A 57,552-nucleotide genomic window follows, 5' to 3' on the forward strand; every position below is an offset into this window, starting at 1 on the left:
GCACTGCTCGTCGCATTCGTGCCTCGTGACGAGGTCGAAATGGACGCCACCGTGCTGATCTACACCGGACCGAATAGCGCGTTCCACCACTGACGTTGCCAACCGCCGCCTCAAGGAGAGCGGATCCCGGCGCAGGTCCTTGGCCAACGCGAAGCACATCAGCAGCATGACCAGGACGAAGGGCAAGGCTGCCACAATGGTTATTCGCTGGAGCCCGGAGAGAGCCTCAGCGGGCTGATCGCCACCAGCGAGCAGCATGACCGCCGCAACTCCGCCAGTCAGCACGCCCCAGAAGATGACGACACCTCTGGAGGGTTCCTCGGCACCGTTGGAGCTCAGGGAGCCCATTACCAGCGACGCCGAATCCGCGCCGGTAACGAAGAAGATGCCAACCAGGACCATAGCGAGAACGGCCACCGCGCCCGCGATAATGTTCGGCAGCGGGAGGTTCTGCAGCAGATCGAAAAGGGCGCCGTCGAAGGAGATGGAGGGTTCGCCGTCGACCATATCGACCAGCCCGTCGCCGGTATCCGGTGTTTCGTTAGCCTTCTCCTGAACACCGAACGCGGCACCGCCGAAGATTGCGAACCAAATCACGCTGACGACGCTGGGAACAAGGAGCACCCCGGTGACAAACTGGCGAATGGTTCGGCCCCGGCTGATGCGGGCGATAAACATGCCAACAAACGGCGTCCATGAGACCCACCAAGCCCAGTAGAAGATGGTCCAGCCGGACATCCAGGTACGCAGGGCCTCGTCGCCGACGGCTTCGGTGCGTGAAGCCATTTCAGCTAAGTCACGGGCGTAGTCGCCAACGGCGGCGGGCACCAGATTGAGAATGAAGAGCGTGGGACCGGCTATGAAAACGATCAGCGCGAGGATGACTGCGAGGACCATATTGATATTCGCGAGCCACTGGATGCCGCGCCGGATACCGGAAATCGCGGAGGCGACGAAGCAGACCGTAAGCACGGCGACAATGGCCACCAGGATCGGGGTGGCCAGCTGGCCAACCCAGCCGTTGAAGGCCATGCCGCTGCCGATCTGCAAGGCGCCGAGGCCCAGCGAGGCTGCCGTGCCGAACAGCGTGGCAAAGATAGCCAGAATGTTGATGAACTTGCCGACCGGGCCCTCCACAGTCTTGTGGCCGAACAGCGAGGTGAAGGTGGCGGAGATCAACTGCTTGCGACCCAGACGGTACGTCCCATAGGCCATGGCAACACCGACGACGGCGTACATCGCCCAAGGGTGCAAAGTCCAATGGAAGAGGGATGTAGCCATGGCGGTCTGGATAGCTTCGGGTGTTTGACCGTTCACGCTGCCGGGTGGCGGGGCGACGTAGTGGTACATCGGCTCGGCCACCCCGTAAAACATCAGGCCGATGCCCATGCCGGCGGCGAACATCATGGAGATCCATGAGACGGTCGTGAACTCCGGTTTCTCACCGTCCTTTCCCAGCGGGATATTGCCGAAGCGGCCCAGCGCGAGCCAAAGCACGTAGACAACGAAGAGAGAGGCGAGCAGGATAAAGAGCCAGCCGGTGTTTTCCATGACCCAGTTGAGGGCGTTCTGGGAAGTGGCTGAAAGGTTGTCGGTGCCAAGAAAGCCCCACGCGACAAAACATAGAGCGAGGACGCCCGCTACCGCGAAGACCGTCTTGTCCAGACCACGCGGTACCAGGCTCCGGCGGGCTGCGGCGTGCTCTGTTTCCGACTCGTGCAGTTCCTGCAGGATCTGCTGATCCAGTGAAGTGTCTTCTGCAGCCGGCGGTTTGGCTTGCTGGTCATCGTCCAGCGGATCCGTGCGAACGAGTTCGGTGAGCTCATCGCCAGGATTGCCATCATCAACTGCAAGTTCTTTATTCGTTGTCATGAATTTCCTATGCTCGATGACCCGTGTCCCAGCTAAATATGACCGTCTACGGTCAAACCAGGTGGGAGATTGGGTGCGTCGCCTGATTCCCGGACCATGATGGTTCCGTCCACTATCTCGACTTCATGGACCCGGACCGGCAGCTTCGCCGGCGGGGCGTCAACCTTGCCCGTACGTAAATTGAATTTGGATGCGTGCAGTGGGCACTCCACCTCACAGCCCTCGACCCAACCATCGGCTAACGAGGCGTCCTGATGCGTGCACGTATCATCGATGGCGAAGAGCTCGCCCTCCTCTGTGTGGAAAACAGCGATGGGAGGGGACGTATCCAGCCGGAGCGCGTCTCCGGGTGCGAGCTCTTTCAATGGGCATGCCTTGTGCATGGAGCGAACCTCTTTCATAGCCGGCCGCTCGCTGGCGGCAGTTCCGTCATGAACAACTTCATTCACGATAGGCAACAGCCTGACCGCTAAAGGGGGCATCTGTCAAGGGTTTTTGTGTTGCAGCCCACATGTTTCGCCGCAGTCTTTCGTCGCCGTCAAAATTGCACGTTTGTGACTCTTGACACAGAATTTCGTAACCTCCATGCTGTTTCACATAGCGATGCGAGTTGCGATAGGCGCAATTGGGCAACGCTTCTTAGCCAGAAGGTGCAGGAATGCATCTCTCCAGTGTTGTGAAAGGCCATTTATGCAGACTCTTGTAGTCGTGGGGGCGTCCTTGGCCGGACTCTCCGCCGCGCGGGCAGCACGGGCCCAAGGCTTTGCCGGCAGACTCGTCATCATCGGGGACGAAGCGCCCCGGCCTTACGATCGGCCGCCGCTGTCCAAGGACTTCCTGGCCGGCAAGATCGGTCTGGAGGACCTCGCGCTGGAGGAAGCCGGTGAGGACCTGAACGCGGAATGGCTGCTGGGAGTCCGTGCCGAGCGCTTCGAAGCCGAGTCTTTGACCATCACGCTCAATGACGGGCGCAGCATCACCGCAGACAAAGTGATAATCGCCACGGGCGCTTCGGCCCGCAGGCTGGCCGAGCTGCAAGGCCTGCAGAACGTCTTCACGTTGCGCACGCTTGCCGACGCGGAGGCTCTGCGACCCCGGCTGGTCCCCGGACATCGCCTTGTGGTCATCGGTGCGGGATTCATCGGAGCGGAAACCGCCTCCACTGCGAAGGCAGCCGGCATGGACGTGACCGTAGTGGAAATGTCGGTTGCACCGCTGGCAGGTCCGCTCGGAGCCCAAATGGGCGCCGCAGTGGCCGGCCTTCATGAAGCAGCCGGAGTGGAGCTGCTCTGTGGGACCGGTGTTTCCTCCTTCACCATGAGCGGAAGCTCCGTGAGCGAAGTAGTCCTGGACAATGGCAGGCGGCTGCCTGCCGACGTCGTACTCGTTGGTATTGGAGCGCAACCTAACGTTGAATGGCTGGAAGGGTCGGGCATCGCGCTGGACAATGGCGTCCTATGTGATGCCATGGGCCGGACCAACCGCGCTGGTGTATCCGCCGTCGGCGACTGTGCCGCCTGGTACGATCTGCGAACCCAAAGCCACCAGCGCGTAGAGCACTGGGCCGGGGCGAACGAACGCCCAGCTCTCGCCGTGGCCGCCCTGCTGGACGAAAACGCAGTGCAGCAGCCGGTCAATCCGCCGTACTTCTGGTCGGATCAGTACGGATCACGAATTCAGTTTGCCGGCCAGGTCCGAGGGCATGACCGGATCGAAATCGAGCACGGCAACGTTGCCGAGCGCTGTTTCCTGGCCGTGTACTACGCCGGTACCGAACCGGTCGCCGTACTGGGTGTGGATCAGACTCGGCAGTTCACCAAATGGCGCAAGTTCCTGAACAAGAATGCTCAGCAGTACGTGCTCCCGGTCGGGGAGTTCGCGGCCGCTTCTTGAGCCCCTCAGTGCTACCTGCGCCGTAACCATTCCAAATATCTGATTGCACTTTCCCGCTTCTCGCACTTCCAAGGAGTATCCCTATGACTGCCGAAATCATCTCGGAAAGCCTTATCTCGACCCTGCCCGGCAATACCTATGTCGATGAGGACATTTTCAGGACGGAACAGGAACGAATCTTTGAACAGATGTGGTTCTGTGCCGTGCGCTCGGAGGACCTAGCGAAGCCGGGTGCTTACAAGACAGTCCAGATTGGCCGCGAGTCCGTCATCGTCACACGCAACCGCAAGGGCGCAATTCGGGCGTACTACAACATTTGCCGGCACCGTGGGGTCAAGCTGTGTATGGAGGAATCCGGTGAGGCCGGCCGCTCTTTCCAGTGCCCCTACCACGCCTGGACCTACGACTTTGATGGCAAGCTGATCGCGGCCCCGAACCTTACGAAGATGCCGGATATCGACCGGGAAAAGTACGGGCTGGTCCACGTCGCCGTGCGCGAATACCTCGGCTATGTCTGGCTCTGCCTGGCCGATGAGCCGCCGTCGTTCGAGGACGACGTTGTCGGGGCCATCGAGGAGCGTCTCGGCGATGTCCAGGCTATCGAGAGCTACGGCGTTGCCAACTTGAAACTTGGCCGGCGTATCACCTACGACGTGAAGGCGAATTGGAAGCTCATCATCGAGAACTTCATGGAGTGCTACCACTGCGCTACCATTCACCCAGAGCTGACGGAGGTGCTGCCCGAATTCGCGGATGGACTGGCGGCGCAGTACTTTGTCGGCCACGGCGCGGAGTTCGGTGAAGAGGTTAAGGGCTTCACCATTGACGGTTCGGAAGGCGTGGACCGGATTCCCGGCATCGGCGACGATCAGGATCGGCGCTACTACGCCATTACGATCAAACCGACGGTCTTCGTCAACCTGGTGCCGGACCACGTCATCATCCACCGGATGTTCCCGATGGCCGCCGACTACACGATCGTCGAATGCGACTGGCTCTATCTTCCCAGCGTTGTGGAGAGCGGCACTGACCTGACGTCCTCAGTAGAGCTGTTCCACCGGGTGAACCAGCAGGATTTCGATGCGTGCGAGCGTTGCCAGCCTGCCATGGGCTCAAAGATCTACGCAAAGGGCGGCGTTCTGGTTCCCAGTGAGCACCATATCGGTGCGTTCCACCACTGGGTTCAGCAGATGCTCGACGGCACTGGTACGGTCTCCGGTCCCGTTGCCGACGCCGTACCCGACGCTCCTGAATCACTCGACGCTGTAACCCATCCGTGAACTGATATCTTGCCCGGCCTGTTTGAGATCCTCGATCAGGCCGGGCATTTCCTTGGGCTTGAAGCGGAATGAAGGACCGGACATGCTGACAGCGCCGATAACCGTCCCGAGGTGGTCAAATACGGGAACGGCGATCGCGCTGAGGCCTATCTCGAATTCTTCGAAGACGACGGCGTAGCCTGAACTGCCCACCTCGAGCAGCTCCTTCTCAAGTTCCTGCTTGGAGGTAATGGTCCGGGCGGTTTGGGCCGGGAGCCCGGTCTCCTTAAGGATCCTTTGCCGCTGTTCCGATGTCAGCGCCGCAAGCAGCACCTTGCCGCTGGAGGTGGCGTGGAGCGGCGTGAGGCTGCCGATCCAGTCATGCGTGGACAGGGTGGAAGGGCCCATCGCCTGATCCACGTTGACTGCGTAGTTGGAGCGCAGGACGGCCAGATTGACGGTTTCCTTGTACTGTTCGGCCAAGGCTTCCAAGACGGGCCGTGCTTCGCGGACCAGGCTCAGCCTGCCCGGAATGGAATTGGCAAGACGGAGAATGCTAAAACCGAGCTGATACTTGCCGCGCTCCGAATTCTGCTGGACCATCCCTCGCTGATCGAGCGACGCCAGGAGCCGGGAGGCCGTGGACTTGTGCACGCCCATTTCTTCGGCGATCTCACTCACTCCGGCAGACCCCATACGCGCGAGTATTTCGAGAACCGTGATGGCGCGGTCGACCGACTGAACGCCGCGGCTGGCCTCCGGACTCTCGTCGTCGATATTAAAGTCAGTTACAGGCATATGAACATGCTCTCAGACAGGGAGGCTGCAGGCACCACCGGAAGGAAGGCGGCTTTTATCACCTTGTCGTTCGAACATGGGACCTCTTTCATAGTGAGGGAGTCAAGCGGGATTTCCACCGAGCCGGACGGTGACCTTGCGGGCGGCTGCGGTGCATGCTTCTACCAGTGCCTGCAGTTGATCGGTGGATACCCTGAAGCGGGGAGCTGCCAGCATGACACAGGCAGCGAGATCGCCGCGGTGGTCGAGGACAGGGGCGGCGACGCCCACTTCGTCCAGCGAGGTCTCCCCGTAGTTGATGGCATAGCCCTGCGACGAAACCTGCTTGAGCCGTGTCAGATACTCCTCCACGTTCTCCTGCGTAGGGGCGGCGAGGATAATCTGCCCGCTGGTCAGCCGTGTCCGTGCCCGTTCGGTCCCTTCGCCGGCCAGGAATACCTGGACTGAGGAACTGACCGCGGTGTTGTAGCGGGTGCCCAGAGGAGTGGTGTGCTTGACTTGCTGCCGGCTGGGCAGTTGCTCAACACAGACTGACTCACTGCCATTCCAGACCATAAGTGCACTGGTTTCGCCGGTAAGCTCGGTCAATTCCTGCAGCACAGGGTAGGCCGCCCGGCGCTCATCCAGATCAGCCAGCAGCGGACCCGCGACGGCTATCAGCCCCAGACCCAGCTTGAACCGCCGCGACGCGGCGTCGCGTTCAACCAGGTCCTCCTGTTCCAAGGTGGCCAGGATGCGCGAGACTGTACTCTTGTGCAGTCCCACCTGCGCCGCAATCTCCGTGACTCCTTGCAGCGGTTGTTCCGCGGTGAAGCAGCGAAGCACCTCGATGGCATTGACGAGGACGGAAGCGCCGCGCACATCGGACGTACCGCCGTCGTTCGTGGGTGCAGTAGAACCGGATGCAGCTGTATCACTCATGGTGGTGTCCATTCTGGCCCATGGAACGCGTAATGCGGCACAGACGGGTGTCCGTCTGCGCCGCATTCACTCCAATTCCGCCTTTAAAGGTGCCGTATTTACGCGTCGATGATGTTGTTTTCGGGGCCGAAGCCGAATTTGGTGATGTTTTCGACGTCGCCGTTTTCGCCGATGACGAGGATGTCGTGTTCGCGGTAGCCGCCGGCGCCGGGTTCGCCGTCTTGGACGGTGATCATGGGTTCCATGGAGACGACCATGCCGGGTTCGAGGACGGTGTCGATGTCTTCGCGCAGTTCCAGGCCTGCTTCGCGGCCGTAGTAGTGGGAGAGGACGCCGAAGGAGTGGCCGTAGCCGAAGGTGCGGTTCGGGAGCAGGCCGTGGCCGATGTAGATTTCGTTGAGTTCGGCGGCGATGTCCTTGCAGACGGCGCCGGGTTTGATCAGTTCCAGGCCGCGGCGGTGGACTTCGACGTTGACGTTCCAGAGTTCGAGGGAGCGTTCGTCGGGCTGGCCGAGGAAGAGGGTGCGTTCGAGGGCGGTGTAGTAGCCGGAGGTCATCGGGAAGCAGTTCAGGGACAGGATGTCGCCTTGCTGGAGTTTGCGGGTGGTGGCCCAGTTGTGGGCGCCGTCGGTGTTGATGCCGGACTGGAACCAGACCCAGGTGTCGCGGACTTCGCGGTGCGGGAAGGTGCGGGCGATTTCGTGCACCATGGCTTCGGTGCCGATGAGGGCGACTTCGTATTCGGTGATGCCTTCGCGGATGGCTGCTTTGATGGCTTCGCCGCCGAGGTCGCCGATGCGGGCGCCGTGTTTGATGACTTCGATTTCTTCGGCGGATTTGATCATGCGCTGGCGCATGGCGTCCTGTGAGACGTCTACCAGGGTCGCGCCGTCGAAGGCGGCGGCGATGGACTGGCGGGTCATCAGCGGCAGGGCGTCGTCTTCGACGCCGATGCGGGCGGCCTTCACGCCGTCGCGCTTCAGGGCTTCCTGCAGGCCGTAGTAGAAGTTGTCGCGCTTCCAGTCGGTGTAGACGATGTTGTCGCCGTAGCTGGTGCGCCAGGGCATGCCGGCGTCGATGTTCGCGGTGATGGTGGTCGAGTTGTCCGCGGTGACCACCAGCGCGTAGTTGCGGCCGAAGGTGGTGTAGAGGAAGTCGGAGTAGTACTTGATGCCGTGGTAGCTGGTCAGGATGACGGCGTCGAGTTCCTTCGCGGCCATGATCCGGCGCAGGCCGGACAGGCGGCGCTCGAACTCGGCGTCCGAGAAGGTGAGCTGCTGCTTGGACCCGTTGTGCAGGGTCTTCAGGCGCTCGAGCTCGGCGACGGAGTTGGCGGGAGCAGCTGCGATGGTCATTGAATCTCCTAAAGGATGTTGTGTTGTTTTTGACATGTGTGAGGGAAGCATTTATTCGTGCCGCAATGGCTGGTTGCTGGTTTCGCGGGACAGTGCGACCGCGACCAGGGAAATGACGGCGGCGGCCACGAGGTAGAACGCCGGCGCCAGATCGTTCGCGGTTGCGGCGATCAGCAGCGTCGCCATCATCGGTGCGGTTCCACCGAAGAGGGCATTGGAGAGATTGAAACTGACGGCGAAGCCGCTGTAGCGCACGCGGGTCGGGAACATCTCTGCCAGGAAGCTCGGCAAGGTGCCGTCATTGAGCGTCAGCATGGCGCCAAGCAGGATCTGGACCAGGACGATGACCAGGAAATTGCCGGTGCCCAGCAGGCTGAACGCGGGGACGGTCAGCAAGATGAACAGCACGGAGGCGGAGATGAGGACCTTCTTGCGGCCGAAGCGGTCGGAAAGCATGCCGGTGAGGAAGATGAAGCCGATGTACGTCAGCAGGGCGATCGTCGTCGCAACGTATGACTCGGTGGCACCCAGGCCCAGCTCTTCCGAGAGGTAGGTGGGCATGTAGCTGAGGATGACGTAGAAGCCGACGGCGTTCAGCAGCACCGCGCCGACGGCCTGCAGCAGCTGGCGCCAGTGAGTGCGGAACATGTCCTTGACCGGTGCCTTGACGGCGTGGTCTTCCTCTGCCAACGCCCGGAAGGCCGGGGTGTCCTCAAGCTTGGTCCGGATGTAGCGGCCGATGAGGCCCATGGGGGCAGCCAGAAGGAAGGGCAGGCGCCATCCCCAGTCCTGCATCTGGCTGTCGTCGAGCAGGCCGGTCAGCAGTGCCGCGAGGAGCGAACCGAGCAGCAGCCCGGTGGCGGTGCTGGCAGGAACTACGGCGGCATAGAGTCCGCGCCGGTTCGGGGGTGCGTACTCGACGAGGAAGGCGGATGCACCGGCGTATTCGCCGGATGCGGAGAAGCCCTGCACGACCCGGATGATCAGCAGCAGGATGGGAGCCCAGATGCCGATGGTCGCGTAGCCGGGGATCAGCGCGATGCAGAACGTGGCCGCGGACATGATCAGGATGGACCAGGACAGGGCGGTTCGCCGGCCGATCCGGTCTCCGATATGCCCCCAGACAAAGCCGCCCAGAGGCCGGACCAGGAAGGAGATGGCGAAGAGGGCGAAGGTCATCAGGAGTCCGGTCTGCGGGTCGGACTCAGGGAAGAATACGGCCGTGATGGTGACGGCGAGGTAGCCGTAGACGGCGTAGTCGAACCACTCGACGAAGTTGCCGATAAAGCTGGCGGCGATGACTTTGCGGCGGGTGTCCCGGCCAACGTTCGGCTCAAGCCGACGTTGGCCGCTGAGGGAGGGATCGCCATCGTTGGAAAAGGCCACGGCGGGAGTGTCTTTCGTTCCTGGAACGGGGGCGCCATTGCCTGCCCGAGTTTTGCTCAGTTTCATTGGGGAAAACCATCCAGATTGGGGAAGTTGCAGTGAATGCAACAGTGTTGCGTCAACGATAAGTTGTGTGCTGTGTCACTGTCAACCCTTGTTGGTCCAAAAAAGAACGCCCTTCCCGGACTCTCCGGGAAGGGCGCGCAACGACGTTGTTTTTACTGCAACCTACGTGAGGTGGTTTGGCTGGTTCTCGGCGAGTTCGCCGATGTCTTCCGCCCACAGCTCCGGCTGGGCCCGCTGGAAGTCCTGCATGAGCTCGGCGCACCGTTCATCATTCAGGACGATGACCTCAACACCCCGTGAGCGCAGCAGATCCAGTTCACCCGGGAAAGTGCTCGATTCGCCCACGACGACGGTCGGAATTTTGAACTGGATGATCGTTCCGGCGCACATCGCGCAGGGTGCCAGTGTGGTGTAGAGAACGGTGTCGGTGTAGGTGCTTTGGCGACCTGCTGCGCGGATGCAATCAATTTCTCCGTGGGCAGTAGGGTCCCCTTGTTGAAACCGCTGATTGTGTCCCGTGGCCCTCAGCTCGCCGTTTCGCTCGAGGGCGGCACCGATGGGTATGCCGCCCGTCGACATGCTCTTTCGTGCAGCTTCCACGGCGGCTTCGAAACTGGGTCGTGACAAGGTAGGCATGGTTCTCCGGTTCGTTTTTGTAGTGTCATAACTGGGAAATGCCGGTACGGCCGGAGCTAAGTGTCAGCTCCGGCCGTACCGGGGGAGAGCGTCAAGTAAAGTCAGGCGATAGGCCGCCCTTCCAAGGATTACTCATTGACTTGCTGATGGGAAGGCAGTCAGGACACGCCGCCGTAGGTGGCGTCCAAGTGGCGGCCGCGCTCCTGGTCCTTGGGTGCAGCGGCAGGCTCCGGCGTGGAGGTGCTGGAGATGCTGGTGGCGTAGCGGCGGTGGATGCGCGGGCCGAGAATTGAGTACACCGTGGCGCTCGTCAGCCCGCCGGCGAGCCAGGACAGGTCCAGTCCGCCCATGGCGACGGCGATCGGTCCCTGCGTGGCCGGGAGGATGCCGTACATGAACAGCCAGGTGGCGAAGATGCCCGCGAACAGAGCGGTAACGCCGGCCCAGTTCACTACCGGCAGACGGTGGGTGCCGATGGGATCGAAGAGGCGGGCCGGATCCTGAGGCCGACGGCGCTCGATGCCGTAGTAATGGACCAGCATGATGCCTCCCCACGATGCCACCCAGGCAACGAGCCCGATGAGCCACGAGTCGAGCACGGCCGCGAAGTTGGTCTGGTAGATGAAGAAGATGACGGCGATCAGGGCGAAGACTCCTACAATCAGGTTCAGCACGCGCCGCTTGATGCGGACATCGAGGGCCTGTGCCGCCACCGAGAACGTGTAGATGTTCAGGATGTTTGTGGCGATGGGGCCGTGCAGAACCATCAGCAGGACGGGGATGGCCAGAGCTCCGTAGTTTTCCACGATGAGCTGGCCGGGGTCGATGCTTCCGCTTTTGGTAGCGAGGCTGGCGCCGAGTACTCCGAGCCATACGACCGGGATGAACTGGCCCAGCACCGAAGCCAGGTACAGGCGTTTCTTCGATGTCTTGGTGCTCACGAAGCGTGAGTAGTCCGCCGCGTAGGTGAACCAGGTGATTCCCCAGCCGATTCCGATGGCGGTCATGACGGCGCTCATGGCGGCGATACGTTCGGTGCCGGTGAGGATTTCTCCTGCCGGACCGGCGTAGCTCCAGTCGATATCCATGCCGAACCAGGCGACTGCGGACATGGCGATGAGGACCAGGATCGTGGGTGGAACGGTCCAGCGTTCGAAGGCGGCGATTGCCTTGTAGCCGAAGAACGCGATCAGGACCTGCAGCCCCATGATGAGTGCGGCGACGCCGATCTTCCAGCCGTAATTTTCCTGAGTCGGGTCGACCCAGCCGATGCTCCCGAACAGGGCCATGACCAGGTCGAGGATGATCCAGGTGTTGACCGCGCACCAGCCGATGCCCAGCGTTGCCTGGATTGCTGCCGGTATGTAATTGCCGCGCCGGCCGAATGCTGCACGTGCGAGGACCATTCCGGTTGCGCCAGTCTTCTGTCCAAGCAGAACGAAGAAGCCGAACAGCACCATGCCGATCAAGTTTCCGAGGACGAGAACGGTTATTGTGTCGGCGAAGCCGAGACCAAGGTTAATTCCGAGTGCTCCGAGGACCCAGTTGATGGGTGCGAGGTTCGCGCCTGCCCAGATCCAGAACTGGCCTGAGACTTTTCGGGTGCGGGAGGATTCGGGAATGCATTGCAGGTCTTGCTCCACATCGTCGTGGGACGAAGAGCCTGCTGCGGGGGAAGAAGGGGTGCCCTGTTGGTTCTGAATCATTGGATTCCTCCGGTGAGTTTTGGGACTGGGTCAATGTTATGTGGGCTGAGTCACATGATCTATATTCGATATGTCGCATAAGCTCTGATTGAAATGGACAGATCGTCAATGAATATTGAGCTCGAAGAGGTGCTCAGCCACGAGGCGTTCCGAAGGGCTGGTCCCATTGTCCGTGCTGGCGCCGCATTTGTGCCTGGACGCCAGGTGCGGTGGGTTCATTCGAGTGAAGTTATGGATATCGCTCCGCTGCTCAGCGGCGGGGAATTGCTGCTGACTGGCGGTGTGGAACTCGCGGCTGCGACCGCGGAACAGCGGCGGCAGTATATCCGCGACCTCGCTGCCCGCAGTATTGCGGCCCTCGGCATCGAGTCCGGCGGACCCTTGAAGACCATTCCCGCCGATCTCATCCAGACAGCCGAGGCACATGAGCTGCCCCTGATTGAGCTGCGGAAGGTTGCCCCCTTTGTGCAGATCGCCCAGTCCATCAACAGCCTCCTCGTCACCCGATCGGTCGACCTTCTGCGCCAAGCAGATGTTCTGTCCCAAAAGTTGGCAGCCGAACTGGCGAACGGCGGAGGTTTGAAGGAGCTCCTGCAGCTCCTGGCCAGTCAGATCCCGGCCGATGTGACGGTCCTGGATGGGGCAGGAGCGGTCATCGAGCAGGCAATGGCACCGGCTACTGCAGAAACTCAATCCGATATAGAATTCCCTCCGCTCGAATTTGATATCTCCCAGCGCGGTACGGTGACAGCTTCCTTGCGCCTCAGTCCGAAAACGGATGGCGACAGTTCCTGGGCCCAGGTTGTTGGCGAGCGGGCAGCGAGCATCCTGGCGCTGGCGCTGCATGGACGGCACGCACCGGATCTTGTGGATGTCGCGGGCAAGGAGTTGGTGCGATCTATTTTGGGCGGAGTCCAGGGCCAGCGGCTGCGGCAGCTTTGCCGAACGGCCGGTATGGATCCCGACGACCAGTTTGTGGTCGTTCTCGGCAGGCCACTTGGTGCCGGCTGCCGCTGGGCCGGCGTCGAGAGGCTGGTCCGCAAATACCGTACGAAGGCCATTGTTTATGTCCAGCAGCAAGAAATGGTCGCTGTGGCAGCCCTTCCGGCGAAGGGGTCTCGTGCTCGCCGGGCAACGATGTTGTCTGAGCTGAAAGCGGGTGTCGTTGACCAGCCCCAGGTGCTGGTGGTCGGTCCTGTCTCGGCGGGGATCGCCGATGCCGCGCGGTCCCTCGCGGAGACGAGGCTGACTTTTGATCTGGCACCCGCGGGAACGGGGCCTGGCTCAGTTATCGACGCCGATGCCTTCGTAATAGAACGTTTGGCGTCTCAAGCTACCGGTGACGAAGCAATCCACCACGTGGTGGATGAACTCCTCGGCGGGCTCATTGCACACGACGATTCCAGACGTTCGCGCTTGCTCGAAACGTTTGATGAATGGTTGGCCTCCGGTTGCAATACGGCGGAGACAGCACGGGCGATGCACCTCGAGCGCCAGTCGCTGTACAACCGGTTGGAGAAAATCTTCGAGCTGATCGGCGGGGACCCGCGCGGTACCGACAGGCTTGCCGGGCTTCATCTGGCTGCGCGGTTGGGGCGCTATCTTCGTTCGTCCTGAAGCGGATAGGTGCGACCCGCGCATGCCGATCGTCCGTTGGAACTAGAGGACTTTCCGGATGGTCTCTTCGAAACTGGTGACGTGCTCGAGCGCCAAGGTGCCGGCCCTGTCTGCGTCACCGGCAACAATCGCGTCCAGCAGTTCGACATGTTCGGTGATGTGGCCGGCGATCGAGGGGACGCGGTCCAGCACGAGGCACCAGATCCGGGTGGCGAGATTGTCGAGCCGGATGAGGGTTTCTTCCAGGTGCGTGTTGCCGGCCGCTTTGTAGATCAGGCGGTGCACGCTCAAGTCATAGCGCATCAGCGCATGCTTCTCCGGCTTCTCACCGTCGAGGCGTTCAATGTCCCGGGCCAGATTATGCAGTTCCTCTTTGACTTCGGAACCAGCCATTCGGGCGGCCCGCCGGGCCGCCAGCGGCTCCAGCGCCTGCCTCAGTTCCGAAACGTCGGCCAGGGCGGTGATGTCAACGATGGTGGCGAAGGTTCCCCTGCGTGGATAGGAGGTGACCATATGGTCGATTTCCAGACGCTTGAGCGCCTCCCGGACGGGCGTGCGGCCGATACCCATCTCGGCGGCCAGCTGCCCGTCATTGATCGGTTCCCCGGGGCGGATGTCCAGCATGATCAGTTTGTCCCGGAGTTCACGGTAGGCGCGCTCGGCCAGCGAGAGGGACAGATCGGCGCTGTGGGCCGACTCAGCAATGATGCTCATGGACTCGCTCCTTGGCTGGGCGGATTGGGCTAAATCTTACTGCTGTTGACAGTGTGTGATCACCATCATACTATTGCAACCAGTTCTGATATATCAGATACACATTAGTTGTTTTTCAAAGGAGAGAACGAATGGTGTCTACCCTGACCGCCCCGCTGGCAAGCGCTGATCCAGAGGTCGCCGCAGCCATTGGCCAGGAGTTGGATCGCCAGCAGTCCACGCTGGAAATGATCGCTTCCGAGAACTTCGCCCCGACGGCAGTGATGGAAGCCCAGGGCTCTGTCCTGACCAACAAGTACGCCGAGGGCTACCCGGGACGGCGCTATTACGGCGGCTGCGAGCACGTCGACGTGATCGAGCAGCTGGCCATTGACCGGGTCAAGGCACTCTTCGGCGCCGAGGCCGCCAACGTGCAGCCGCACTCCGGCGCGCAGGCCAATGCAGCCGCAATGTTTGCGCTGCTGACCCCGGGCGACACGATCCTCGGTCTGGACCTGGCCCATGGCGGCCACCTGACCCACGGGATGAAGATCAACTTCTCCGGCAAGCTCTACAACGTTGTTTCCTACGGCGTGTCCGAAGAGGACCACAAGATCGACATGGCCGAAGTTGAGCGGCTCGCCGTCGAGAACAAGCCGAAGCTCATTGTGGCCGGCTGGTCCGCTTACTCCCGGCAGCTGGACTTCGCGGAGTTCCGGCGCATCGCCGATCTGGTCGGCGCCTACCTCATGGTCGACATGGCGCATTTCGCCGGGCTGGTGGCCGCCGGACTGCACCCGAACCCGGTGCCCTACGCCGACGTCGTTACGACTACGACCCACAAGACCCTCGGCGGCCCCCGCGGCGGTGTGATCCTGTCGAAGCAGGAGCTGGCCAAGAAGATCAACTCGGCCGTTTTCCCCGGCCAGCAGGGCGGCCCGCTGGAGCACGTGATCGCCGGCAAGGCCGTTGCCTTCAAGATGGCAGCCTCACCGGAGTTCAAGGAACGCCAGCAGCGGACGCTGCAGGGTGCGCGGCTGCTGGCCGACCGCCTGCTGCAGGACGATGTGGCCGCGGCCGGCATCAGCCTGGTCAACGGCGGAACCGACGTCCACCTGGTGCTGGTTGACCTGCGCAACTCGGAGCTGGACGGCCAGCAGGCCGAAGACCGGCTGCACCGCGTTGGCATCACCGTCAACCGCAACGCCGTCCCGTTCGACCCGCGCCCGCCGATGATCTCCTCCGGCCTGCGGATCGGTACGCCGGCGCTGGCTACCCGTGGCTTCGGCGATGCCGAATTCGCGGAAGTCGCCGACATCATCGCCACGGCTTTGACCCATGAACTGACCGAGGAACTGACCTCGGAGCTGCAGGGCCGGGTCACCGTCCTTGCCGACAAATTCCCCCTCTACCCGAATCTGAATGCTGATACTTCGAACGGAGCACTGTAATGGCTGATCTGCTGCCAGAGCACCCGGATTTCCTGTGGCGGAATCCTGAGCCCAAATCTTCGTACGACGCCGTTATCGTCGGCGGCGGCGGACACGGCCTGGCTACCGCCTACTACCTGGCCAAGAACTTCGGCATGACCAACATCGCCGTGCTGGAGCGCGGCTGGCTGGCCGGCGGGAACATGGCTCGCAACACCACGATCATCCGCTCCAACTACCTGTGGGACGAGAGCGCGGGCATCTACGAGCACTCGCTGAAGCTGTGGGAGCAGCTGCCCGAGGAACTGGAATACGACTTCCTGTTCAGCCAGCGCGGCGTCATGAACCTCGCGCACACCCTGCAGGATGTGCGTGAGAGCGTGCGCCGGGTCAACGCCAACGTGCTCAACGGCGTGGACGCGGAGTGGATCACCCCGGAGCAGGTCAAGGAACTCTGCCCAATCATCAACATCGGGGACGACATCCGCTACCCGATCATGGGCGCGACCTACCAGCCGCGCGCCGGCATCGCCAAGCACGACCACGTGGCCTGGGCCTTCGCCCGCAAGTGCGACGAGATGGGCGTGGACATCATCCAGAACTGCGAGGTCACCGGTTTCATCAAGGACGGAAACCGCGTGGTCGGCGTCGAAACCAACCGCGGCCGGATCAACGCCGGCAAGGTGGCCCTGGCCGGAGCCGGACACAGCTCCGTGCTGGCCGAGCTGGCCGGTTTCGAACTGCCCATCCAGTCCCACCCGCTGCAGGCCCTGGTCTCCGAGCTGCACGAACCAGTGCACCCGACAGTGGTCATGTCCAACCACGTGCATGTCTACGTCTCCCAGGCGCACAAGGGCGAACTGGTCATGGGCGCCGGCATCGACTCCTACAACGGCTACGGCCAGCGCGGCGCCTTCCACGTGATCGAGGAGCAGATGGCTGCCGCCGTCGAACTTTTCCCGATCTTTGCCCGTGCCCACGTGCTGCGCACCTGGGGCGGCATCGTGGACACCACTATGGACGCATCCCCGATCATCTCCAAGACCCCCATCGACCAGCTGTACGTGAACTGCGGTTGGGGCACCGGCGGATTCAAGGGCACCCCGGGCGCCGGTTTCACCTTCGCCCACACCATCGCGATGGACGAGCCGCACCCGCTCAACGCCCCGTTTGCCCTGGACCGGTTCGAAACCGGGCACCTGATCGACGAACACGGCGCCGCAGCCGTAGCCCACTAGGAAGGAAAACCACGATGCTTCTGATCGAATGCCCCTGGTGCGGGCCGCGCGACGAAACCGAATACCACTACGGCGGCGAGGCCCACGTGGCCTACCCCGAAGATCCCAACCAGCTCAGCGACGAGGAGTGGTCGAAGTTCCTCTTCTACCGCGCCAATCCCAAGGGCCTCTTCGCCGAGCGCTGGGTGCACAGCACCGGCTGCCGGCGCTGGTTCAACGCGGTGCGCGACACCGTCAGCTATGACATCAAGGCCGTGTACAAGCCCGGCGAAAAGACACCACAGATCGACGCCGGCAACGTAGCCGGCGCCAAGGTCCAGTCTGTTGAAGGAGGAGCGAAGTGACCGCCCCCAGTGCCAACCAGTCCCAGCGGCTCGCAGCCGCTGCCAGCGCCGCTGCGCGGATCGACCGCACCAAGCCCCTGGCCTTTACGCTCGACGGCGAGGCCTTCAGCGGCTTCGCCGGTGACACCCTGGCATCGGCAATGCTCGCTGCCGGCAAGGTTACGGTAGGAAACTCGCTCTACCTCGACCGTCCCCGCGGCATCCTTTCCGCCGGCGTGGAAGAAGCGAACGCCCTGGTCAAGATCAGCGCGCGCTTCGAAGGCCACGTGGACGAATCCATGCTGCCGGCCACCACCGTTGAGCTGACGGACGGCCTGGACGCCAAGCTGCTCCAGGGCCTGGGCCAGCTGGACCCGCGCACGGACAAGGCCGTGTACGACCGCAAGTACGTCCACACCGACGTCCTTGTTGTCGGCGCCGGCCCCGCCGGGCTGGCCGCCGCCCGCGAAGCTGCCAAGAGCGGTGCCCGCGTCATCCTGATGGACGAGCAGCCCGAAGCCGGCGGCTCGCTGCTGTCCGGCCGGGACGAGGTCATCGACGGACTGCCCGCGCAGGACTGGATCGCCCGGACCACGGCCGAACTGGCTGCCGCCGAGGAAGTCACCTACCTCTCGCGGACCACCGCGTTCGGCAGCTACGACAGCAACTTCGTTGTCGCCGTGCAGCGCCGCACCGACCACTTGACCGGCGAACTCGGCGCCGGCGTCTCCCGCGAACGCATCTGGCATGTCCGCGCCAAGCAGGTGGTGCTCGCCACCGGCGCGCACGAGCGTCCGATCGTTTTCGCGAACAATGACCGTCCCGGCATCATGCTGGCCTCCGCCGTGCGCAGCTACCTGAACCGCTACGCAGTGGCGGCCGGACAGAACGTTGTCGTTGCCACCACCAACGACTCCGCCTACAAGCTGGTCACCGACCTGCAGGCAGCCGGCATCGGGATTGCGGCCGTGGTCGACTCCCGTCCCGAGGTCACCGGCGATGCAGCCGAGGCCCTGGCCGCCGCGGGCATCCGCCTGATCACCGGCAGCGCCGTGGTGGACACCGAAGGCAACAACGACGGCGGAAGGATCAGCGCCGTCGTCGTCAGCGGTCTGGACGCCGACGGGCAGCTGACCGGCGAACCCGAGACGATCGAAACGGATCTGCTCGCAGTCTCCGGCGGCTGGACCCCGGTGGTCCACCTGCACAGCCAGCGTGAGCGCCAGCTGAAGTGGGACGAGGCGCTCGCCGCGTTCGTCCCCGGCCGCGAGGTCAAAGACCAGCAGACCGCCGGTGCCCTCAACGGCAACCTGGATCTGGCCGGCTGCCTCGAGGAAGGCGCCCAGGCCGGTGCCGAGGCCGCCACCCGGGCCGGCTTCCGCGCCAACGCGCTGGTTCCCGCCGCCGCGCCCGAGACCTCCGCCCCGATCCGCCCGCTGTGGCTGGTACCGGGACTCGAGGGTGAGGCCGCCGGCTGGAAGACCCACTTTGTGGACTTCCAGCGCGACCAGACCGTGGCCGACGTGCTGCGTTCCACCGGTGCCGGCATGCGCAGCGTGGAGCACGTGAAGCGCTACACCTCGATCAGCACCGCCAACGACCAGGGCAAGACCTCCGGCATCAACGCCATCGGCGTTATCGCGGCGGCGCTGAACAACACCGACATCGGCAGCATCGGCACCACCGCCTACCGCGCCCCGTACACGCCGGTGGCCTTTACGGCACTGGCCGGGCGCCAGCGCGGGGAGCTCTTCGACCCGGCGCGGCTGACCTCGATCCACCCGTGGCACGTAGCCCACGGCGCCTTGTTCGAGGATGTCGGGCAGTGGAAGCGCCCCTGGTACTTCCCGCTGCCGGGCGAGGACATGGACACGGCCGTGCTGCGCGAATGCGCCGCCGTGCGTGAGAGCGTCGGTTTCATGGACGCCACCACGCTGGGCAAGATCGAGATCCGCGGCAAGGACGCCGGTGAGTTCCTCAACCGGATGTACACCAACGCGTTCAAGAAGCTCAAGCCGGGGCTGGGCCGCTACGGCCTGATGTGCACCCCTGACGGCATGATTTTCGACGACGGCGTGACCCTGCGCCTCGACGAGGACCGCTACTTCATGACCACCACCACCGGCGGCGCCGCCAAGGTGCTGGACTGGCTGGAGGAATGGCTGCAGACCGAATGGCCGGAGCTGGATGTGGTCTGCAACTCCGTCACCGAGCAGTACACCACCGTCGCCGTTGTGGGTCCGAAGTCCCGCGCCGTGATCGCCAAGCTGGCGCCCGAGCTGGACCTGGACAACGACGCGTTCCCGTTCATGGCGTTCAAGGAAACCACGCTCGCGTCCGGCATTCCGGCGCGCGTCTGCCGGATCTCGTTCTCCGGCGAGCTGGCGTTCGAGATCAACGTGTCCTCCTGGTACGGACTCAAGGTCTGGGAAGACGTGGCCGAGGCCGGTGCGGAGTTCAACATCACCCCGTACGGCACCGAAACCATGCACGTGCTCCGCGCCGAAAAGGGTTTCATCATCGTCGGCCAGGACACGGACGGCACCGTCACCCCGCAGGACGCGGGGATGGAATGGGTGGTCTCCAAGGTCAAGGACTTTGTGGGCAAGCGTTCCTACTCGCGGGCGGACAACGTGCGTGAGGACCGCAAGCAGTTGGTCGGCGTCCTGCCGGTGGACAAGTCGTTCCGCCTGCCGGAGGGCGCGCAGCTGGTCAACCAGGGCACCCGCATCGCCCCGGCCGAAGCGCCGGTGCCGATGGAGGGCCACGTGACCTCCAGCTACCACAGCGCCGCGCTGGGCCGCAGCTTCGGCCTGGCCATGATCAAGAATGGCCGCAACCGCATCGGTGAGACGCTGCAGGCCCCGCTCGGCGGGCAGCTTGTGGACGTTGTCATCGCAGAACCCGTACTTTACGATCCCGAAGGGAGCCGTCGTGATGGCTGAACAGGTATTGACTGACATTGCAGCACTGCGCCGCAGTCCGCTGGCACATCTGGAAGACGCAATCCGCGAAGGCGCCGTGTCCGGCGAACGGGGCGTGAGCCTGCGCGAGATCCCGTTCCTGAACATGGTCGGCCTGCGGGCCGAGCCGGGTTCGGCCGGGGCCAAGGCGCTGGAGGCCGCTCTGGGCCTCCCGCTGCCGGCGGGCCACGGGCAGGTCACGGGCGCCGTGGACGGGACCGCCCTGTTGTGGCTGGGCCCGGACGAGTTCCTGCTGGTCGGCCCGGAAGGATCCAACGCCACCGCGGCACTGACCGAAGCCCTGGGTGCCGAGCCGGGCGCCGTCGTCGATCTGTCGGCGAACCGCACCACGCTGGAACTGGCCGGCCCCTCGGCACGCGCCGTGCTGGAGAAGGGCTGCCACGTGGACCTGCACCCGCGGGCCTTCACCCCGGGCACCGCGGTCACGACCCAGCTCGGCCCGGTGCCGGTGCTGCTGTGGCAGATTGTGGAGGAAGGCGGGACGCAGACCTACCGGATCCTGCCGCGCGCCTCCTTCGCGGACTACACCGCACGCTGGCTGCTGGACGCGATGACGGAGTTCGCCTCACCCGAGGTGCCGTAATGGCGCTCAGCGCACTGGATCTGTTTTCCGTTGGCATCGGCCCCTCCTCATCGCACACGGTGGGGCCGATGCGGGCGGCCAAGCGGTTCACCGACGGCTTGGTCCGGGACGGGCAGCTGAACGCAGTTGCCCGCGTCCGGGCCGAGCTGTTCGGCTCGCTGGGCGCCACCGGCTTCGGCCACGGCTCGGACAAGGCCGTGGTGCTGGGCCTGCAGGGCCAGGACCCGGAGACTGTGGACACGGACACGGCCGACGCGCAGGTCCGCGACGCCATCGCCGCGCGCAAGCTGGCGCTGGCCGGGGAGCATCCGGTGCCCTTCGACTGGGACGCCGATGTGATCCTGCACCGGCGCAAGGCCTTGCCGGCGCACCCGAACGGCATGACTTTCTTCGCTTACGACGACGCCGGCGACCTGCTGCGCGAACGCACCTACTATTCGGTGGGCGGCGGCTTCGTGGTCGACGAGGATGCGGCCGGAGCGGACCGGATCGTCGAAGACGCCACCGTCCTGCCGTACCCGTTCACTACAGGGGCCCAGCTGCTGGCACACTGCCGGGCGGAGGGTCTCTCCATTGCCCAGGTCATGCTGGCCAACGAGCTCACCTGGCGCAGCGAAACCGACCTGCGCTCGCAGCTGCTGCACATTTGGGCGGTCATGCAGGAGTGCGTGGAAAACGGCTGTACCCGCACGGAGGAGAGGTTGCCCGGGGGACTGAAGGTCCGCCGTCGTGCTCCTGAACTGCGCCGCAAGCTGCGCCAGATCGAGGTTGCGGCCGCCACCAGCGGCAGCCCGCAGTCGGATCCGCTCTGGGCCATGGAATGGGTCAATCTCTACGCGCTGGCGGTCAATGAGGAGAATGCCTCCGGCGGCAGGATTGTTACCGCGCCGACCAACGGGGCGGCGGGCATCATTCCGGCCGTGCTGCACTTCTATACCCGGTTCGTCCCGGGTGCAGATGACGACGGCGTGGTGGAGTTCCTGCTTACGGCCGCGGCGGTGGGTATCCTCTTTAAGGAGAACGCGTCCATCTCCGGTGCGGAAGTCGGTTGCCAGGGCGAAGTGGGCTCGGCCTGCTCCATGGCAGCCGGCGCGCTGTGCGCGGTGCTGGGCGGGACACCTGAACAGGTTGAAAACGCTGCCGAAGTGGGCATCGAGCACAACCTGGGGCTGACCTGCGATCCTGTAGGCGGGCTGGTGCAGATTCCCTGCATCGAGCGCAACGCGATCGCCAGCGTCAAAGCGATCAACGCCGCGCGGCTCTGCCTGCAGGGCGACGGTGAGCACAAGGTCTCCCTGGATCAGGCCATCAAAACGATGCGCGAGACCGGCAAAGATATGAAGATCAAGTACAAGGAGACCTCCCGTGGTGGCTTGGCCGTCAACGTCATTGAGTGCTGAACAACAGCCCGCCCCGGGCGCCGAAGCGGCGTCCGAGCTGGTGCTGACCCTGGACTGCCGGGAGGCGCCGGGCATTGTGCACGCCGTCAGCGGTGTGCTGCTGGAACACGGCTGCAACATCGTCGAACTCAAGCAGTTCGACGACCGGCGCCTGGGCCACTTCTTCATGCGGGTGCATGTGGCTTCCTCGACCGGAGAGGCGGTGGACGAGGAGGCCCTGCGCAAGGATTTCGAGCCGGTGGCAGAACGTTTCGGGATGAGCTGGGAGCTCGACCGGCACGGGGCCAAGCGGCGCGTGATGATCATGGTCTCCAAGTTCGGGCACTGCCTGAACGACCTGCTCTTCCGCGCACGCACGGGGGAGCTGCCCGTGGAGATCGTCGCCGTGGTCTCCAACCACCGCGACCACCAGCGGCTGGTGGAATGGCACGGCATCCCGTTCTTCCACATCCCCGTCACCCCGGACACCAAGCCGGACGCCGAGGCGAAGCTGCTGGAACTGGTGGACCGCTTCGAGGTGGATCTGGTGGTCCTGGCACGCTACATGCAGGTGCTCAGTGATTCGCTGGCCACCCGGATGGCCGGCCGCGTGATCAACATCCACCACTCCTTCCTGCCTAGCTTCAAGGGCGCCAAGCCGTACCACCAGGCGTACGATCGCGGCGTGAAAACCGTGGGCGCCACCGCGCACTACGTCAACAGCGAGCTGGATGAGGGCCCGATCATCGCCCAGCAGTTGGTGGACGTGGACCACACCTTCGGCCCCGAGGACCTGGTCGCGGCCGGGCGCGATACCGAATGCAAGGCGCTCTCCAACGCGGTGAGGTGGCACTGCGAAGGCCGCGTCATCCTGCACGGAAACCGGACCGTAGTCCTGCGCTGACCTGATCCGACCCGGCCTGGCTTGACCCGGCCCTGGCCTGGCTGGCCCGGCGTGCCAGGGCAGCGGGCCTGCAACACCGCTGGCAAACAACGACGGCGGCTCTCACCTTTTGAGGTGAGGGCCGCCGCGGTCATTTAACTGCGGTTTGGGGTCCTGCTGATGCCGCGAAGCGGGAGCAGGATCCCAAAACGCAGTCTTCGCGCATTCCGAAGCAACTTCAGCCGGAGCCTTCAGAAACATTGTGACCTTTTGCACTCCTGAAACTTTGCAGTTGTGTATTTTTGCAGTGACTGCAATAATGGTTCGGTGAGTCAACTACTTTCCCTGCGGGACCGCAAGCGCGCCGAGACCTGGGCGGCACTGCACCTGTCTGCATCCGGTACGGCCTTGGACAAAGGCCTGGAATGCGTGACGGTGGACGCGGTGGCAGCGGACGCCGGCGTTTCCCCCCGCACCTTTTTCAACTACTTCGCCTCCAAGGAAGATGCCGTCCTTGGCCTGCAGGAGCCTTTCGTCGATGAGTCCATGCTGGCGGAGTTCGACGTTGACGGGGACCTGCTGGCAAGCGTGAGCCATTTGATGCACGCCGTCACCCGGACCATCCACGGCAGCGCCGACGAGAACGGCAACCGATGCCGCGAGGTCATCTGCAAATATCCGCAGCTGATGCACCGCCGGTTCCAATACATCGTCAAGGTGGAGCAGCTCGTCACCGATGCCGTGGCCGAAAGGCTCGCCCCGTCGAGCAGGTGGGCTGCCGCCCCGGCCGGCTACAACGTAGAGGACGTCGCCAAGATGCTGGTCCTCGTGGCCGGAGCCGGGCTCCGCTTTGCCATCCAAAAAACCATGTCCCATCCGACCCGCGAATCGCAGTCCGAAGCCCTCGATCAGGGCATGGAACTGATGCGCAACATCCTGAAGGAACTTCTGTGAGCAAACCCGCAACTGTCGAAAGCGGCGCGCAGCACGGCAAACTGGCGCTGGTCTTTGTGGCCCTGGTGATGGCCATGCTGCTTGCCGCCCTGAACCAGACCATCCTGGGCACAGCCTTGCCAACCATCGTCGGCGAACTCAACGGCGCCAACCTGATGCTGTGGGTGATTACCGGCTACATCCTTGCCTCCACCATCATGATGCCGATCTACGGCAAGCTCGGCGATCTGATCGGCCGCAAATCCCTGCTCATCGGGGCGATCCTCGTCTTCCTGGCCGGATCCGTCATCGGCGCGCTGGCCCTCGATATGACCTGGCTCATTGCCGCCCGCATCGTCCAGGGCTTGGGCGGCGGTGGCCTGATGATCCTTTCGCAGGCCATCATTGCCGACGTGGTACCAGCCCGCGAACGCGGCAAGTACATGGGCTGGATGGGCGGCGTTTTCGCCTTTTCCTCCGTAGTAGGCCCGCTGATCGGCGGCTGGCTGACGGAAGGCCCGGGCTGGCGCTGGACCTTCTGGTTCAACGTGCCGGTTGCTGTGCTGGCCCTGCTGGGCGCGATCTTCTTCCTCAAGACTCCGGCCAAGACCAGCCGGCCCAAACTCGACATCTGGGGCATCCTGCTCATGGCCGCCGCCACCACCGGACTGGTGCTGGTCAGCAGTTGGGGCGGCAGCACCTATGACTGGTCCGATCCGGTCATCATCTCCCTGATCGTTGCCACGGTGCTGGCCGCGTTCCTCTTTGTTCTGGTGGAGCGCCGCACCGCGGAGCCGATCATCCCCATGGAGCTCTTCCGGGACCTCAACTTCAACCTGACCACCATCTCGGGCCTGCTGGTTTCGGTGGCGATGTTCGGCGCCATCGGCTACATGCCTACCTACCTGCAGATGGCTACCGGGGCCACCGCAACCGAGGCCGGCCTGCTGATGATCCCGATGATGGGTGCGCTCCTGGTGGCCTCCGTCATCTCGGGCTCGCTGGTGTCCAAGACCGGCCGGTACAAGTGGATGCCCATCGTCGGTTCGGCCATCCTGGCGGTCGCACTGGTGCTCATGGGGCTCGTCCACGCCGATACCGCCGTTTGGCATATCTGCCTGAACCTTGGCCTGCTGGGCCTGGGGCTGGGCCTGAACATGCAGATCCTCGTGCTCATTGTGCAGAACTCGTTCCCCGCGCGGCAGGTGGGGACGGCGACGGCGGCCAACAACTTTTTCCGCCAGATCGGCGCCACGCTCGGATCCGCCGTCGTTGGTAGTCTCTTCGCCTCGCGGCTGGTGGACTTCCTGACCGAACGGCTGCCGGCTGATGCCGTTGCCGCCACCGGTGGCGGCAACTCGCTGACCCCGGAAATGGTCCACGGGCTGCCCGAGGCCATCCAGACGCAGATCGTCGAGTCCTACAACGAGGCGCTGATGCCGCTGTTCGCCTTCATGTTCCCGCTGGCCCTGGCTGCCGCCGTGCTGTGCCTGTTCATCAAGGAAAAGCCGCTGGCCACTTCGCTGGAGCCGGATGTGATGCCGGAGGCGCTCGCGGAGGGCAACGTACTGATCACAGCCGACGACGACGGCGAGGCGGCCCGGCAGGTCGAGCCCAGCCGACGCTGAACCACGGCTGGAACATGACTGGACGATGGCTGGACCACGGCCGCCTATAGGGCTAACTGTCCGGTCGGCAGTCCCAGCCGCCGTCCCGTGGCTAAGCTTGCCCCATGGGCGCATCACCTGCACTGCACAAAGAGCCGCGTGTCCTCGAGATCGAGACGCTTGAGCAGTTCGACCAGCTCGTAGCGGAGGGCGCGAAGACGCTGCGGGCCGGGGCCGGACAGTCCCTGAGCGGCTGGCACTTCCAGTCCGTGGACCTGCGGGAGCGGAGCGGCGTGCTGCGGGACCTGGATCCCTCCGGCGCGATCTTCCTCGGCTGCGACTTCGAGCCCGGTATGGAGGAGTGGCTGCGTGCCCGCGGCGCGCTGCTGTTCCCGATCCTGCCGGGCATCCCGTTCGATGCCTACCGGGCCGCCGTCTATACGCCCGCCGAGCTGTTCGACGGCCTGGCCACCGCGGAGTACGAGGCAACGCCGGATGCAATCATCTACGCCTGGTCCACGCAGCCGGCTGCCCGCGTGAACCTCGACGCCACCCTCGCGGCCAGCCTGCACGACCACGCCGTCGGCGACGCCATGGATGCGTTGTTCGACGGTCCGGGCTTCAATGGCCGGAAACTGGTGGGCGTGATGGGCGGGCATGCTGCGGAGCGGGGAAGCAAGACGTACGACGACGCCGCCCGCCTGGGCAGGCAGCTCGCGAAGGCGGGGTGCGCGGTGGCGACCGGTGGCGGCCCGGGCGCGATGGAAGCCGCCAACCTCGGGGCCTACCTGTCATCGGCGGAGGACAGCGCTTTCGTCCAGGCACTGGCCTCGCTGGCCGAAGTGCCTTCCTTCCGCCCCTCCGTTACGGCCTGGGCCAGGGCGGCGGCGCGGGTCCTCGAGCAGCACCCCGCCGGCGTCGTAAATCTTGGCATTCCGACCTGGCATTACGGGCACGAACCGCCGAATCTCTTCGCCACGCACATAGCCAAGTACTTCGCCAATGCCATCCGCGAGGCCGTGCTGCTGGAGCGGTGCAACGGCGGCATCGTCTTCCTGCCCGGCGCCGGCGGAACCGTGCAGGAGATCTTCCAGGACGCGTGCGAAAACTACTATGCGACGCCGGAGAAACTCTCGCCGATGATCCTGGTGGGCGCCTCGTACTGGACCGACGAGCTTCCCGTCTGGCCGCTGCTGCAGTCGCTGGCCCGCGGACGGGCGATGGAAGACGCCATCCACCTGGTCGATTCGGTAGAAGCCGCGGTTGAGCTCACGCATCCGTAGCTCCCTGACTGGCGTAGCCCCCGCCGGCAGAGGCGCACCAGCGTCAGGCGACTCCGGTGCCGAACAGCAGGCCCAGGAGGTAAGTTGCCAGGGCTGCGCCGAAGCCGATGCCCAACTGCCGCATCGCCCGTTTGAAGGGCGAAGCTCCGGAGAGCAGGCCGACGATTCCGCCGGTCACGAGCAGTGCCAGGCCAACCAGGACCAGCGAGACGAGTATGGCCGGCAGGCCCTGCAGGCCGAAGATGTACGGCAGGATCGGAACGAGCGCACCGCTGGAGAAGAACAGGAAGCTGGAGAGGGCGGCATTCCAGCCGGTCCCGATCTCCTGGTACTCGACCTCCTCAACCCCCGGGTGCAGGGACAGACTGGGATCACAGTCGCAGTCCAGATAGCCCATCCGTTCCGCGGCCCGGTGCTCGGCCGCTTCGAGAGTCATGCCGCGGGCCCGGTAAACCAGCACCAGTTCATTCGCTTTCAGATCCAGGTCCGGAGCCGCCGTCAACGTGATCTGGGTGGGCTTTGTCGCGCTGAGCAGTTCACGCTGGGAACGCACGGAAACGTACTCGCCGGCACCCATGGAAAGCGCCCCGGCCAACAGGCCGGCGATGCCGCTGAACAGGATGAAGCCGCTGGAAACTCCGGTGGCACCGATGCCCATGATCAGGGCGAGGTTCGAGACCAGTCCGTCATTGGCGCCGAAGACCGCGGCGCGGAAGTTGCCGGACAGCCGTGCCCGGCCGCGGGTTGCGAGGCCGCGGATCACCTCTTCGTGGATCAGTTCGTCGGCGGCCATCGCATTCGTGGCGGCCGGTTCGGAGCTGTAGGGGGAGCGGCCCTCGGCACGCTGCGCCAGCGCCATGACAAAGACCGAGCCGAACCACCGGGCCATGGTGCGCAGCAGGCTGCGCCGGAAGGATGGGCGTGTCGGCCGGTCCGCGTGCTCGCCGAGTAGGTCGCGCCAGTGCTGTTCGTGCCGGCCTTCGGCTTCGGCGAGTTCCAGCAGGATGGCACGTTCTTCGCCGTCGCGGCGGCGGGCCAAGTCACGGTAGATGGCCGCCTCGGCGCGTTCGTCCGCCAGATATCGGCGCCAGAGTCTGATGTCCCGGCTCGACGGCGGGGCCTGGCTGGATTGGGTGGGTCCTTCGCGGGAAGGGCTCATGCTGGCTCTGCTCCTGATCATGGACCGGAGACGGGATGGCTCCGGTCAGTTATACGGCAAACTGACCGAAGGTCTCGCTCGCCCGAAGCCTGCCTTATTATGCAGGATCAGGTGGACTGCCGGGCCAATCGTGCTGGCCAGTATGTCGACAGGCCTCCACGCCGTTCCATCGCAGGACTTCCCGGAAACCGGAAATTCCCCGACAGGCGGTGGAGCTACTCCCCTTCGCAGCCTCCATCATACCGTGGCAGGTCCCGAAGCTTCCTGTGGCGGGGCGTTAGACGGCACACAGGCAGGCGTTGAGGCGATGGGGCACGGGAATGTCATGGGGGAGCCGGGATGCCGGGATGGACACAGGCCGCCGTTAGGATGGAGCCGTGGCTACCTCGGCATCTCCTACCCCGGATCCTGCACCCGGGCGCAACAAGTTCTCCACCCGGCTGCTGCGCGGAGGCACCGAACCGGACCCGCGTTTCACCCTGGCCAACGAGCGCACCTTCCTGGCCTGGATCCGCACTTCGCTGGCACTGCTGGCTGGCGGCATCGCCGTCGAGGCGTTCACCACCGAACTGTTCATCACCGAGGTCCGCAAGACCGTGGCCATCCTGCTGCTGGTCCTGGCTATGGTGATCGGTGCCGGCGCCTTCTTCCGGTGGCTGAACGTGGAGCGGGCCATGCGGCACAAGACCCCGCTGCCCTTGCCGCTGATCGCGCCCATCCTGGCCGTCGGCGGGGCAGTGGTCGCCGCGATCCTGGTGGTTTTCGTTGTCCTTCGGCCCCTCTGATCATGGCACTGCGCCGCGGTCCCGCACCCGAACATAACGACGCCGGCCTCCAGCCCGAGCGCACGTCGCTCGCCTGGGGCCGGACCACCATGGCCATGGTGGTTGCCGCCGCGATTTTCCTGCGCTGGATGCCGCACCACGGCTGGTTCGCCGGGATCCTCGTAGCCGTCACGCTGGTGACGGCCCTGGCCATCAACCTCACCCAGAAAATCCGGTACCACCGCGCTGTCCGCGGCATTGCCAGTGAAACAGTCCATGCCGACGTCGTTGGTGTCCTTTTTACTTCCGCCAGCGTTTTCGTCCTGGGGGCGCTGGGCATCTACACGGTGTTGTTCCTGCCCGTGGGCGGCTAGCCGGCGGGCAGGAACAACAAGCTCAGCAGGATCAACAGGCTCAGCGGGAACAGCGCGGGTCAGCGGCTGTGGGCCTCTTCCGGGCCTTCCACCGGAACTTCTTCCGCGATGGCGCCGGCTACCCGCAGGTCCCAGGCCTCGCGCACGGCCGGGTCGGTCGGCTTGGTGGCCAGGGATACCACTATGTAGGCGACCAGCGAAGCGATCAGCCCGTAGTAGATCGGCTCGTTGGCATAGATGCCGTCGTACTGGTTTTCCGCGTTGACCTCGAGGATGATCATGGTGGTCAGGGTGACCACGCTGCCGGCGGCCATGGACGCCGCGGCCCCGAGACCGGTTCCGCGCTTCCACACCAGGCCGCCGAGGATGGCGATGAGCAATCCGCCGACCAGGATGTCATAGGCGATGGTCAGCGCGGCGACCACGTCCTGGACCAGGATGGCCAGCACAATCGCCAGGACGCCCAGGCCGAGGACGTACCAGCGGCTGCCCTGCACATCGTGCTCCGGGTTTTCGCCGTGTTCGTGGTGGGCCGGCTTACCGAACCAGGAGCGGACAAAGGGCACCACGTCAGCCTTGGCCACGGTGGCGGCGGCGATCAGCGTACCGGAGGCGGTGGACATCATTGCGGCCACGGCGGCGGCGAGCACAATGCCGCCGATGCCGATGGGCAGCAGGTTCATCGCGACGTCCGCATAGACGTCGTCCTGGTTCTCCAGACCCGGAATGACGACGGCGGCTGCCATACCGATCAAGGCGCCCGCCGCACCGTAGAAGATGCAGTAAATACCGGCGGTCGCGCCGCCCCAGCGGGCAACCCCCGGAGTCCGCGCGGTGAATACGCGCTGCCAGATGTCCTGTCCGATCAGCAGGCCCAGGGTGTAGACCACGAAGTAGGTGATGATGGTCTGCGCGCCGATGCCGCCGATGTCGAAGAAGGAAGCGTCCACGCGCTCGCGGATCCCGCCGAGTCCGCCGGCGGCGTTCCAGGTGAACGGCAGCATGAGCAGGAAGACGCCGATGGTCTTGATGACGAACTGCGCCATGTCCGCCAGCGTGATGGACCACATGCCGCCGATGGTGGAGTAGATCAGCACAATGGCGCCGCCGACCGTGATGGCCAGCCACCGCTCCCAGCCGAAGAGCACCACCAGGATGGTCGCGTAGGCACCCGTCGACGTGGCGCACAGCATCAGGGTGTAGGCCAGCATGACGATGCCGGAGACCTTGGTGGCGCTGACGCCGTACCGCAGGGTCAGCATCTGGGCCACCGTGTAGATTTTCAGTTTCTGCAAGGTAGGCGCGAAGAGCAGGCTCAGCAGCAGCACGCCGGTGCCGATGGCCACCACCAGCCACATGCCGGACAACCCGAACGTGTAGCCAAGGCCAACGCCGCCGACGGTGGAGGCACCGCCAAGAACGACGGCAGCCATGGTGCCTGTGTAAAGCAGCCCGCCGAGTCGACGGCCGGCCACGAGATAATCGCTATTGTTCTTGGTGCGGGACTTGCCCCACCAGCCGAAAAGCAGCATTGCGGCCAAGTAAGCGACCACAATAATGACGTTGATGAATTGTCCATCCATGGGAAGAAGCTCCTGGAAGCAGGAAATGAAGAAATTGCCTGTTAGGCAACAAGTGTTGAGTGCTAGGCTAATTGTGATGTGCCCGACACGTCAAGATATTTCGAAGACCCAGGGGAGTAACCCTCTCCGGCCGCGAGAAAGAGTTGCTCAGTGAAAGCACTGCCTGTCGAGCCCAGCAATGCCCCGGTAGCGATCGGATCCCGCATCCGCGCGGCACGGCAGGAACAGCGCATGACCATTGAGCAGGTTGCGGACTCCACCGGATTGACCAAGGGCTTCCTGAGCCGGGTCGAGCGGGACCTCACCTCGCCGTCGGTAGCTTCGCTGGTGACGTTGTGCCAGGTGCTGGGAATTTCCATCGGCGACTTGTTCCTGATGCCGGAAACGCATTTGTCCCGCGCAGGGGAGGGGCCGCGGATCAGTCTTGGTGGCCAAGGCATCAAGGAAGAGCTGCTGACCGCGCGGCATGAGCGCCGCCTCCAGATCATCCGGGCGGTCATCGAGCCCCGCGGGCGGGGCGAATCCGAGCTGTACTCCGTTGACTGCGAAGTGGACGTACTGCATGTCATCGCCGGACGTATCACGCTGATCTTCACGTCCGAACGCTACGAACTCAATGCGGGCGACACCATCTCCTTTTCCGGCCGTGAGCCGCACAGCTGGATCAATGAGACGGACGAGCAGGCCATCGTTACCTGGACTCTGGTCCCGGCCGCCGCGCGGTAATCCTGCCGGCCGAGGGCCTGCGGCTACTCCTGCTGCAGGTCGATGCCACCTTCACGTCATCGTCGCGTTGTTCGAAGGATGCACGCCCCTTTTCGGGTTGGCCAGAGGTCCGTCGGCCTTGACTGAGACGCTGACCACAATTAGCCTATTTCAAAACACTTGATGCTTATTGGGCAACTTTTTCTCAGGAGAGACCACATGGAAGAACTCCGCGTCGAGGCCAACGGCAAGCTCGGCCCCATCGATTCGTCCCGGATCCCGCGCTTTGCCGGCGCCGCCACCTACGCCCGCCTCCCGCGGCTGGACCAGGTTGCCCGGGCCGATGTCGCCGTCGTCGGTGTTCCCTTTGATTCCGGGGTTTCCTACCGCCCGGGGGCACGCTTCGGCGCCAACCATGTCCGTGAAGCCTCGCGGCTGCTGCGCCCTTACAACCCGGCCTGGGACGTGAGCCCGTTCGAGAGCCTGCAGGCCGCGGACGCCGGGGATATGGCGGTCAACCCGTTCAACATCAACGAGGCGATCGAGACCATCCAGCAGAACGCCCTGGACCTGACCGAAAGCGGCACCAAGCTCATCACGCTCGGCGGTGACCACACCATCGCCTTGCCGCTGCTGCGCGCCGCCGCCGAGCGTGCCGGCCAGCCGGTGGCCATGCTGCACTTCGACGCGCACCTGGACACCTGGGACACCTACTTTGGCGCCGAGTATACGCACGGCACCCCGTTCCGCCGCGCGGTGGAGGAGGGCATCCTGGACACCGAGGCCATCTCGCACGTGGGCACCCGCGGCCCGCTTTACGGCAAGAAGGACCTGGACGATGACCACCGGTTCGGCTTCGGCATCGTAACCAGTTCCGACGTCTACTACCAGGGCGTCCGCGAAGTGGTGGCCAAGCTGCGCGACCGGATCGGCGACCGCCCGCTCTACATCTCGGTCGATATCGACGTGCTGGATCCGGCGCACGCACCCGGCACCGGAACGCCCGAGGCCGGCGGCATGACCAGCCGGGAACTGCTGGAGATTATCCGCGGCTTCCGCGGCATGAACCTCATCGGCGCCGACGTGGTGGAAGTGTCGCCGGCGTACGATCATGCCGAAATCACCGGCGTCGCCGCCAGCCATGTGGCCTATGATCTGTTGACCCTGATGGCCGCGAATGCTTCGGACAGCCAGAACAACGACGGCGGCGCTTCCGTTGGGCGCGACGCTTCCGTTGCGCGCGGGGGAGTGGACCGGCGCGGCGCCGGGGCGCAGGGCGAGACGCCGCCGCACGGTGATCCGCTGGCCGCCAACGCCCTGCGCGGCGGGGAAGGCGCCTGATCATGACGGCATCCAGCACGGGCGGTGCCGGCACGGGCGGAACAATCGTCGCGGCCCGCAACGGCGGGGACCTTGTCGTCGAAACCCTGAGCGCCCTCGGCGCCACCACCGTGTTCGGCATCCCCGGCCAGCACGCGCTCGGGCTTTTCGATGCCCTGAGCCGGTCCAACCTGCACTTTGTGTCTTCCCGGGTGGAGAACAACTCCGCCTTCGCCGCGGACGGCTTCTCCCGCGCTACCGGCGACGTCGGCGTGCTCTTCCTCTCCACCGGACCGGGTGCGCTGACCTCGCTGGCCGGATTGCAGGAAGCCTACGCCACCGGGGTGCCGATGGTGGTGGTAGCCAGCCAGATTCCGCTCGAAGGGCTCGGCGCCCGGCGCAAGGGCATGCTGCACCAGCTCGATGACCAGAAGGCCTCCGCCGCCAATGTCACCAAGAGCCAGCGGCTGATCCAGCACGCGTCCGGCATTCCGTCCGCCATCCAGGACGCCTGGACCGAGGCCATTTCTTCGCCCCAGGGTCCGGTCTGGGTGGAAGTGCCGCAGAACGTCCTGCTGGATCCGATCATGGTCCCGCCTGTCGAGGACGCGCTCGCCGAAGCCTTCGACAACCCGCCGCGGACCGAGCTGGTGAAGGAAGCGGTGAAGTGGCTCGCTTCCGCCGAACGCCCCGCCATCATCGCCGGCGGCGGCGTGCGCCGGGGCAGGGCCGAACCGAGGCTGCGCTCCATTGCGGAAAAGCTGCGTGCCCCCGTGGTCTGTTCGCCTGGCGGCAACGGAGCCTTCCCGTGGCAGCATGAACTCTCGCTGCAGTCCTGGGTGGAAGACCGCTACGTCACCGATGTCCTGGAGGACGCCGACGTGCTGGTGGTGGTCGGGTCCTCGCTGGGCGAGGTGACCAGCAACTACTTCACCTTCGAACCGCGCGGCAGGATCATCCAGATCGACGCCGAGCCCCGGGTACTCGAATCCAACCGGCCCGCTTTGGGGATCCGGGCCGACGCGGGCCAGGCCCTGCAGGCCTTGGACGAAGCGCTGATCGCCGCAGCCCGGCCGCAGTCGGAGCCCGTATTCTCGCCGGACTGGCACGGCAAGTCCCCGGAACAGCTGGTGAAGGAAACCCTGGCCAATGTGCAGGCCCGGCTTGATGCCCAGGATCTGGCCAAGGAGCGGCAGTTCATGGCCGACATCCGCGAGGCGGTTCCGGATGGCATGCAGACGTTCTGGGACATGACAATTTCCGCCTACTGGGCGTGGAGCTGCTGGGATTCGCGCGAGGGCCAGTTCCACTCGGCGCAGGGCGCGGGCGGGTTGGGCTTCGGCTTCCCCGGGGCCATCGGCGGCTCGGTCGGGCTGGCCAGCAAGGGACTGCCGGCGCGCGTGCTGGCCGTTTCGGGCGACGGCTCCGCCATGTATTCCATCAGCGAGCTGGCCACTGCCAAGCAGCACAATCTCCCGGTCACCTGGCTGATTGTCGACGACGGCGGCTACGGCATCCTGCGCGAATACATGGAGGACGCCTTCGGGCAGGCCACCGCCACCGAGCTCGCGCGGCCGGACTTCGTGAAGCTGGCCGAAGCCTTCGGGGTTCCGGCACGCCGGGTGGAGCCCGGGAATGTCCGCCAGGCCCTCGAGGACAGCTTCGCGGCGGACGGTCCCAACGTCGTCGTTGTTGAGACGCTGCTCAAGATGTTCGCCCCGACGCACCTGGCAACCTGAGGGAGGCCGGATAGAACTCCCCATCGAGGACTTACCTGGGTTCGGTTAGACTCGCCGAAGGGGGCGGCGGTCGATGCTGCTTCCATATCACCCGCATCGAGCCCAGGGGAATCCTTGTCGAACCAGTCTCCCGAAAATCCGTCGAACCAGCCGCAGGAAGGCGCAGGCGAGTCCGCGGCCAACTACCCGTCTAACCAGCCGTACGGCCAGGCGCCGCAGCAGAACTCGCCGTACGGCCAGTACCCGGACCAGGGCGGCTACGGCTACCAGGCACCTATGCAGGAGAAGAAGGGCCTGGCCATTACGGCCTTGGTGCTCGGCATCGTGGCCCTGGTGCTCGGTGTGATCCCCGGCATCGGTTTCCTCAGCTTCATCCTTGGCCCGCTGGCGATCGTTTTCGGCATCATCGCGCTGGTCAAAAAGCAGCGGAAGGGCATGTCTATCACGGGCATTGTCCTCGGCGCGCTCGGCGTGATCGCAGCCATCGTCATCACCGCGATCATCGCCATGTTCTTCCAGCAGGCGGTGGGTGAACACACCGTGCAGTACAAGGTGACCTCGGAGGGACCTGCGACCGTGATGTACTTCGACGGCGTCCAGCCGGTGGAAGAGCAGATCGAAGGGGACTGGGATGAGGAGATTTCCTTCACCGGTCTCCCGTTTGGTGCTGTCACTGTCACGTCCGAAGGCGGCACCGTGACCTGCGAAGTCATCATGGACGGCCAGAGCGTTGTCACGAACTCCGGCAGCGGCCAGGTGGAGTGCGCCTCGGGGGACGAGTTCGTCCAGTAGGCGTCAGCACTATCAAGTTGAGCAGCCCTTCCCGCCCGGGAGGGGCTGCTTTTTTGGGCCCGGCGAGGGCCGGTCGGGCGACGGCCCAGGCGACCGCCTGGGTCTGACGCCCTTACTCGGCCGGCAGCGGCTCGCCGGGATGTTCCTGCGCCCAGAGGCTGCTCATTTCCTCGATGGCCTGCTGCATGATGTGCAGCATGGCCGCGTGTGCCTCATCCGGCTTGCGGCGCTGGATGGCGCTGGCGACGTCGGCATGCAGTTGCAGGGCCTCGTCGCTGGGATGGTGCGGCATCAGCCCGTACTGGGTCCGGCCGGAGAGCACCTCCGCGACCAGCGAATCGAGTTTGGCGAACATCTCATTGCCCGAACTCTGCAGCACCAGCCGGTGGAACTCGATGTCCAGGGCCAGGAACTCCTCGGAGTCGCCGGCCTGACCTGCGGCCCACATCTTGGCGGCCAGACCCACCAGGTCGGAGGCGCCCGACAGCGGCGCGCGTTGCGCGGCGAGCAGCGCGGCCTGGGGTTCGACGGCGCTGCGCAGTTCGGTGAGGGAGCGCAACTGCTTCAGCCGCCCATTGGTGGCCAGGCGCCAGCGGATGACCAGCGGGTCGTAGAGGTTCCAGGCCGTGGCAGGCTGGATGGTCACGCCCACCCGGCGCCGTGATTCGACCAGGCCCATGGAACCGAGGATGCTCAGTGCCTCCCGGATCACCGACCGGGAGACGTGGTAGCGCTCTTCCAGCGCGTCGCTGCGCAGTACCTCGCCCGGGTGCAGGCTTCCCCCGCAGATTGCCATGCCGAGCTGTTCGAGCACCCGCCCCTGCAAACCGGCCGCGCCGACTGGCGGCGCGGCCAGTCTCGTGGCCGGTGCCGCTGCGGCTGGCGTCTGGGCCGAGGCCGAGGTCGCGGCCGGGTCCGCAGAGACGTCAGCCATCGCTGTGCGCTCGCTCATTTTGCCGCCTGCCTTTCGCCACTCATCTTTTAATTCAACCACGCCTCTTGAATAAATATGATCTAAGTCACTATTGTTCAAGTAATCGGCAGATGTAAAGAGGCATTTGCTGCGGGTCCGTCGCAGATGATCAGGGCCCCATCCAGAAACGGAGTCAGCGTGAAACGACACAATGTAATGCGCGCTACGGCGGTGGCAGCCCTGCTCTCCCTCGGGCTCACGGCTTGCGGCAGCGGCGGCGGAGGCAGCGAAGAAGCCTCCAGCACCGTGCGGGTAACCCTGGCCAACCACGTGTGGACAGACATCATCAAGGAAGCCATACCCGAATTCGAAGAGGAGACGGGCCTCACCGTCCAGCTCACCCAGCTCGGCGAGGATCAGCTCTCCGACCAGTACAACGTCAAGCTCAACGCCGGTACTGATGAGATCGATGTGATGATGTACCGGCCGCTGCAGGAGGGCAAGCTCTTCGCGCAGAACGGCTACCTCGCCGATCTCTCGGAGCGGGTCGAGGGCAACGCGGAGTGGGACTGGTCCGACTTCCAGTCCGGTCCGGTGGAGGCCACCACCTTCGAGGACAAGGTGGTGGGCGTGCCGCTGATCACCGAGCGCGAGGTGCTCTACTACCGCAAGGACCTGCTGGAAAAGGCCGGCCTTGAGGTGCCCAAGACCCTCGAGGAGCTGGAGGCCGCGGCCAAGCAGATCAAGGAAGAGAACCCGGAGACGGCGGGCTTCGTCGCACGGACCGGCCGGTCTGCCGCGGTCACGCAGTTCTCCTCCTACCTGTACTCCTTCGGCGGGGACTTCATCGACGATTCCGGCAAGTCGGCCATCGGCACTCCGGAGGCCAAGGAAGCCTACGACTACTACGGCCGGATGATCCGCGAGTACGGCCCGGAGAATGTCAGCACGGATATGAGCTGGCCCGAGGCCATGGCCATCTTCACCCAGGGCGGCGCCGCGTTCTACACCGAGGCGGACAGCCTCTACAAGAACGCCACGGATCCCGCGGACTCGAAGGTGGCGGAGACGGTCGGCTTCGCGCCGATGCCGGAAGGCCCGGCAGGCTCCAAGCCGTACAACGTTCCCTCCTGGGGCCTGGCGATCAACGAGGCCTCGGCCAACCAGGACAACGCGTGGAAGTTCATCGAGTGGGCCACCAGCAAGGAAAAGACGCTCGAGGTCCAGAAGGCCGGCGTGCCCGGACCGCGTTCATCCGTCTGGGAGGACCCGGAAGGTATCTCCACCTACCCGAAGGACCTCGCGGAGGCCATTGCGGTCAGCGCCGAGAACGGGGTTGGCTATGACCGCCCGCTGGTGGTCTCGGTAGCCGAGGCCCGCGAAATTGTCGGCGATCCGATCGTTGCCGCCATCACCGGCGAGGATGCGGCCAAGGCCGCGGAAACCGCCAACACGTCGTTCGAGGCCTTCCTCGAAGACGAAAAGTAGCCGAACCAAAGGCTGACAGAGAACGACGGCGGCAACGCGCCGCCGTCGTTCTCCCACCACTCCGACCCAGGGTGAGAGATGACTGCACGATCTACTGACACCACGCAGCGCGGATCCGCCGGCAAGGGACCGAAAAAGACCGGCTGGCAGGCCTATTCGGACTGGGCCAACGACCACCGCAAATGGCTTTTCGCCGCCCCGGCGATGGTCTTCGTGGGCATCCTTATTGTCTTCCCGCTGGCCTGGACCCTCTACCTAAGCCTGACGGATGCTTCCGGCTCCGTCCGGGCCGAATCCGACTTCATCGGGCTCGAAAACTACACGGAAGTCCTGACCGACACGCAGCGGTTCTGGCCCGCCGTCGGACGCACGTTCTATTTCACCATCGGCGCGCTGGCCATCCAGATGGTTTTGGGCATGTGCATTGCGCTGCTGCTCTGGCGGCCGTTCAAGGGCGAAAAATTTGTCCGTGTGGTGATCCTGCTGCCGCTGGTGGCGACCCCCGTGGCGGTCGGCATGATGTGGCGGCTGATCCTGGATCCGAACATCGGGTTCGCCAACCAGCTGCTGGGGTTCTTCGGCCTGCCCGGGCAACCCTGGCTTTCCAGCCCGGAGACGGCGCTGACCACGCTGTTGTTTGTGGACGTGTGGCAGTGGACGCCCATGGTGGTGCTGATCCTGCTGGCCGGGCTGACGTCCCTGTCCGATGAGCCGGACGAGGCGGCGCGGATCGACGGCGCCACCGCTTGGCAACGCTTCTGGTACGTGACGCTACCGCTGATGATGCCCACCGTGATCGTGGCCGTGCTGCTGCGCGGGATCGACGCGCTGAAGACCTTCGACATTCTCTATGCCACCAAGGGCAAGGGCGGCGGTTCCTTCAACGAGGTGGAAACGCTGAACATCTACGCCTACGGCCTCAGCTTCGACTACATGGACTACGGCGTGGCCTCGGCCGTGCTGATCCTGTTCTTCATGATCATCGTGGCCTGCATGTGGCTCGTGACCTTCCGCCGGAAGGGGAACAAGTAATGAACGCCCTGACAGATATTCAACGCAACGCCACTACGGCAGCCGATGGTTCCGGCAACGGAACCGGCGCCGCGAAGCCGGCCGCCCGCCGTCGTAAGCCCATCCGCACCCGCGCCTACAAGTGGTTCCGGGTGGTGGCGCTGGTGGCGATTGTGCTGACTTTCCTCGCGCCGCTGGTGTGGATGCTGCTGGCCTCGCTGAAGACCAACGTGGACATCTACGACGCGTCCAAGGCGGTCATCTTCAGCCCGACGTGGGAAAACTACGACAACGTCCTAGGCCGGAACAACTACTTCACCTTCATCTTCAACAGCTTCTGGGTGGCTTTCGTCTCCACCGCGCTGTCCCTGATCATCGGGATTCCGGCGGCCTACTCAATGAGCCGCTTCGCGATGCGCCGCTCCGCGCTGGTCGTGCTGATGGCGCGCATCATCCCCGGTGTCTCGCTGCTGGTGCCCTGGTACTACGTGTTCTCGAACCTGCGGATGGTCGGCGGGTACGAGGTGCTGATCCTCTCGCACATGTTTGTGGCCCTGCCGCTGATCGTCTACATCATGATGAGCTACTTCGACTCCATGCCGCTGGAACTGGAGGAGGCGGCACAGGTGGACGGGCTGACGCCGATCGGCGCGTTCACCCGGATCACGCTGCCGCTGTCCGTGGCAGGCATCGCGACCGCCGGCATCCTGTCCTTCATCTTCTCGTGGAACAACTTCATGTTCGCCCTGGTGCTGTCCGGGGCCAACACCAAGACCCTGCCCGTGGCCATCTTCAACTTTGTCTCCTACGCCTCCATCGACTGGGGCGGCCTGATGGCCGCGGCCACGGTGGTCACGATTCCGATCATGATCATCGCCCTGTTCACGCAGAAGTACATCGTCTCCGGCCTGACCGCCGGCGCCACCAAGGGATAGGCAAGGGGATGGGAGCGCGGCCGATGCGCATCGTCAAGGTCGAGACTTTCCTGGTGCCGCCGCGATGGCTCTTTGTCCGGATCGAGACGGACACCGGCGTTGTGGGCTGGGGCGAGGCCACCTGCGAGGGCCACTCCGAGACTGTGCGGACCGCGGTCGCCCAGTTCGCGGAGGTGCTGCTGCAGTCGGATCCGCTGCGGATCGAAGACCACTGGCAGGTGATGACCAAGGCCGGCTTCTACCGCGGCGGCCCCATTCTCGCCAGCGCCGTTTCCGGGATCGACCAGGCGCTGTGGGACATTGCCGGCAAGCACCTCGGCGTGCCGGTGCACCAGCTGCTGGGCGGCCATGTGCGGGACCGCATCCGCGTCTACGGCTGGGTGGGCGGCGATGACCCCAACGAGGTCAAGGACCACATCCTCGAGCAGCTCGAAGCCGGGTTGACGGCTGTCAAAATGAACGCCTCGGGCAAAATGGGCAGGCTGGGCACCGTGGCGGAGATCGACGGCGTGGTCGCCCGCGTGGCGGCGGCCCGGGAAGTTCTGGGGGAGCACCGGGACGTGGCCGTGGATTTCCACGGCCGCTTCACCCTGGCCAACACCCGCCGGGTGGCGCCGCTGCTGGAACCGCTGCGCCCGTTCTTCCTGGAAGAACCCGTGGTGCCGGAAAACTCGCATCTGATTGGCGAACTGGCCCGTTCCACCTCCATCCCGGTCTCCACGGGGGAGCGGCTGTACTCCCGGCAGGAATTCCTGCCCGTGCTGCAGGCCGGCATCGCCGTCGCCCAGCCGGATCTCAGTCATGCCGGCGGCATTTCCGAAGTCCGCCGGATCGCGTCGCTGGCCGAGGTCTTCGATGTGCAGCTCGCCCCGCACTGCCCGTTGGGCCCGCTGGCGCTGGCCGCCTGCCTGCAGGTCGGCTTCGCTACACCCAATTTCCTGATCCAGGAGCAGAGCATCGGCATCCACTACAACCAGGGCGCCGAGGTGCTGGACTACGTGCTGGACAAGACGCCGCTGCAGTTCGTGGACGGGCACATTGAACGGCTGACCGGACCCGGCCTGGGTATCGAGATCGACGAAAATGCGGTGCGGGTGGCGGACAAGCTGGAGCACCAGTGGCGCTCCCCGCTTTGGCGCCACGCCGACGGCTCGCACGCGGAATGGTGATGATGATGCAACCGACCCCCTTGAAACCGAACGATCTGGTCGCCGGATTAAGCGAGGCCCGGCTGCTGGCCGTCATCCGCGGGAACGACGCCGATGCCTCCATTGCCGCGGCCCTCGCCTTGGTGGAGGAGGGCGTCAAATACCTGGAAATCGCCATCACCACCCCGGATGCCCAGCGGGTGATCGAAACCGTGTGCGAGCACGCCGGTCCGGAGGCCGTCATTGGTGCCGGGACTGTCCTGACCGTTGACGACGTCGCAGCGGTCCTGGGCGCCGGCGCACGGTTCATCCTGACGCCGTCGCTGGCACCGTCCATTGCGGAAGCGGCCGAACGCGGCGTCCCGGTCATCGCCGGTGCCTTCACCCCGAGCGAGTGCTACCGCGGCATGGAACTCGGCGCCTCCGCCATCAAGCTCTTCCCCGCCTCGGCGGGCGGCCCGGAGTACCTCAAGGCCGTGCGCGATCCGTTCCCGGACATCCCTTTCATCGCCATCGGCGGCGTGGGCCAAGCCGAAGCCGTCGAGTACTGGCGGCGCGGGGCTCTCGCCGTCGGCGTCGGCGGCCCGCTGGTCGGCGATGCCGCGTCCGGCGGAGACTTGGCGGAACTGCGTAGCCGGGCGCGCGCCTACCTGCAGCTGGCCGCGGACTCCCGGGGCTGACGGTGGAGGCAGTCGACGTCCTGACTTTCGGCGAGTCCATGGGCTCGTTCCGGCACGCCGGCCTGCTGCGGATGGGCGGCAGCGCGCAGCTGTGCCTGGCCGGCGCGGAATCCAACGTGGCCATCGGCCTGTCCCGGCTGGGGCATACTACGCGCTGGGCAGGGCGGCTGGGCCAGGATGAGATCGGTGCCTTCGCGCTGCGGCAGCTGCGGGCCGAAGGCGTGCTGACGGATGCGGTCAGCCACGACGAGCACCGGCCCACGGGACTGATGCTGCTCGAGCAGCGGACGGCGGATCTGGCCCGCGTGCAGTACTACCGGGCGGGCTCAGCCGGTGCCGCGTTGACCATCGATCTGGTCCGTCCCGCCATCGCGGCCGGCGCCCGGATCCTCCACCTGACCGGGATCACGCCTGCGCTGTCCGCCTCCGCCGCCGAGGCGGTGCTGTGGGCGGCCCGGGCCGCGCGCGATGCCGGCATCCTGGTCTCCTTCGACGTCAACTTCCGCGCCAAACTCTGGACGGCGGAGCAAGCAGCCGAAACACTGCCCGCCATCGCCGCGTGCGCCGACGTCGTTATTGCCTCGGAGGACGAGTTGGCGCTAGCGGTCCCCGAAGCTCACGACGGCGAGGTTGCGGCTGCCGCTGCCTTGGCCGACAAGGGCGTGGGCCAGGTCATCATCAAGCGCGGGGCCGACGGCGCCACGGGCTGGATCGATGGGCAGCCGCGTCACGTGGCTGCCCACAAGGTTGTCGTGCGTGACACGGTGGGGGCGGGGGACGCCTTCACCGCAGGCTACCTGTCGGGCCTGCTGGACGGGCTCGATGTACAGGCGCGGCTGGAACGGGGAGCCATTCTGGGCGCGTTCGCCGTCGGTTATCCGGGGGACTGGGAGGCATTGCCCACGCGTGCGGAATTGCGGCTGTGGGAACAGCAGGCCGGGACCACGGTGAGGTAGACGGCGGCCGACCTGCAGGGGTCGCAGAAGCGGCTGGTCTGCAGCAGTGCCGCGTCTAGCCTAGAAAACCGACGAGCCGTTCTTCCAGGCTGCCCAGGTCGCTGGACTTCTTGAACTCGCACTCCCACACGGTCAGCACGTCCCAGCCTGCCGCGGACAGTTCCTGACGCTGCGCCGCGTCCCGGGCCGCGGTCCGGGACCGCTTGGCCTGCCAGAACTCGGTATTGGACTTGGGCTCGTGCTGGCCCGCCTTGCAGCTGTGCGCGTGCCAGAAGCAGCCGTTGACGAAAATGACCTTGCGGCGGCCCGAAAAGACCAGGTCCGGCCGGCCGGGAAGCTTGGCACCGGCGGCCGAGCCGTGCAGCCGGTACCGGTAACCCCTGGCATGCAGCAGCCGGCGGACAATGAGCTCCGGCTTCGTGTTCTTGCCGCGGATCCTGGACATGTTGGCGCTGCGCTGCTCGGGGGTGAGCGAATCGGCCATGCACCCATTTTAAGCTGCGGGACCATGGCGGCCCAATGCGGTCCACCAACCCCTATGCAGATAGTTATTGAGCGATAGAATCGAATCACTGTCGCCGGCACCCGCGGTCTTCGGCGAGATCCGACGGAAGAAGGAACGCTATGGCCAACTCCAGTCCCACAAATCCCGACGCCGTGCGCCCGCTGCTCGAGGACTTCTCCCTGGAGATGACGGGCAAGGATGTTCCGGCGCTGGAAGAGGCTGCCGCTTTCATCCCTCGGGGGACACGCATCTCGGTGACCTTCCTGGGCAACGAGGACCTGTCCATGCGGGTCGGTGCGGCGGCCGCCGTCAAGCGGCTGGGCTTCGTCCCTGTTCCCCACATCTCCGCGCGCAGGCTTGCCTCCCAGTCGGAGCTGGAAGAGTTCCTCGATGCGCTGGCAACAGAGGCGGCCCCTGAGGACGTGTTTGTGGTCGGCGGTGACCCCGCCCAGCCCGAAGGCCCATACGAGGACTCCCTCGCCCTCATCCGGACCGGGCTGCTGGGCAAGTACGGTTTCAAGCACGTGAGCATCAGCGGCTACCCGGAAGGGCACCCCGACATCAGCGACGACGTGCTGTGGCAGGCGCTCACGGACAAGGACGCAGCGCTGCAGGAACTCGGTCTGGAGTGCTCGATCATCACGCAGTTCGGTTTCGACGCCGACCCGGTTTTCGCCTGGCTGTCGGAACTTCGGCGGCGCGGTGTGCAGGCCCCGGTGGAAATCGGCGTGCCCGGACCTGCCGGCGTCAAGCGGCTGCTCAACTATGCGCGCCGCTTCGGCGTCGCTTCTTCCGCGGGGATTGTGCACAAGTACGGGTTCTCGCTGACGAACCTGCTGGGTACCGCCGGCCCGGACAAGATCATTAAGGAATTCGCGCAGCGTCACAACGAGGCCGAGCACGGCCGGATTCTGCTGCACTTCTACACCTTCGGCGGGCTGAAGACCACGGCCGAGTGGGTCCGCGAGTTCCGCGCCGGGGGATGAACGCGACGGGTGGTGGGCACCGGGCCCGCCACCCGTCGTCGTACTTTGCAGGATTTACCGGCGGAGCCCGGATGACGTTCCAGGCCCCGCCGGTTCCGGTTAGCTCTTCTGGCCGGAGCGCCAGCCGCCCTGGTAGTCCTTCCTGACCGTCTCGGAGTACGGCACCGGGCTGACCACGGCTCGCACCTCGAGCTGCTGGTGCGGCTCCACCGTGGTCTTGCGGGTGCCGCCGTCCGGCTCGCCCCAGACGACCTTCAGCTCCGTTCCCTCCGGCACGGACGGATCCACGGTGGCGAGTGAGAGTGCGCGCCGCTCGTTGGCGCTGTAGCCGGTGAACATGGACAGGCCCACGTTGGTGCCGTCCGCATCGATCACGGCGTCGTAGTTCGAGGAGCCGTAGTTGGCCAGGGGCAGGTCGAAGTACTTGTACGGCGTGCCCTCGGTGTCGAACAGCGACGCGAAGATCTTCGCCATGTCCTCCGGGTTCCACGCCAGCGTGACCTTCTTGCGCTGGGTGGCCGGATCGATCTTCTCCAGCGCCTCGCGGCCGATGAAGTCATGGTCGAACTTCACGAACGAGCCGTAGCCCAGCTCCCAGGGCGTCAGGTAGTAGTCCTCGATCTTGTCCGCGACGAAGCTGCCGGCCACCGCATTGGTCGCCTCGTAGCTGTCCGCGCCCAGCCATTCGCGGTAGGGCCGCATTTCTTCGCCGGTATAGATTGCCGGCAGTGGTGACGGGATCCAGCCCGACTCCAATGTGTTGGACGGGTAGGCACGGGAGCCCACGGCCAGCATGCCGAACTCCTGGCCGATCTGCAGGATGGTGTCGCGGGCCTTGTCATAGGTCTCGTACGGCCCCCACAGCTCCAGTCCGGGAGCGCCGGCCATGCCGTGGCGCAGCGTGCGGACCTGCGCGCCGGCCACGTTCATGTGGTCCATGTTGAAGAACTTCAGCTGCTCCACCGGGCCGCCGTTGACCTTCTCGATGATCTGCCAGGCGTTGGGTCCCTGGATCTGGAAGCGCCAGTACTTGCGCTTGACTGGCTGGCCCATCGGGCGCGAGGGCGAGCGGCGGTCGACGACGATCTCGGCATCGTAGCCGCCGGTCTCGCCGTGGTAGAGCAGCCAGTTGGCCGCCGGGGCACGGCCCACGTAGATGTACTCGTCCTCGGCCTCGTGGAAGAGGATGCCATCGCCGATCACGTGCCCGGCCGGCGTCGTCGGCACATACTGCTTGGCCTTGTTGACCGGGAAGTTGGCCACGCTGTTAATGGCCGTGTCGGAAATCAGCTTCAGCGCGTCCGGCCCCTTGATGAACAGGTTGTCCATGTGGTGGGACTGGTCGTAGAGCACTGCCGTCTCGCGCCAGGCGCGCTGCTCGCTGCGCCAGTTGGTGAATTCCGGGGCGACCACCGGGTAGATGTAGGCGCCGAGCTGGGAATTGCGCAGCAGTTCAACGGTGTTGCCGGAGGCATCCAGGACTTCCTGCAGATTCTTAGCGTTCATCGTTGCTGTTCCTCTCCTCGATCAGTTCTTGACGTAGCCGTTCGGGTTCAGCACGTACTTGGTGGCGGCGCCGGCGTCGAACTCGGCGTAGCCCTTGGGTGCGTCTTCGAGCGGGATGGCTTTGGCGTTGACGGCTTTGGCGATCTGGACCTTGTCGTGCAGGATCGCCATCATCAGCTGGCGGTTGTATTTCATGACCGGGCATTGGCCGGTGGTGAAGGACAGCGATTTGGCCCAGCCGGTGCCGAGGCTGATGGAGAGCGAGCCGTGCTGGGCGGCTTCATCCGCGGCGCCGGGGTCGCCGGTGACGTAGAGTCCGGGGATGCCCAGCGCGCCGCCGGCGGCGGTGATGTCCATCAGCGAGTTCAGCACGGTGGCCGGCGCCTCGTGCGAGGCGTCCTTGCCGTGTCCGCGGGCTTCGAAGCCCACGGCGTCGATGCCGCAGTCAACTTCGGGCACGCCCAGGAGCTGCTCGATCTGGTCCTTCGGATCGCCCTTCGACACGTCAACGGTTTCGCAGCCGAAGCTGCGTGCCTGGGCCAGGCGTTGTTCGTTGAGGTCACCCACGATAACGACGGCGGCGCCGAGCAGTTGCGCGCCGGCTGCGGCGGCGAGGCCGACCGGGCCGGCGCCGGCCACGTACACGGTGGAGCCGACGCCGACGCCGGCGGTGACGGCGCCGTGGAAGCCGGTGGGCAGGATGTCGGAGAGCATGGTTAGGTCCATGATTTTCTCCAGGGCCTGGTCGCGGTCCGGGAACTTCAGCAGGTTCCAGTCGGCGTAGGGGACCATGACGTATTCGGCCTGGCCGCCGACCCAGCCGCCCATGTCCACGTAGCCGTAGGCGCTGCCGGGGCGGTCGGGGTTTACGTTGAGGCAGATGCCGGTTTTGCGTTCCTTGCAGTTGCGGCAGCGGCCGCAGGAAATGTTGAAGGGGACCGAGACGATGTCGCCGGTCTTGATGAATTCGACGTCGGGTCCGCATTCGATGACTTCGCCGGTGATTTCGTGTCCGAGTACCAGGTCGGTCGGGGCGGTGGTGCGGCCGCGGACCATGTGCTGGTCCGAGCCGCAGATGTTGGTGGTGACTGTTCGCAGAATGACGCCGTGGGGGACCTTGCGGCCGATGTTGGCCGGGTTGATCCCCGGGGCGTCTCTGAGTTCAAAGGTGGGGTAGTCGGTGTCGATGACCTCGACTTTCCCTGGTCCTTTATAGGCAACGGCTCTGTTTCCTGACACGGGGCATGACTCCTTATTCTGGACCGCACGGTGATAGCCATCACGCTAGCGGACTTCACTCACTATGGCTATAGGTACTTTGGGTGCAGTTGTCGGTGCAGTTATCAGAGTGCGCCGGCGCCCGCCTCCGCGACGGTCTGATCCTGCTCGCCACTGCCGCCGCTGACGCCGATCGCGCCGACCACCTGGCCGTCCCGGCTGAGCGGCACGCCGCCGGCGAAAATCATGATCCGGCCATGGTTGCTGGCATGGATGCCGTAGAACTGGTTGCCCGGCTGCGAGTTGTCGCCCAGGTCCTTGGTCTGGATGTCGAAGGCGCGGGAGGTGAAGGCCTTGTTGATGGAGATGTCGATGCTGCCCAGCCAGGCGCCGTCCATCCGCACGTGGGAGATCAGGTTTCCGCCGGCGTCGACGACGGCGATGTTCATCGGCTGGCCAATTTCTTCTGCGCGGGCTTCGGCGGCCGCAATGATGCTGCGGGCATCTGCAAGGGTAAGGGCGTTCATTCTTGTCTCCTAGCGCTGGTTCCGCCGGCATGGCTCGGCTCGACTCCGCACTGGCGCGGCTCTGCGCCAGTGTCGGATGCGGCGGGTACGCCCCACGCTAGTCCTCTTGCCCAGTGGTGACTAGGGACAAAAAACGGGGCCGCGCAGCTTGTGCCGCGCAGCCCCGTTCGGGTCTGGCTGTGGATCTGCCGAGGCAGGTGTTTTGGCTAGAGGAACTTGGCCGGGTCTACTTCCTCGCCACCGACGACGACCTCGAAGTGCAGGTGGCAGCCAGTGGAATTGCCGGTTGTGCCCAGATCAGCAATGGAGTCGCCGGCCGAGACCTTCTGGCCCTGGCTGATGCCGATGCTCTGCAGGTGGTTGTAGGTGGTCTTCATGCCGTCGGCATGCTCAATGACAATGCGGTTGCCGTAGCCTACGGCGCTGGAGGAAGCCTCGACGACCTTGCCGGCGGCAGCAGCCTTGACGTCGGTGCCGCAGGCGAGGGCATAATCAGACCCGTTGTGGAATTCGCCGGCCGCCCCGGTGACGGGGTTGATCCGGTAGCCGAAGCCCGAGGACTGGTTCAGCTCGGCGACGGGGGAAGCCAGGCCGCTGGCGGCGGTCTCCTTCGAGGCGGCCTTGGACTCCTTTTTCGGCTCGGCCTTCGGCTTGTCCTTGGCGTCATCGGTCTTCTCGATGGAGGCAGCCTTCACCTCGGTCTTCGGTTCAGCCTTCTGTTCGGGAGCAGCCTTGCTGGTCACTTCGATACGCTCGAACTTCATCTCGCTGTCCTGGGCTGCCGTCACCGGGGCCGAAGACGTGCTGGCGGCGCTGACGCCGCTCAGGTCTTCGTTGCCGGAGACCGCCTGGGCCGTGGGAACGGCGGCCAAGGCAATAATGCCGGTGGCAGCCAAGGCCAGACCGGCCTTCTGGGACGTGCTGGCGGTAAAGCGGCGCTTCGTCGCTCGGCGGCGGCCATCGCTGTCTTGGTTCCGCGCGGCGGTCAGCAGGGAAGTGTCTTCGGCGCGACGGCGTCCGCGCACAGGCTTATTGGTGTGCAAGGGAGGTCCTCTCATATGCGCCTGCGAAGTTAGCTGTCGGATTCGAGAGAGAGTTCACTCGGTTCGGTCAGCGGCAAACAATGTGCCTTCGATGTGCTGACAGAACTTCACCCCAAGGCGCCCCCAAGCGCCGTGTGTGGTTCCTCCGCCCCTGTCTGGGAAGAATTGAATTGACTGATCCGCGGACAGGGCTAGGCGTACGGATCAGGCTCTTACCACTGTTTGCGTAAGAAAGCCCTTCAAAAGTATCGTGTCGGCGTGTCTTGTTACAAATCCGTTATATGTGTTTGTGGACACACGAAGCTCCGGTGGTGTACAAGATGGGCTAATTGCGCGTCATTCAGCAGGGGTGCCATTGAAGCTTTAACCGGGGTAGAAAGTGCCCCTCGGCCCGCAGTTGCGTCGGTGGGTGTGCCGGTCATTGCCGAAGACGTCGCCGCACGGCTGGCACCGCGCAGGCTGCCGCCCGTAGGAAAGAACCTCTCGCTTGATCACGCCGCCTGGTGGTGCTGTGCCCAGGCGTTGTAGCCGCCCGCAACATCGGCGACGCTGGTATAGCCGAGCGACTTCAGTGCGCTCGCGGCAACACTGGAGCGCCAGCCGCTGGCGCAATGCACCACAATGCGTTTGTCTGCCGGGAGTTCGTGGTGGCGCTGCGGCAGTTCGGCCAGCGGAATGTGCTGGGTTCCGGGAATGGCGCCGTCCTCCCGCTCCCCGGCATTCCGGACATCGAGCACCACGGTGTCCGGATCGGCCAGGGCGCCGTCCAGTGCATCAGCACGGACCCGGTCCGTGCTGCCGGCCAGCTGAGGCTGCGCCGCGAGGAGTTCGGGAAGATTCGGGACGAAACCGACCACTCTGTCGCAACCAATGCGGGCAAGACCTAGTTGGACGTCGGCTTCCCTGTCCGGTTCGGCCACAATGACGATCACATCCCGGTGGTCGAAGAACATGCCCGCCGTTTCCTCAAAACGCCCGTCAACGCCCACATTGATCGAGCCTGCCAGATGGCCTGCTGCGAACAGATCCGGCGTCCGCGCATCAAGAATCCGTGCCCCTGAAGACAGTGCCCGTTCCAGTGCATCCACGGGCAGGGCTGCGGGATGCAGCCTGCTGGCCATCACCGGATGCCGGCTGCAGTTCAGCCTGGCGTCGGTGGCAAAGTACGTCGGGGCGGACGGCTGGCCGCTGGTAATCAGGGTCACGAATTCGTCCTCGCTCATCGGCTGGACGGAAGGGTTCGCGGCCTGCTGCACGCCGATGGTCGATTCGCGCTCGGCCGAGAGGTTCTTGCCGCAGGCGCTTCCTGCGGTGTGTGCGGGCAGCAGGCGCACGCTGCCATCAAGCTTCATCAGGTCATCGTGCACTGAGTGATAGAGGGCGCGGGCTAGTTCCACGGGGTCGGCGCCGACGGAAGCGGCAAGGTCGGGCCGGCCCACATCGCCAATGAAGAGGGTGTCTCCGGTCAGGGCCGCATGCGGAGTTTTGTCTGTTGCGCGCTCGCGGACCAGCACGGTGATGGACTCCCAAGTGTGGCCGGGGGTCTCGTGGATCTCCAGTTCGACCTCGCCCAGCGAAATCTTTTCCCCGTGGTGCAGTTTGCGGAAGTCGTAGGCGGCTTCCGCCCGGGCACCGAGTCCGATCCACGCTCCGGTGGCGGCGGCCAGTTCGAGGTGGCCGGCCACAAAGTCGGCATGGAAGTGGGTGTCGATCACGCCCACGATAGTGAGGTTGTTTCGGGAGGCGTCGTCCAGATACTGGTCGATGTCTCGTTGCGGATCAACGACAACAGCATTTCCGCTGGTCTCGTCCCCGATCAAATAGGAACTCAACGACAGTGAACTGAGGTGGTATTGATTCAGGATCACCGGTCCTCCTGGCGGGAGAAGGCCCTTGCCGGGGGTCTTGTCGGATGGTGGTCATCCCAGTGTGGCACCGTTTTTATGCGCGCAACAGGAATAGCATCCCTCCGGCAGGAATAAACCGGCAGCGTCCCCAGTTGTGGATATAGATGCAATCGCATGAACAATGAAGACATGAAGGAGAAACCGGTGTCAGAGCGCAAAATCGTGGTGTTGTCCGCAGGGCTGGGCGTACCGTCTTCCAGCCGGCTGCTGGCGGATCAGCTGGCAAAATCCACCGCTGATCGGTTCCGGGAAGGGGGAGCCGAGACCTCGGTGAAGACCTTCGAGCTGCGTGAGTACGCCGTGGATATCGCTAACAACATGGTGGCAGGCTATGCCGCGCCTCGGCTCCAGGAGCTGATCGATGCTGTCACCGCGGCAGATGCGCTGATCGCTGTCACGCCGGTCTTCAGTGCCTCCTACAGCGGCCTCTTCAAGTCCTTCTTCGATGTCATCGACAAGGATGCACTGGCCGGCAAGCCGGTACTCGTTGGCGCGACCGGCGGCACCGCGCGCCATTCGCTCGCGCTGGACTACGCCATCCGCCCGCTCTTCAGCTACCTGCGCGCACGCACCACCCAGACCGTGGTGTTCGCAGCACCCGAAGACTGGGGCGGCGCGGAGGAGGCTGGCGGCGGCATCGCCCGCCGGGCAGGCCGTGCAGCGGCGGAGCTGGTGGCGCTGGTCCAGGACGTACCTTCCGAGGAACAAGGCCGCGGCGGCATCGAGTCGCTGAGTTTTGAGGAAATCCTGGCCAACGTCGGTCGCTGACCTCGGCTGTCCCGAAGACGTCGAGGTGCGGCAAGCTAACAACGGCGGCAGGATGCCCGGGCGAAACGCGCCGGGGCAGCCTGCCTGTCATTAGCGCTCCGGCTGGTCGCCCAGAATGAAGTGGCGGCCGCTGAGCTGCACTGGCTTGAGCTCAATGTAGAAATCCTTGAGCGTGGGGATCCAGGACTTCAGCCCGAGCTTTTCGGCGGCCTCGATTTCATCGCCGGACTGCAGCACCCGTGCGGTTCCTTTGATCACTACGCTCCATGCCTCATCGCTGGCGATTCCGTCCGTCTCGAACACGACGTTCTCGTTGATCGTGACTTCAGCCAGCTTGGTGCCTGGTGCGCTGCGCATCAGCAGCCTGCCGTCGTGGGCGAGGTAATTGATGGGGAAGATGTCTGTCTCCCCGGCGGCGGTCAGGACAATGCGGCCGTGTTTGGTGTTTTCCAGCAGTTTCCAAGATTGCTCGTCGGTGAGTTCTAGGACCGGTTCATCGTGTTGGAACATCATGCACCCATTCTTCTACACGGCGTAGAAAGAGGGAATGGTTTTATCGTCCGCGATCACAGCCCCAGATGAGGACTAATCCGGCAGGCACAGTCCAATGAAGGCGCCCAACTCTTCAAGTCCTTCCGGCTTGCTAGGGAGATAGCTGGTCAGTTCCCGGGAACGGACGACGACGGCCCGCCACTGCCCGCGGGAAACAGCTACATTGGTCCGATTGCGGTTGAGCACGAACTCCATTCCGCGCGGCGCTTCGGACGGTGCCGATACTGCCGTCGACACGATCACCACCGGCGCTTCCTGGCCCTGGAACTTGTCCACGGTTCCCACCCGGACACCGCCCAGTCCGGCTGACTCAAGCCGGTGCCGGATCAGTTGGACCTGGGCGTTGTACGGCGCCACCACCAGGATGTCACCGGCGCCCAGCGGCCGGGTCGTGCCGCCGTCCGTCCACTGCAGACCGAGATGCCGATGGACCTGCCGGAGAACTTCAGCGGCTTCCTCGGCCGATGAGGTCGAATTTCCCTGGTGCTCCAGCAGGATGCATTCCACTCCCGCTGGCACGCCCTGCAGCCGGCGCCCGTCCGCCGCCGGTGCACTATGCAGGCGGCCTTCATAGGCGAGCCGCGAGACTGCGGCACACAAAGCCGGGTGCATCCGCCACGTCAGCGCGAGGAAATAGCCCAGCTCGGGCGGCAGTGTGGCGTGACCGGCCGACAGCCAGCCCAGCGCGGACGTATCCACCGGTTCCGGGTGGGTGGCCTGGGTGACCTGCGGCAACTGCTGCGGATCTCCCAGCAGGAGCAGGCGCCGGGTGGCACGGGAGACGGCCAGGGTGTTGGCCAGCGAAAACTGTCCGGCTTCGTCGATAACCAGCAAATCCAGCGACCCTGGCGGAACTTTGCTGCCGGTCATCGTCCAGGCTGTGCCGCCGACAAGCGTCCCGCCCGGTTCCGTGAGCAACCGTTCCACGTCGGCGTCCGTGCGGTTCCGCCACGGGACGTTCTCCCCATTGAGCTTCTTGGCCACACGCTCCAGCGGGACGCGGCCCTTCTCCACCGCCGCCTTCATCATGTTTTCCACGACCGCGTGGGACTGTCCGACCACGCCAACCTTCCAGCCCTGCGCCACCAGGCGGCCGATGACATGGGCGCCAATATGCGTTTTGCCGGAGCCGGGCGGCCCTTGCACCGCCAGGTAGGAACGATCCAATGCCTGGACGGCGGTGGTGATCGCATCGATGTAGCCGTCCGGCTCCTGTCCAACGACCGGCAGCGACGCCAGGTTGCGCAGCCGAGGCGGAACCCTGCGGAGCAGATCGAGTGCCGGATGCGGCGGAAGCTGAGGCAACCCGCCGCTCACGAGTCCGGCAAGGTCCGCCAGTGCTTGCTTCAGCGACGTGGTGGCCGGCGGCTGGTTCGGCGACAGTGCCATCGGCAGCTGGTCATACGGATCCGCCTTGGACGGCAGCCGCTCCTGGACCAGCAGGACATCCTTGTCGCCGGCCGCATCCAAATCGATGACCTGCGTTTCAAAGCAGTAGCTGCGCTGGTCGACGCCGGTGTCCTTGGCCTGCAGGAAGTCCGGAAACGGCCGGTCGTAGAGCCGGCACAGCGAGGTGCCTTCCTTGATGGTCGAGCCGGGGGCCAGTGTTCCGGTCAGCCGGAGAACGCGGACACGATTCCGCTTCCCCGGCGGCACGGCCCACTCCTCAACAACCTCCGCGTCCTGCACGATGAACACGTCCCTCGTGTCGGCCCAGTCCGGCACCGGCGCGTTCAGCCGGTCGAAATGGCTCCACCAGAACTGCTTGTCCTCGCGCCGGTGGTAACCGACCGCCGCGGCAACCATGGCGATGGCCTGGTCATCATCGGACAGTGGCTTACCCGTATGGGCGGCCTTTTCCGCTGCGGCGGCCACGTGGTCCAGCAGCCGTTGTTCGTTCTGGGACGGCTCGTCCGAAACCTCGGGTGCCTTCCCGCCGTCGGCTGCGGCGGCACCATCAGCCGTCGAGCCGGGCTGGATGCCCCGTTCGGCCGCCAGCTTGAGCAGCCAGTTGCGCAGTTCGAGGGTGGAGACGCAGTCGTATTCGTTGTAGTCGCTGATTCCCGCGAGGATCTTCGCCGCCTCATCGGCCCGGCCGGCATCACGTGCCTCGCAGTAATGGGCATAGGCCACCACCGAGCCCCCGGCGTCCGTCACATCTCCGCTGCGCAGGTTGCTACCCATGTACAGCGGCTCGAGCTTCTTGATGCTGTAGGAGTTCTCCGAGATCCGCAGGCTGTTGCGCACCGTATCGTAGAGGTCGACCAGCACGCCTTCGCGCAGCAGCCCGTCCACGGCGTCCTCGCCCAGGACATGCTGCAGCGACAGCCGGCGCAGGGCCGCCTTTTCATAGTTGGCGTAGTGGTAGATGTGCAGGTCCGGATACCGTTCGCGCCGCTGCGCCACGTAATCCAGGAAACTGGCCAGGGCCCGGCCTTCCTCCGCACGGCTGTGCGCCCAGAACGGCAGGAACGGCGGCTTGTCCCGCGGCGAGACCGGGTTCTCCACCACGCCGAACAGGTACTCAAGGCCCCAGACGCCGGCGGCATCCTGCCAGAGCGGATCCCCCTCGAAGTCGAAGAAAATGTCACCCTCGCTGGGGCGGGGGAGCGCGGCCAGGGCGTTCTGCTCCAAGACCCTGTAGGCGACCTTATGGGGTTCGCCGTCTTTGTCCGTGAACTCGACCGATCCGTCCGGCTCCTGGACACCGGTCTGCATCCGCGCCTGGTCCCGCAGCCTGGCCAACGTCCCGCCGGAACCTTCGCCCGCTGGCAGCGGCATGGCGGCGAAATCGTCGATGGTGCGGATCCCGTCTGCCATCAGTTGCCGCCGGCGGGTGGTGCTCATGTGCGAAACCATCAGCAGGTCCCGGTGCAGTTTGACCTGCTCCGAGCAGTAATCGCAGCGGCCGCAGGCCGTATAGCGTTCGTCATTCCAGGCCACCGCATCCGGCTGCCCGCGGTGCTGGCCGGTGATGGCCAGGAACCGGGCCCGGCGTTCCTTGAAGGCGGGCAGGATGTCCGTCAGGCTGTGGTTGCTGTGCACGCCGTTTCCCAGCACCAGCGTGACCGTGGGGGAGGGCGTGATTCCGGCTTTGGCGAGCTGGTCGCCGTAGGCGGCAAGCTGCAGCAGGGCGGTCACCTTGGCGTGGCGGGCCAGCTTGGTGTCATACACCGCGTAACGCAACGTCCCGCCGTCGTTCTCCTTCACGAGGAAATCCGAGCGGCCGTGGAAGGTGCCGTCAAAAAAGGATGCCTGGAACACAACGTCCGCCCCGGTCTCCAGGGCTGCAATGGATTCGGCATGCTTGGCGGTGAGCTCCGGGCGGGTGTAGCCGGTGGTTTCGGCAATCTCCACAACGCCGACCCCGAACCGGTCCTTGAATTCCTGCAGCACCCGGTGCTCATGGACATCGCCGAGCACGGCCGTCCGCTCCAGCATCTCGTCCGGAGCGAAGACGGCCTTGGGCGTGCGGCCCAGCTTCTCGTCCAGCTTCCGCAGCAGCTGGTACTCGCAGCCGGCGGCGACCACCAGGTCACTGGCAGTGAAGACCAGCTCCGGTTCGGCACCGGCTGATTCGGATTCAAGCAGGAACACAAGGCCTCCCGGGCTGACGGTGCCGCCGGCGCCGGAATCCCTGAGTTGATTTCCGGCGTCCGCGATGTTGATAGACGTAATTAACTTCTACCAGCCCGGTCTGACAACTTATGACGATATTGCGGCGGTTACCTGTCCGCGGGGTCCATTTCCATCCGCACCAGCGAAAAGAAGCGGTTGCCAGCGCCGCTGCGGGTGCTGGGAATGAGCAGTTTTGCGTACTTCTCGCACCACTGGGCGGTGCCGTCGGAGTCCAGGGCGGCCTTTTGTACAGCGTCGATGTCCTCTGAGTAGAACATCTTCTGTACGCCCTGCTGGCAGAACTGCACCAGGCTGAGCTCGGCTTCAATGTGGATCCGGACATCCACCCATTCGTCAAAGATGCTTTCGTCCGGAAGGCTCGCGGCCTGGTCGGTGTGGTTGCGGTCGTGTGCTGTTGAGTATGTATTCATCATTTCGTTCTCTCGATAGTTCTTGCCCGCACGGGTCCCCCTTAGAACCTCGTCGTTCTGCGAATATGCAGGCCGCTTCGTCATCCGAACCACCCACGAACATGGGGTTGGTGCGTGACCGGTCGGAGCCTTTGCAACACCACCGGCTAGCCGACTGTGTTGCCCGTCACATCTCGTGAAGCACTCCTACTATATGGTCACGGACGCAGATAGCCAAACGATTGCCCACAGGTAAACATTCGGATTGGGCAAGATGTCGCTCCAAGTCGCTGGTTCTCGTCCTGTTACACAGCATGAACAACAGTGCGTGACGCAGGTGCCAAACCCGTGGCATACTCTCAACAGCTTCAGGAACTGCGGTCGCTAAGCTCCGACTTGGCCGCATACCAACCCCACGCTCTCTGGGTGGTTCGGATGACGAAGCGGCCTGCATTCGCCGTTGGCAGATGGTGCGGGCAAGAGCACGCGAAAGGACCGGTGCCCGGCACCGTTTTTCATGACCAGTATTTCCCCTGCGCGCCAGGATCTGCGCGTAATGAGCCTCAATGACTACGAGCAAGTAGCAGCCGCCCGGGAGGATTTTGTTGATTTCCTCCTGCGCACCGGCCGCGCTGCCGCCGCCAGGTCTGCTGCCGCCGGCCCGATCAACCCGGGCTCGTGAGGGAGCAAGCCGGCCTGCTGCTTGATACGGATGTGGTGACGGAGGTGCGTAGCGCCGAGCCGCACGCCGCCGTCGTCGATTTCCTGCAGCAGCGCCGACACCTGCGCATCTTCATCTCCGCGTTGACCGTTGGGGAACTGCGAGCCGCGCACGCCCAGCAGGAAACAGCGTCAAACAACGACGACGGCCGCTGGCTTGCGGAGCTGACCAAGCGCTTTGATGGCTTCATCCTGCCGGTGGACCTGAAGGTCGCGACGGTCTGGGGGCCAATGTCCAGCCGCCCGGATGTTCCGGCGGTGGAGTCGCTGATCGCGGCCACGGCCGTCCGGTACTGCCTGACGGTGGTGTCCCGCAACGTTGCCGGCTACAGCAAGCTTGCCGTGCCGGCCATCGATCCGTGGCAAGTGGGCCGGTACGCCGTGGCGCAGACCCCGGCTCCGGACCATAAGCCCGGGTAGTTCGCTAGCCAGGGTAACTGTGGAAGCGGGCGCAACTGGATAGGCTTTCCTTATGTTCCGGTACACCTTGCGCCAGATCCAGTACTACGTGGCCGTCGCGGAGTCCGGCTCCATCAGCGGCGCCGCACAGGCCTGCCATGTGTCGCAGGCGGGAATGTCGCTGGCCATCAACGAGCTGGAAAAGGCCGTCGGGACCCAGCTGATCGTCCGGCGGAAGGCGAAAGGCATTACCCTGACCACCGCCGGGCGGGGCTTCCTGAAGGACGCGCAGGTGCTCCTGCGCGAAGCCGAGGAGATCCAGGCCCGGATCGAGGAGCGGCACGGCGAGCTGGCCGGGCCGCTGGCGATCGGCTGCTACACCACGCTCTCGGCTTTCTGGGTCCCGTTGATGACGGCGGGTTTCGCGGCACCGAATCCCAAACTGGAGCTCACCATCACCGAAGGAGCGGCCGACGAGCTGCAGCTGCAGATGCTGGAGGGCAGGCTCGACGCCGTGCTGACCCACACGCGGCATGTCACCGGCGGCGCGGAAATGCGGGTGATCAAGGAAGGCCGGCCCTATATCCTGCTGGGGGCGGAGCACCGGTTGGCCGGCCGCGCGAAGATCGCCCTGCCGGAGCTCGCCTCGGACGACATGGTGCTGCTGGACATTCCCTCGGTGCGCGATAACCAGCTGCCGAACCTGCGCGACGCCGGGCTCGACCCGAAAATTGCCTGGCGGTCGACCAGTTTTGAAGCTGTGCGCGGGATGGTGGCCCGTGGACTGGGCTATACGGTCCTGGTCCAGCGGCCTCCGCTGGATGTCAGCTACGAAGGCTTGCCGCTGGTCTGCGTTCCCATCGACGGGCATATTGGCCACAGCGACATCTGTTTCGCCTACCCGGGGCGCCAGCGGTTAAGCCGGCGCTTGACCGCGCTGATGGATTATTGCGCCCAGAGCGTCGGCGCTGGCGACGGGGC

51 protein-coding genes and 3 riboswitches (2 of these 54 cut by a window edge) are annotated in these 57,552 nt (G+C 64.7%); of the genes, 30 read left to right on the forward strand and 21 right to left on the reverse strand.

Annotated elements, in window-relative coordinates; translation table 11 throughout:
* Together AC20117_RS10890 and AC20117_RS10895 are read right to left on the reverse strand one after the other, a co-directional pair.
* On the reverse strand, nt 1–1,872 hold the 5' portion of the coding sequence (locus AC20117_RS10890; RefSeq protein ID WP_074699716.1) for a BCCT family transporter. Its footprint begins 42 nt before the window's first position; the window shows 1,872 of its 1,914 coding nt (coding positions 1–1,872); it begins with the start codon at nt 1,870–1,872; its stop codon lies beyond the left edge, outside the window.
* A 32-nt stretch (nt 1,873–1,904) separates the two neighbouring features.
* The gene (locus AC20117_RS10895) at nt 1,905–2,255 is read right to left on the reverse strand and encodes a bifunctional 3-phenylpropionate/cinnamic acid dioxygenase ferredoxin subunit (RefSeq protein ID WP_074703044.1); all 351 of its coding nucleotides are present in this window, start codon (nt 2,253–2,255) and stop codon (nt 1,905–1,907) included.
* Nucleotides 2,256–2,562: 307 nt separating this feature from the next.
* Here AC20117_RS10895 and AC20117_RS10900 point away from each other — a divergent pair, with 307 nt between their 5' ends.
* Together AC20117_RS10900 and AC20117_RS10905 are read left to right on the forward strand one after the other, a co-directional pair.
* On the forward strand, nt 2,563–3,765 hold the full coding sequence (locus tag AC20117_RS10900; protein WP_074699715.1) for an NAD(P)/FAD-dependent oxidoreductase: 1,203 nt from the start codon (nt 2,563–2,565) through the stop codon (nt 3,763–3,765).
* A gap of 83 nt (nt 3,766–3,848) precedes the next feature.
* Nucleotides 3,849–5,045: an aromatic ring-hydroxylating oxygenase subunit alpha gene (locus AC20117_RS10905; protein WP_074699714.1), complete on the forward strand. Its 1,197-nt coding sequence runs from the start codon at nt 3,849–3,851 to the stop codon at nt 5,043–5,045.
* Here the strand turns inward: AC20117_RS10905 and AC20117_RS10910 are convergent.
* The 6 genes from AC20117_RS10910 to AC20117_RS10935 form a co-directional block, all read right to left on the reverse strand.
* Entirely contained in the window at nt 5,019–5,822 is an 804-nt protein-coding gene (locus AC20117_RS10910; RefSeq protein ID WP_074699713.1) for an IclR family transcriptional regulator, read from the reverse strand. The two genes, AC20117_RS10905 and AC20117_RS10910, sit on opposite strands and share 27 nt — an antisense overlap.
* Before the next feature lie 102 nt (nt 5,823–5,924).
* Nucleotides 5,925–6,743, reverse strand: a complete 819-nt coding sequence (locus AC20117_RS10915; protein ID WP_236777507.1) for an IclR family transcriptional regulator — start codon at nt 6,741–6,743, stop codon at nt 5,925–5,927.
* Nucleotides 6,744–6,841: 98 nt separating this feature from the next.
* Entirely contained in the window at nt 6,842–8,098 is a 1,257-nt protein-coding gene (locus AC20117_RS10920) for an aminopeptidase P family protein (RefSeq protein ID WP_074699711.1), read from the reverse strand.
* Nucleotides 8,099–8,149: 51 nt separating this feature from the next.
* Nucleotides 8,150–9,484, reverse strand: coding sequence for an MFS transporter (locus tag AC20117_RS10925; protein ID WP_074699710.1), 1,335 nt, complete (start codon nt 9,482–9,484; stop codon nt 8,150–8,152).
* Between the two features lie 228 nt (nt 9,485–9,712).
* Nucleotides 9,713–10,186 carry a nucleoside deaminase gene (locus tag AC20117_RS10930; RefSeq protein ID WP_074699709.1) on the reverse strand — a complete coding sequence of 158 codons (474 nt, stop codon included), beginning with the start codon at nt 10,184–10,186 and terminating at the stop codon, nt 9,713–9,715.
* Between the two features lie 158 nt (nt 10,187–10,344).
* Nucleotides 10,345–11,892, reverse strand: coding sequence for a purine-cytosine permease family protein (locus AC20117_RS10935; protein ID WP_074699708.1), 1,548 nt, complete (start codon nt 11,890–11,892; stop codon nt 10,345–10,347).
* A 108-nt stretch (nt 11,893–12,000) separates the two neighbouring features.
* Between AC20117_RS10935 and AC20117_RS10940 the strand changes: the two genes are divergently transcribed.
* A complete protein-coding gene (locus tag AC20117_RS10940; RefSeq protein WP_074699707.1) occupies nt 12,001–13,509 on the forward strand; it encodes a PucR family transcriptional regulator in 1,509 nt (502 codons plus the stop codon).
* A 42-nt stretch (nt 13,510–13,551) separates the two neighbouring features.
* Here AC20117_RS10940 and AC20117_RS10945 read toward each other — a convergent pair whose 3' ends face one another.
* A complete protein-coding gene (locus AC20117_RS10945; protein WP_074699706.1) occupies nt 13,552–14,223 on the reverse strand; it encodes a GntR family transcriptional regulator in 672 nt (223 codons plus the stop codon).
* Nucleotides 14,224–14,354: 131 nt separating this feature from the next.
* On the opposite strand from AC20117_RS10945, the gene glyA reads away from it, so the two are divergent.
* From glyA to AC20117_RS10995, 10 genes are all read left to right on the forward strand, one after another.
* The gene (gene glyA / locus AC20117_RS10950) at nt 14,355–15,653 is read left to right on the forward strand and encodes a serine hydroxymethyltransferase (protein ID WP_074699705.1); all 1,299 of its coding nucleotides are present in this window, start codon (nt 14,355–14,357) and stop codon (nt 15,651–15,653) included.
* Nucleotides 15,653–16,870, forward strand: a complete 1,218-nt coding sequence (locus AC20117_RS10955; RefSeq protein ID WP_074699704.1) for a sarcosine oxidase subunit beta family protein — start codon at nt 15,653–15,655, stop codon at nt 16,868–16,870. Before glyA ends, AC20117_RS10955 begins: the two co-directional genes overlap by 1 nt.
* 14 nt (nt 16,871–16,884) lie before the next feature.
* Entirely contained in the window at nt 16,885–17,214 is a 330-nt protein-coding gene (locus AC20117_RS10960; protein ID WP_074699703.1) for a sarcosine oxidase subunit delta, read from the forward strand.
* Nucleotides 17,211–20,138, forward strand: coding sequence for a sarcosine oxidase subunit alpha family protein (locus tag AC20117_RS10965; protein ID WP_074699702.1), 2,928 nt, complete (start codon nt 17,211–17,213; stop codon nt 20,136–20,138). Before AC20117_RS10960 ends, AC20117_RS10965 begins: the two co-directional genes overlap by 4 nt.
* Nucleotides 20,131–20,760, forward strand: coding sequence for a sarcosine oxidase subunit gamma (locus AC20117_RS10970; protein WP_074699701.1), 630 nt, complete (start codon nt 20,131–20,133; stop codon nt 20,758–20,760). Before AC20117_RS10965 ends, AC20117_RS10970 begins: the two co-directional genes overlap by 8 nt.
* Nucleotides 20,760–22,160, forward strand: coding sequence for an L-serine ammonia-lyase (locus AC20117_RS10975; RefSeq protein WP_074699700.1), 1,401 nt, complete (start codon nt 20,760–20,762; stop codon nt 22,158–22,160). The genes AC20117_RS10970 and AC20117_RS10975 overlap by 1 nt, the downstream gene beginning before the upstream one ends.
* Nucleotides 22,150–23,043, forward strand: coding sequence for a formyltetrahydrofolate deformylase (gene purU, locus AC20117_RS10980; RefSeq protein WP_074699699.1), 894 nt, complete (start codon nt 22,150–22,152; stop codon nt 23,041–23,043). Before AC20117_RS10975 ends, purU begins: the two co-directional genes overlap by 11 nt.
* A 306-nt stretch (nt 23,044–23,349) precedes the next feature.
* The gene (locus AC20117_RS10985) at nt 23,350–23,976 is read left to right on the forward strand and encodes a TetR/AcrR family transcriptional regulator (RefSeq protein ID WP_074699698.1); all 627 of its coding nucleotides are present in this window, start codon (nt 23,350–23,352) and stop codon (nt 23,974–23,976) included.
* Nucleotides 23,973–25,583: an MDR family MFS transporter gene (locus tag AC20117_RS10990; protein WP_236777508.1), complete on the forward strand. Its 1,611-nt coding sequence runs from the start codon at nt 23,973–23,975 to the stop codon at nt 25,581–25,583. Before AC20117_RS10985 ends, AC20117_RS10990 begins: the two co-directional genes overlap by 4 nt.
* A gap of 104 nt (nt 25,584–25,687) precedes the next feature.
* Entirely contained in the window at nt 25,688–26,845 is a 1,158-nt protein-coding gene (locus AC20117_RS10995) for an LOG family protein (RefSeq protein WP_074699697.1), read from the forward strand.
* Nucleotides 26,846–26,888: 43 nt separating this feature from the next.
* Here AC20117_RS10995 and AC20117_RS11000 read toward each other — a convergent pair whose 3' ends face one another.
* Complete coding sequence (locus AC20117_RS11000; RefSeq protein ID WP_074699696.1) at nt 26,889–28,004, reverse strand: VIT1/CCC1 transporter family protein; 1,116 nt, start codon at nt 28,002–28,004, stop codon at nt 26,889–26,891.
* A 377-nt stretch (nt 28,005–28,381) separates the two neighbouring features.
* Here AC20117_RS11000 and AC20117_RS11005 point away from each other — a divergent pair, with 377 nt between their 5' ends.
* On the forward strand, nt 28,382–28,789 hold the full coding sequence (locus tag AC20117_RS11005; RefSeq protein WP_074699695.1) for a YidH family protein: 408 nt from the start codon (nt 28,382–28,384) through the stop codon (nt 28,787–28,789).
* Nucleotides 28,790–28,791: 2 nt separating this feature from the next.
* The gene (locus AC20117_RS11010; RefSeq protein WP_074699694.1) at nt 28,792–29,142 is read left to right on the forward strand and encodes a DUF202 domain-containing protein; all 351 of its coding nucleotides are present in this window, start codon (nt 28,792–28,794) and stop codon (nt 29,140–29,142) included.
* 59 nt (nt 29,143–29,201) lie between these two features.
* Here AC20117_RS11010 and AC20117_RS11015 read toward each other — a convergent pair whose 3' ends face one another.
* Complete coding sequence (locus AC20117_RS11015; RefSeq protein WP_074699693.1) at nt 29,202–30,725, reverse strand: sodium:solute symporter family protein; 1,524 nt, start codon at nt 30,723–30,725, stop codon at nt 29,202–29,204.
* Nucleotides 30,726–30,875: 150 nt separating this feature from the next.
* Here AC20117_RS11015 and AC20117_RS11020 point away from each other — a divergent pair, with 150 nt between their 5' ends.
* The 4 genes from AC20117_RS11020 to AC20117_RS11035 all read left to right on the forward strand — a co-directional run bounded on the left by AC20117_RS11020 (nt 30,876) and on the right by AC20117_RS11035 (nt 35,281).
* Nucleotides 30,876–31,451, forward strand: coding sequence for a helix-turn-helix domain-containing protein (locus tag AC20117_RS11020; RefSeq protein ID WP_074699692.1), 576 nt, complete (start codon nt 30,876–30,878; stop codon nt 31,449–31,451).
* Nucleotides 31,452–31,649: 198 nt separating this feature from the next.
* Nucleotides 31,650–32,771, forward strand: a complete 1,122-nt coding sequence (speB, locus tag AC20117_RS11025) for an agmatinase (RefSeq protein WP_074699691.1) — start codon at nt 31,650–31,652, stop codon at nt 32,769–32,771.
* 2 nt (nt 32,772–32,773) lie between these two features.
* Nucleotides 32,774–34,489 carry a thiamine pyrophosphate-binding protein gene (locus AC20117_RS11030; RefSeq protein WP_074699690.1) on the forward strand — a complete coding sequence of 572 codons (1,716 nt, stop codon included), beginning with the start codon at nt 32,774–32,776 and terminating at the stop codon, nt 34,487–34,489.
* 114 nt (nt 34,490–34,603) lie between these two features.
* Nucleotides 34,604–35,281, forward strand: a complete 678-nt coding sequence (locus AC20117_RS11035) for a DUF4190 domain-containing protein (RefSeq protein WP_074699689.1) — start codon at nt 34,604–34,606, stop codon at nt 35,279–35,281.
* Nucleotides 35,282–35,393: 112 nt separating this feature from the next.
* Here AC20117_RS11035 and AC20117_RS11040 read toward each other — a convergent pair whose 3' ends face one another.
* Nucleotides 35,394–36,233 carry a FadR/GntR family transcriptional regulator gene (locus AC20117_RS11040; protein ID WP_236777509.1) on the reverse strand — a complete coding sequence of 280 codons (840 nt, stop codon included), beginning with the start codon at nt 36,231–36,233 and terminating at the stop codon, nt 35,394–35,396.
* Nucleotides 36,234–36,392: 159 nt separating this feature from the next.
* Here AC20117_RS11040 and AC20117_RS11045 point away from each other — a divergent pair, with 159 nt between their 5' ends.
* The 6 genes from AC20117_RS11045 to AC20117_RS11070 all read left to right on the forward strand — a co-directional run bounded on the left by AC20117_RS11045 (nt 36,393) and on the right by AC20117_RS11070 (nt 42,412).
* Complete coding sequence (locus AC20117_RS11045) at nt 36,393–37,682, forward strand: ABC transporter substrate-binding protein (protein ID WP_236777511.1); 1,290 nt, start codon at nt 36,393–36,395, stop codon at nt 37,680–37,682.
* Between the two features lie 78 nt (nt 37,683–37,760).
* Nucleotides 37,761–38,714: a carbohydrate ABC transporter permease gene (locus tag AC20117_RS11050; RefSeq protein WP_074699687.1), complete on the forward strand. Its 954-nt coding sequence runs from the start codon at nt 37,761–37,763 to the stop codon at nt 38,712–38,714.
* Complete coding sequence (locus tag AC20117_RS11055) at nt 38,714–39,628, forward strand: carbohydrate ABC transporter permease (RefSeq protein WP_083339611.1); 915 nt, start codon at nt 38,714–38,716, stop codon at nt 39,626–39,628. Before AC20117_RS11050 ends, AC20117_RS11055 begins: the two co-directional genes overlap by 1 nt.
* A 23-nt stretch (nt 39,629–39,651) precedes the next feature.
* On the forward strand, nt 39,652–40,797 hold the full coding sequence (gene dgoD / locus AC20117_RS11060) for a galactonate dehydratase (RefSeq protein ID WP_074699686.1): 1,146 nt from the start codon (nt 39,652–39,654) through the stop codon (nt 40,795–40,797).
* Entirely contained in the window at nt 40,797–41,456 is a 660-nt protein-coding gene (locus AC20117_RS11065) for a bifunctional 4-hydroxy-2-oxoglutarate aldolase/2-dehydro-3-deoxy-phosphogluconate aldolase (RefSeq protein WP_236777513.1), read from the forward strand. The genes dgoD and AC20117_RS11065 overlap by 1 nt, the downstream gene beginning before the upstream one ends.
* A 2-nt stretch (nt 41,457–41,458) precedes the next feature.
* A complete protein-coding gene (locus AC20117_RS11070) occupies nt 41,459–42,412 on the forward strand; it encodes a sugar kinase (protein WP_236777515.1) in 954 nt (317 codons plus the stop codon).
* 55 nt (nt 42,413–42,467) lie between these two features.
* On the opposite strand, the gene AC20117_RS11075 is transcribed toward AC20117_RS11070, so the two are convergent.
* Nucleotides 42,468–42,896: a very short patch repair endonuclease gene (locus AC20117_RS11075; protein ID WP_074699685.1), complete on the reverse strand. Its 429-nt coding sequence runs from the start codon at nt 42,894–42,896 to the stop codon at nt 42,468–42,470.
* A 140-nt stretch (nt 42,897–43,036) separates the two neighbouring features.
* Between AC20117_RS11075 and AC20117_RS11080 the strand changes: the two genes are divergently transcribed.
* Nucleotides 43,037–43,903: a methylenetetrahydrofolate reductase gene (locus tag AC20117_RS11080; RefSeq protein ID WP_170837939.1), complete on the forward strand. Its 867-nt coding sequence runs from the start codon at nt 43,037–43,039 to the stop codon at nt 43,901–43,903.
* 99 nt (nt 43,904–44,002) lie between these two features.
* On the opposite strand, the gene ligM is transcribed toward AC20117_RS11080, so the two are convergent.
* From ligM to AC20117_RS11105, 5 genes are all read right to left on the reverse strand, one after another.
* Complete coding sequence (gene ligM, locus AC20117_RS11085; protein ID WP_074699684.1) at nt 44,003–45,409, reverse strand: vanillate/3-O-methylgallate O-demethylase; 1,407 nt, start codon at nt 45,407–45,409, stop codon at nt 44,003–44,005.
* Nucleotides 45,410–45,430: 21 nt separating this feature from the next.
* Nucleotides 45,431–46,648, reverse strand: a complete 1,218-nt coding sequence (gene fdhA, locus AC20117_RS11090; RefSeq protein WP_074699683.1) for a formaldehyde dehydrogenase, glutathione-independent — start codon at nt 46,646–46,648, stop codon at nt 45,431–45,433.
* Between the two features lie 104 nt (nt 46,649–46,752).
* Nucleotides 46,753–47,154 carry a GlcG/HbpS family heme-binding protein gene (locus AC20117_RS11095; RefSeq protein WP_074699682.1) on the reverse strand — a complete coding sequence of 134 codons (402 nt, stop codon included), beginning with the start codon at nt 47,152–47,154 and terminating at the stop codon, nt 46,753–46,755.
* 206 nt (nt 47,155–47,360) lie between these two features.
* Entirely contained in the window at nt 47,361–48,179 is an 819-nt protein-coding gene (locus AC20117_RS11100; protein WP_158300453.1) for a M23 family metallopeptidase, read from the reverse strand.
* 21 nt (nt 48,180–48,200) lie between these two features.
* Nucleotides 48,201–48,372: riboswitch (cyclic di-AMP (ydaO/yuaA leader) on the reverse strand.
* Between the two features lie 316 nt (nt 48,373–48,688).
* A complete protein-coding gene (locus AC20117_RS11105) occupies nt 48,689–50,065 on the reverse strand; it encodes an MBL fold metallo-hydrolase (RefSeq protein WP_074699680.1) in 1,377 nt (458 codons plus the stop codon).
* Between the two features lie 183 nt (nt 50,066–50,248).
* Between AC20117_RS11105 and AC20117_RS11110 the strand changes: the two genes are divergently transcribed.
* Complete coding sequence (locus tag AC20117_RS11110) at nt 50,249–50,872, forward strand: CE1759 family FMN reductase (protein ID WP_101632718.1); 624 nt, start codon at nt 50,249–50,251, stop codon at nt 50,870–50,872.
* 90 nt (nt 50,873–50,962) lie between these two features.
* Here the strand turns inward: AC20117_RS11110 and AC20117_RS11115 are convergent, their stop codons facing one another.
* The 3 genes from AC20117_RS11115 to AC20117_RS11125 all read right to left on the reverse strand — a co-directional run bounded on the left by AC20117_RS11115 (nt 50,963) and on the right by AC20117_RS11125 (nt 55,476).
* Entirely contained in the window at nt 50,963–51,385 is a 423-nt protein-coding gene (locus AC20117_RS11115; protein WP_074699678.1) for a pyridoxamine 5'-phosphate oxidase family protein, read from the reverse strand.
* A 72-nt stretch (nt 51,386–51,457) separates the two neighbouring features.
* Nucleotides 51,458–55,021, reverse strand: coding sequence for a TM0106 family RecB-like putative nuclease (locus tag AC20117_RS11120; RefSeq protein WP_074699677.1), 3,564 nt, complete (start codon nt 55,019–55,021; stop codon nt 51,458–51,460).
* Between the two features lie 128 nt (nt 55,022–55,149).
* On the reverse strand, nt 55,150–55,476 hold the full coding sequence (locus AC20117_RS11125; RefSeq protein WP_074699676.1) for a hypothetical protein: 327 nt from the start codon (nt 55,474–55,476) through the stop codon (nt 55,150–55,152).
* Nucleotides 55,477–55,486: 10 nt separating this feature from the next.
* Nucleotides 55,487–55,654: riboswitch (SAM riboswitch) on the reverse strand.
* Between the two features lie 164 nt (nt 55,655–55,818).
* Nucleotides 55,819–55,941, forward strand: a riboswitch (SAM riboswitch).
* Nucleotides 55,942–55,969: 28 nt separating this feature from the next.
* Between AC20117_RS11125 and AC20117_RS23290 the strand changes: the two genes are divergently transcribed.
* The 3 genes in view from AC20117_RS23290 to AC20117_RS11135 are tightly spaced (at most 52 nt apart) and all read left to right on the forward strand, a layout consistent with a single transcriptional unit that may run on beyond the window.
* Entirely contained in the window at nt 55,970–56,134 is a 165-nt protein-coding gene (locus AC20117_RS23290; RefSeq protein WP_158300454.1) for a hypothetical protein, read from the forward strand.
* Entirely contained in the window at nt 56,131–56,592 is a 462-nt protein-coding gene (locus AC20117_RS11130) for a PIN domain-containing protein (protein WP_083339610.1), read from the forward strand. The genes AC20117_RS23290 and AC20117_RS11130 overlap by 4 nt, the downstream gene beginning before the upstream one ends.
* Before the next feature lie 52 nt (nt 56,593–56,644).
* Nucleotides 56,645–57,552: the 5' portion of a LysR substrate-binding domain-containing protein gene (locus tag AC20117_RS11135; RefSeq protein WP_074699675.1), read on the forward strand. 13 nt of this gene lie beyond the right edge of the window; 908 of the gene's 921 nt are visible here — the first part of the coding sequence; its start codon is at nt 56,645–56,647; its stop codon lies beyond the right edge, outside the window.

The sequence above is a fragment of the Arthrobacter crystallopoietes genome, from assembly GCF_002849715.1.
In the GTDB taxonomy this organism is placed as follows: Bacteria; Actinomycetota; Actinomycetes; order Actinomycetales; family Micrococcaceae; genus Crystallibacter; species Crystallibacter crystallopoietes.

Coding starts and splice junctions, on each gene's coding strand:
- AC20117_RS10940 (WP_074699707.1), top strand. CDS start 12,001: ATGAATATTGAGCTCGAAGAGGTGCTCAGCCACGAGGCGTTCCGAAGG.
- AC20117_RS11080 (WP_170837939.1), top strand. CDS start 43,037: ATGGCCAACTCCAGTCCCACAAATCCCGACGCCGTGCGCCCGCTGCTC.
- AC20117_RS11010 (WP_074699694.1), top strand. CDS start 28,792: ATGGCACTGCGCCGCGGTCCCGCACCCGAACATAACGACGCCGGCCTC.
- AC20117_RS11055 (WP_083339611.1), top strand. CDS start 38,714: ATGAACGCCCTGACAGATATTCAACGCAACGCCACTACGGCAGCCGAT.
- AC20117_RS10915 (WP_236777507.1), bottom strand. CDS start 6,743: ATGAGTGATACAGCTGCATCCGGTTCTACTGCACCCACGAACGACGGC.
- AC20117_RS10960 (WP_074699703.1), top strand. CDS start 16,885: ATGCTTCTGATCGAATGCCCCTGGTGCGGGCCGCGCGACGAAACCGAA.
- AC20117_RS10895 (WP_074703044.1), bottom strand. CDS start 2,255: ATGCACAAGGCATGCCCATTGAAAGAGCTCGCACCCGGAGACGCGCTC.
- AC20117_RS10910 (WP_074699713.1), bottom strand. CDS start 5,822: ATGCCTGTAACTGACTTTAATATCGACGACGAGAGTCCGGAGGCCAGC.
- speB (WP_074699691.1), top strand. CDS start 31,650: ATGGAAGAACTCCGCGTCGAGGCCAACGGCAAGCTCGGCCCCATCGAT.
- AC20117_RS10930 (WP_074699709.1), bottom strand. CDS start 10,186: ATGCCTACCTTGTCACGACCCAGTTTCGAAGCCGCCGTGGAAGCTGCA.
- AC20117_RS11125 (WP_074699676.1), bottom strand. CDS start 55,476: ATGATGAATACATACTCAACAGCACACGACCGCAACCACACCGACCAG.
- AC20117_RS10920 (WP_074699711.1), bottom strand. CDS start 8,098: ATGACCATCGCAGCTGCTCCCGCCAACTCCGTCGCCGAGCTCGAGCGC.
- AC20117_RS10945 (WP_074699706.1), bottom strand. CDS start 14,223: ATGAGCATCATTGCTGAGTCGGCCCACAGCGCCGATCTGTCCCTCTCG.
- AC20117_RS11050 (WP_074699687.1), top strand. CDS start 37,761: ATGACTGCACGATCTACTGACACCACGCAGCGCGGATCCGCCGGCAAG.
- ligM (WP_074699684.1), bottom strand. CDS start 45,409: ATGAACGCTAAGAATCTGCAGGAAGTCCTGGATGCCTCCGGCAACACC.
- AC20117_RS11030 (WP_074699690.1), top strand. CDS start 32,774: ATGACGGCATCCAGCACGGGCGGTGCCGGCACGGGCGGAACAATCGTC.
- dgoD (WP_074699686.1), top strand. CDS start 39,652: ATGCGCATCGTCAAGGTCGAGACTTTCCTGGTGCCGCCGCGATGGCTC.
- AC20117_RS11095 (WP_074699682.1), bottom strand. CDS start 47,154: ATGAACGCCCTTACCCTTGCAGATGCCCGCAGCATCATTGCGGCCGCC.
- AC20117_RS10905 (WP_074699714.1), top strand. CDS start 3,849: ATGACTGCCGAAATCATCTCGGAAAGCCTTATCTCGACCCTGCCCGGC.
- AC20117_RS23290 (WP_158300454.1), top strand. CDS start 55,970: ATGACCAGTATTTCCCCTGCGCGCCAGGATCTGCGCGTAATGAGCCTC.
- AC20117_RS11000 (WP_074699696.1), bottom strand. CDS start 28,004: ATGAGCCCTTCCCGCGAAGGACCCACCCAATCCAGCCAGGCCCCGCCG.
- AC20117_RS10975 (WP_074699700.1), top strand. CDS start 20,760: ATGGCGCTCAGCGCACTGGATCTGTTTTCCGTTGGCATCGGCCCCTCC.
- AC20117_RS10995 (WP_074699697.1), top strand. CDS start 25,688: ATGGGCGCATCACCTGCACTGCACAAAGAGCCGCGTGTCCTCGAGATC.
- AC20117_RS11015 (WP_074699693.1), bottom strand. CDS start 30,725: ATGGATGGACAATTCATCAACGTCATTATTGTGGTCGCTTACTTGGCC.
- AC20117_RS10955 (WP_074699704.1), top strand. CDS start 15,653: ATGGCTGATCTGCTGCCAGAGCACCCGGATTTCCTGTGGCGGAATCCT.
- AC20117_RS11115 (WP_074699678.1), bottom strand. CDS start 51,385: ATGATGTTCCAACACGATGAACCGGTCCTAGAACTCACCGACGAGCAA.
- AC20117_RS11040 (WP_236777509.1), bottom strand. CDS start 36,233: ATGAGCGAGCGCACAGCGATGGCTGACGTCTCTGCGGACCCGGCCGCG.
- AC20117_RS10900 (WP_074699715.1), top strand. CDS start 2,563: ATGCAGACTCTTGTAGTCGTGGGGGCGTCCTTGGCCGGACTCTCCGCC.
- AC20117_RS11065 (WP_236777513.1), top strand. CDS start 40,797: ATGATGATGCAACCGACCCCCTTGAAACCGAACGATCTGGTCGCCGGA.
- AC20117_RS10970 (WP_074699701.1), top strand. CDS start 20,131: ATGGCTGAACAGGTATTGACTGACATTGCAGCACTGCGCCGCAGTCCG.
- glyA (WP_074699705.1), top strand. CDS start 14,355: ATGGTGTCTACCCTGACCGCCCCGCTGGCAAGCGCTGATCCAGAGGTC.
- AC20117_RS10935 (WP_074699708.1), bottom strand. CDS start 11,892: ATGATTCAGAACCAACAGGGCACCCCTTCTTCCCCCGCAGCAGGCTCT.
- AC20117_RS11075 (WP_074699685.1), bottom strand. CDS start 42,896: ATGGCCGATTCGCTCACCCCCGAGCAGCGCAGCGCCAACATGTCCAGG.